The sequence below is a fragment of the Actinomadura sp. 9N215 genome, from assembly GCF_044326345.1.
GTDB lineage: Bacteria > Actinomycetota > Actinomycetes > Streptosporangiales > Streptosporangiaceae > Spirillospora.
Genome location: NZ_JBIRBA010000020.1, coordinates 113,937 through 169,466, shown reverse-complemented (window position 1 = coordinate 169,466; position 55,530 = coordinate 113,937). Strand labels below are relative to the sequence as shown.

51 protein-coding genes and 2 pseudogenes (2 of these 53 running past the window's edge) are annotated in these 55,530 nt (G+C 74.3%); 29 read left to right on the top strand and 24 right to left on the bottom strand.

Annotated elements, in window-relative coordinates:
• The 4 genes in view from hpnE to hpnH are tightly spaced (at most 10 nt apart) and all read left to right on the top strand, a layout consistent with a single transcriptional unit that may run on beyond the window.
• Positions 1-1,228, top strand: partial view of a hydroxysqualene dehydroxylase HpnE gene (gene hpnE, locus ACH34T_RS29660; RefSeq protein WP_396024224.1) — the 3' portion only. 155 nt of this gene lie to the left of the window's left edge; the window shows 1,228 of its 1,383 coding nt (coding positions 156-1,383); the start codon falls outside the window, past its left edge; the stop codon is at positions 1,226-1,228.
• Entirely contained in the window at positions 1,225-2,235 is a 1,011-nt protein-coding gene (locus tag ACH34T_RS29655; RefSeq protein ID WP_396024223.1) for a polyprenyl synthetase family protein, read from the top strand. The genes hpnE and ACH34T_RS29655 overlap by 4 nt, the downstream gene beginning before the upstream one ends.
• Complete coding sequence (gene shc, locus ACH34T_RS29650; RefSeq protein WP_396024222.1) at positions 2,235-4,124, top strand: squalene--hopene cyclase; 1,890 nt, start codon at positions 2,235-2,237, stop codon at positions 4,122-4,124. Before ACH34T_RS29655 ends, shc begins: the two co-directional genes overlap by 1 nt.
• A 10-nt stretch (positions 4,125-4,134) precedes the next feature.
• Complete coding sequence (gene hpnH / locus ACH34T_RS29645; protein WP_396024221.1) at positions 4,135-5,133, top strand: adenosyl-hopene transferase HpnH; 999 nt, start codon at positions 4,135-4,137, stop codon at positions 5,131-5,133.
• 9 nt (positions 5,134-5,142) lie between these two features.
• On the opposite strand, the gene ACH34T_RS29640 is transcribed toward hpnH, so the two are convergent.
• A complete protein-coding gene (locus ACH34T_RS29640) occupies positions 5,143-7,152 on the bottom strand; it encodes a phosphatase PAP2 family protein (protein ID WP_396024220.1) in 2,010 nt (669 codons plus the stop codon).
• 184 nt (positions 7,153-7,336) lie between these two features.
• Here ACH34T_RS29640 and ACH34T_RS29635 point away from each other — a divergent pair, with 184 nt between their 5' ends.
• Entirely contained in the window at positions 7,337-8,029 is a 693-nt protein-coding gene (locus ACH34T_RS29635) for a PadR family transcriptional regulator (protein WP_396024219.1), read from the top strand.
• Between the two features lie 2 nt (positions 8,030-8,031).
• Positions 8,032-8,508 (top strand): DUF1707 domain-containing protein, encoded by a 477-nt coding sequence (locus ACH34T_RS29630; RefSeq protein ID WP_396024218.1) that lies wholly within the window; start codon positions 8,032-8,034, stop codon positions 8,506-8,508.
• A gap of 8 nt (positions 8,509-8,516) precedes the next feature.
• Here ACH34T_RS29630 and ACH34T_RS29625 read toward each other — a convergent pair whose 3' ends face one another.
• Positions 8,517-9,161, bottom strand: coding sequence for a response regulator (locus tag ACH34T_RS29625; protein WP_396024217.1), 645 nt, complete (start codon positions 9,159-9,161; stop codon positions 8,517-8,519).
• Entirely contained in the window at positions 9,158-10,465 is a 1,308-nt protein-coding gene (locus ACH34T_RS29620) for a sensor histidine kinase (protein ID WP_396024216.1), read from the bottom strand. The genes ACH34T_RS29625 and ACH34T_RS29620 overlap by 4 nt, the downstream gene beginning before the upstream one ends.
• 136 nt (positions 10,466-10,601) lie before the next feature.
• Here ACH34T_RS29620 and ACH34T_RS29615 point away from each other — a divergent pair, with 136 nt between their 5' ends.
• Positions 10,602-13,145, top strand: coding sequence for an ABC transporter permease (locus tag ACH34T_RS29615; RefSeq protein WP_396024215.1), 2,544 nt, complete (start codon positions 10,602-10,604; stop codon positions 13,143-13,145).
• Positions 13,146-13,166: 21 nt separating this feature from the next.
• Here ACH34T_RS29615 and ACH34T_RS29610 read toward each other — a convergent pair whose 3' ends face one another.
• Complete coding sequence (locus ACH34T_RS29610) at positions 13,167-14,093, bottom strand: LysR family transcriptional regulator (RefSeq protein WP_396024214.1); 927 nt, start codon at positions 14,091-14,093, stop codon at positions 13,167-13,169.
• Positions 14,094-14,165: 72 nt separating this feature from the next.
• Between ACH34T_RS29610 and ACH34T_RS29605 the strand changes: the two genes are divergently transcribed.
• On the top strand, positions 14,166-14,339 hold the full coding sequence (locus ACH34T_RS29605; protein WP_396024213.1) for a hypothetical protein: 174 nt from the start codon (positions 14,166-14,168) through the stop codon (positions 14,337-14,339).
• 25 nt (positions 14,340-14,364) lie between these two features.
• Here the strand turns inward: ACH34T_RS29605 and eda are convergent, their stop codons facing one another.
• The 3 genes from eda to edd are packed head-to-tail and all read right to left on the bottom strand — an operon-like array spanning position 14,365 to position 17,803.
• Positions 14,365-14,991, bottom strand: a complete 627-nt coding sequence (gene eda, locus ACH34T_RS29600) for a bifunctional 4-hydroxy-2-oxoglutarate aldolase/2-dehydro-3-deoxy-phosphogluconate aldolase (RefSeq protein WP_396024212.1) — start codon at positions 14,989-14,991, stop codon at positions 14,365-14,367.
• Positions 14,988-15,989, bottom strand: a complete 1,002-nt coding sequence (gene glk / locus ACH34T_RS29595; protein WP_396024211.1) for a glucokinase — start codon at positions 15,987-15,989, stop codon at positions 14,988-14,990. Before glk ends, eda begins: the two co-directional genes overlap by 4 nt.
• Positions 15,986-17,803, bottom strand: a complete 1,818-nt coding sequence (edd, locus tag ACH34T_RS29590; protein ID WP_396024210.1) for a phosphogluconate dehydratase — start codon at positions 17,801-17,803, stop codon at positions 15,986-15,988. The genes glk and edd overlap by 4 nt, the downstream gene beginning before the upstream one ends.
• Positions 17,804-17,950: 147 nt before the next feature.
• On the opposite strand from edd, the gene ACH34T_RS29585 reads away from it, so the two are divergent.
• From ACH34T_RS29585 to ACH34T_RS29560, 6 genes are all read left to right on the top strand, one after another.
• A complete protein-coding gene (locus tag ACH34T_RS29585; RefSeq protein WP_396024248.1) occupies positions 17,951-19,069 on the top strand; it encodes an ROK family protein in 1,119 nt (372 codons plus the stop codon).
• A 509-nt stretch (positions 19,070-19,578) separates the two neighbouring features.
• Positions 19,579-22,425, top strand: a complete 2,847-nt coding sequence (gene lanL / locus ACH34T_RS29580; protein WP_396024209.1) for a class IV lanthionine synthetase LanL — start codon at positions 19,579-19,581, stop codon at positions 22,423-22,425.
• Positions 22,422-24,311, top strand: coding sequence for an alpha/beta hydrolase family protein (locus tag ACH34T_RS29575; protein ID WP_396024208.1), 1,890 nt, complete (start codon positions 22,422-22,424; stop codon positions 24,309-24,311). The genes lanL and ACH34T_RS29575 overlap by 4 nt, the downstream gene beginning before the upstream one ends.
• A gap of 6 nt (positions 24,312-24,317) precedes the next feature.
• Positions 24,318-24,473, top strand: a complete 156-nt coding sequence (locus tag ACH34T_RS29570) for a VenA family class IV lanthipeptide (RefSeq protein ID WP_396024207.1) — start codon at positions 24,318-24,320, stop codon at positions 24,471-24,473.
• A 165-nt stretch (positions 24,474-24,638) separates the two neighbouring features.
• A complete protein-coding gene (locus tag ACH34T_RS29565; protein WP_396024206.1) occupies positions 24,639-26,405 on the top strand; it encodes an ABC transporter ATP-binding protein in 1,767 nt (588 codons plus the stop codon).
• Positions 26,402-28,141, top strand: a complete 1,740-nt coding sequence (locus ACH34T_RS29560) for an ATP-binding cassette domain-containing protein (protein WP_396024205.1) — start codon at positions 26,402-26,404, stop codon at positions 28,139-28,141. Before ACH34T_RS29565 ends, ACH34T_RS29560 begins: the two co-directional genes overlap by 4 nt.
• 40 nt (positions 28,142-28,181) lie before the next feature.
• Here the strand turns inward: ACH34T_RS29560 and ACH34T_RS29555 are convergent, their stop codons facing one another.
• Positions 28,182-28,841, bottom strand: a complete 660-nt coding sequence (locus tag ACH34T_RS29555; RefSeq protein WP_396024204.1) for a hypothetical protein — start codon at positions 28,839-28,841, stop codon at positions 28,182-28,184.
• Between the two features lie 67 nt (positions 28,842-28,908).
• Between ACH34T_RS29555 and ACH34T_RS29550 the strand changes: the two genes are divergently transcribed.
• Complete coding sequence (locus ACH34T_RS29550; protein ID WP_396024203.1) at positions 28,909-29,505, top strand: TetR/AcrR family transcriptional regulator; 597 nt, start codon at positions 28,909-28,911, stop codon at positions 29,503-29,505.
• 17 nt (positions 29,506-29,522) lie between these two features.
• On the opposite strand, the gene ACH34T_RS29545 is transcribed toward ACH34T_RS29550, so the two are convergent.
• The gene (locus ACH34T_RS29545; RefSeq protein ID WP_396024202.1) at positions 29,523-30,398 is read right to left on the bottom strand and encodes a helix-turn-helix transcriptional regulator; all 876 of its coding nucleotides are present in this window, start codon (positions 30,396-30,398) and stop codon (positions 29,523-29,525) included.
• Positions 30,399-30,496: 98 nt separating this feature from the next.
• Between ACH34T_RS29545 and ACH34T_RS29540 the strand changes: the two genes are divergently transcribed.
• The 3 genes from ACH34T_RS29540 to ACH34T_RS29530 all read left to right on the top strand — a co-directional run bounded on the left by ACH34T_RS29540 (position 30,497) and on the right by ACH34T_RS29530 (position 33,031).
• A complete protein-coding gene (locus tag ACH34T_RS29540; protein ID WP_396024201.1) occupies positions 30,497-31,285 on the top strand; it encodes an NAD(P)H-dependent oxidoreductase in 789 nt (262 codons plus the stop codon).
• Between the two features lie 85 nt (positions 31,286-31,370).
• Complete coding sequence (locus tag ACH34T_RS29535) at positions 31,371-32,120, top strand: hypothetical protein (RefSeq protein WP_396024200.1); 750 nt, start codon at positions 31,371-31,373, stop codon at positions 32,118-32,120.
• Positions 32,121-32,122: 2 nt separating this feature from the next.
• A complete protein-coding gene (locus ACH34T_RS29530; protein WP_396024199.1) occupies positions 32,123-33,031 on the top strand; it encodes a J domain-containing protein in 909 nt (302 codons plus the stop codon).
• A 37-nt stretch (positions 33,032-33,068) separates the two neighbouring features.
• Here ACH34T_RS29530 and ACH34T_RS29525 read toward each other — a convergent pair whose 3' ends face one another.
• Entirely contained in the window at positions 33,069-33,668 is a 600-nt protein-coding gene (locus tag ACH34T_RS29525; RefSeq protein ID WP_396024198.1) for a hypothetical protein, read from the bottom strand.
• 256 nt (positions 33,669-33,924) lie between these two features.
• Between ACH34T_RS29525 and ACH34T_RS29520 the strand changes: the two genes are divergently transcribed.
• The 3 genes and pseudogenes from ACH34T_RS29520 (at position 33,925) to ACH34T_RS29510 (ending at position 36,536) form a co-directional block, all read left to right on the top strand.
• Positions 33,925-34,890: a zinc-binding dehydrogenase gene (locus ACH34T_RS29520; RefSeq protein ID WP_396024197.1), complete on the top strand. Its 966-nt coding sequence runs from the start codon at positions 33,925-33,927 to the stop codon at positions 34,888-34,890.
• Positions 34,891-34,975: 85 nt separating this feature from the next.
• Positions 34,976-35,719: pseudogene (locus tag ACH34T_RS29515) on the top strand (phosphatase PAP2 family protein); the annotation flags it as partial.
• Between the two features lie 49 nt (positions 35,720-35,768).
• Positions 35,769-36,536, top strand: a complete 768-nt coding sequence (locus tag ACH34T_RS29510; RefSeq protein ID WP_396024196.1) for a creatininase family protein — start codon at positions 35,769-35,771, stop codon at positions 36,534-36,536.
• A 3-nt stretch (positions 36,537-36,539) separates the two neighbouring features.
• Here the strand turns inward: ACH34T_RS29510 and ACH34T_RS29505 are convergent.
• The 7 genes and pseudogenes from ACH34T_RS29505 to ACH34T_RS29475 all read right to left on the bottom strand — a co-directional run.
• A pseudogene (locus ACH34T_RS29505) lies at positions 36,540-37,211 on the bottom strand (lysylphosphatidylglycerol synthase domain-containing protein); the annotation flags it as partial.
• Between the two features lie 83 nt (positions 37,212-37,294).
• A complete protein-coding gene (locus ACH34T_RS29500) occupies positions 37,295-38,128 on the bottom strand; it encodes a class I SAM-dependent methyltransferase (RefSeq protein ID WP_396024195.1) in 834 nt (277 codons plus the stop codon).
• On the bottom strand, positions 38,125-39,225 hold the full coding sequence (locus tag ACH34T_RS29495) for a glycosyltransferase family 4 protein (protein ID WP_396024194.1): 1,101 nt from the start codon (positions 39,223-39,225) through the stop codon (positions 38,125-38,127). Before ACH34T_RS29495 ends, ACH34T_RS29500 begins: the two co-directional genes overlap by 4 nt.
• Before the next feature lie 50 nt (positions 39,226-39,275).
• A complete protein-coding gene (locus ACH34T_RS29490; protein WP_396024193.1) occupies positions 39,276-39,674 on the bottom strand; it encodes a 6-pyruvoyl trahydropterin synthase family protein in 399 nt (132 codons plus the stop codon).
• A 30-nt stretch (positions 39,675-39,704) separates the two neighbouring features.
• Entirely contained in the window at positions 39,705-40,676 is a 972-nt protein-coding gene (locus ACH34T_RS29485; protein WP_396024192.1) for a zinc-binding alcohol dehydrogenase, read from the bottom strand.
• Positions 40,633-41,472: a CDP-alcohol phosphatidyltransferase family protein gene (locus ACH34T_RS29480; protein ID WP_396024191.1), complete on the bottom strand. Its 840-nt coding sequence runs from the start codon at positions 41,470-41,472 to the stop codon at positions 40,633-40,635. The genes ACH34T_RS29485 and ACH34T_RS29480 overlap by 44 nt, the downstream gene beginning before the upstream one ends.
• Positions 41,469-42,143, bottom strand: coding sequence for a GTP cyclohydrolase II (locus ACH34T_RS29475; protein ID WP_396024190.1), 675 nt, complete (start codon positions 42,141-42,143; stop codon positions 41,469-41,471). The genes ACH34T_RS29480 and ACH34T_RS29475 overlap by 4 nt, the downstream gene beginning before the upstream one ends.
• Positions 42,144-42,431: 288 nt before the next feature.
• Here ACH34T_RS29475 and ACH34T_RS29470 point away from each other — a divergent pair, with 288 nt between their 5' ends.
• Entirely contained in the window at positions 42,432-42,920 is a 489-nt protein-coding gene (locus ACH34T_RS29470; RefSeq protein ID WP_396024189.1) for a nucleoside deaminase, read from the top strand.
• Here the strand turns inward: ACH34T_RS29470 and ACH34T_RS29465 are convergent.
• Together ACH34T_RS29465 and ACH34T_RS29460 are read right to left on the bottom strand one after the other, a co-directional pair.
• Positions 42,907-43,230, bottom strand: a complete 324-nt coding sequence (locus tag ACH34T_RS29465; protein WP_396024188.1) for a hypothetical protein — start codon at positions 43,228-43,230, stop codon at positions 42,907-42,909. The two genes, ACH34T_RS29470 and ACH34T_RS29465, sit on opposite strands and share 14 nt — an antisense overlap.
• A 77-nt stretch (positions 43,231-43,307) precedes the next feature.
• Positions 43,308-43,712 (bottom strand): SSI family serine proteinase inhibitor, encoded by a 405-nt coding sequence (locus ACH34T_RS29460; protein ID WP_396024187.1) that lies wholly within the window; start codon positions 43,710-43,712, stop codon positions 43,308-43,310.
• A gap of 257 nt (positions 43,713-43,969) precedes the next feature.
• Here ACH34T_RS29460 and ACH34T_RS29455 point away from each other — a divergent pair, with 257 nt between their 5' ends.
• Positions 43,970-44,614, top strand: coding sequence for a hypothetical protein (locus ACH34T_RS29455; protein ID WP_396024186.1), 645 nt, complete (start codon positions 43,970-43,972; stop codon positions 44,612-44,614).
• 1 nt (position 44,615) lies between these two features.
• Positions 44,616-45,230 carry a hypothetical protein gene (locus tag ACH34T_RS29450; RefSeq protein WP_396024185.1) on the top strand — a complete coding sequence of 205 codons (615 nt, stop codon included), beginning with the start codon at positions 44,616-44,618 and terminating at the stop codon, positions 45,228-45,230.
• A 126-nt stretch (positions 45,231-45,356) separates the two neighbouring features.
• Here ACH34T_RS29450 and ACH34T_RS29445 read toward each other — a convergent pair whose 3' ends face one another.
• The 3 genes from ACH34T_RS29445 to ACH34T_RS29435 all read right to left on the bottom strand — a co-directional run bounded on the left by ACH34T_RS29445 (position 45,357) and on the right by ACH34T_RS29435 (position 49,153).
• Positions 45,357-46,733 (bottom strand): cellulose binding domain-containing protein, encoded by a 1,377-nt coding sequence (locus ACH34T_RS29445; RefSeq protein ID WP_396024184.1) that lies wholly within the window; start codon positions 46,731-46,733, stop codon positions 45,357-45,359.
• Between the two features lie 21 nt (positions 46,734-46,754).
• Positions 46,755-47,546: a putative hydro-lyase gene (locus ACH34T_RS29440; RefSeq protein ID WP_396024183.1), complete on the bottom strand. Its 792-nt coding sequence runs from the start codon at positions 47,544-47,546 to the stop codon at positions 46,755-46,757.
• A 377-nt stretch (positions 47,547-47,923) separates the two neighbouring features.
• Complete coding sequence (locus ACH34T_RS29435; protein ID WP_396024182.1) at positions 47,924-49,153, bottom strand: NRAMP family divalent metal transporter; 1,230 nt, start codon at positions 49,151-49,153, stop codon at positions 47,924-47,926.
• Positions 49,154-49,390: 237 nt separating this feature from the next.
• Here ACH34T_RS29435 and ACH34T_RS29430 point away from each other — a divergent pair, with 237 nt between their 5' ends.
• Positions 49,391-50,086: a GntR family transcriptional regulator gene (locus ACH34T_RS29430; protein ID WP_396024181.1), complete on the top strand. Its 696-nt coding sequence runs from the start codon at positions 49,391-49,393 to the stop codon at positions 50,084-50,086.
• A gap of 34 nt (positions 50,087-50,120) precedes the next feature.
• On the opposite strand, the gene ACH34T_RS29425 is transcribed toward ACH34T_RS29430, so the two are convergent.
• Positions 50,121-50,753, bottom strand: a complete 633-nt coding sequence (locus ACH34T_RS29425) for a GntR family transcriptional regulator (RefSeq protein ID WP_396024180.1) — start codon at positions 50,751-50,753, stop codon at positions 50,121-50,123.
• A 131-nt stretch (positions 50,754-50,884) separates the two neighbouring features.
• Between ACH34T_RS29425 and pdhA the strand changes: the two genes are divergently transcribed.
• The 3 genes from pdhA to ACH34T_RS29410 are packed head-to-tail and all read left to right on the top strand — an operon-like array spanning position 50,885 to position 54,404.
• A complete protein-coding gene (pdhA, locus tag ACH34T_RS29420) occupies positions 50,885-52,057 on the top strand; it encodes a pyruvate dehydrogenase (acetyl-transferring) E1 component subunit alpha (protein ID WP_396024179.1) in 1,173 nt (390 codons plus the stop codon).
• 11 nt (positions 52,058-52,068) lie between these two features.
• Complete coding sequence (locus ACH34T_RS29415; RefSeq protein ID WP_396024178.1) at positions 52,069-53,118, top strand: alpha-ketoacid dehydrogenase subunit beta; 1,050 nt, start codon at positions 52,069-52,071, stop codon at positions 53,116-53,118.
• Complete coding sequence (locus ACH34T_RS29410; protein WP_396024177.1) at positions 53,115-54,404, top strand: dihydrolipoamide acetyltransferase family protein; 1,290 nt, start codon at positions 53,115-53,117, stop codon at positions 54,402-54,404. The genes ACH34T_RS29415 and ACH34T_RS29410 overlap by 4 nt, the downstream gene beginning before the upstream one ends.
• Before the next feature lie 47 nt (positions 54,405-54,451).
• Here the strand turns inward: ACH34T_RS29410 and ACH34T_RS29405 are convergent, their stop codons facing one another.
• Positions 54,452-55,237: an SDR family NAD(P)-dependent oxidoreductase gene (locus ACH34T_RS29405; RefSeq protein WP_396024176.1), complete on the bottom strand. Its 786-nt coding sequence runs from the start codon at positions 55,235-55,237 to the stop codon at positions 54,452-54,454.
• Positions 55,238-55,500: 263 nt separating this feature from the next.
• On the opposite strand from ACH34T_RS29405, the gene ACH34T_RS29400 reads away from it, so the two are divergent.
• On the top strand, positions 55,501-55,530 hold the 5' portion of the coding sequence (locus ACH34T_RS29400; protein ID WP_396024175.1) for a DUF4331 domain-containing protein. The gene runs 1,527 nt beyond the window's last position; 30 of the gene's 1,557 nt are visible here — the first part of the coding sequence; it begins with the start codon at positions 55,501-55,503; its stop codon lies beyond the right edge, outside the window.

Below are 55,530 nucleotides of genomic sequence, written 5' to 3'. Positions count from 1 at the left end.
ACAGCACGTCTTCCTGCGGTGCTGCTCGGCGTACCAGGGCCTGCTGCGCAGGCTCCGCGCCGAGCACCTGGTGGACGTGCAGGACCGCTTCGACGTGCCCGTCCTGCGGCCGGGCGCGCGACCGGCCCGGCTGAGGCGCTCCAGTCTGCCCAGCCCGCTGCACCTGCTGCCCGCGCTCGCCGGATACGGGCCGCTCCCCCTCAGGGACAGGCTCCGCGCGATCCGCGCGTCGGCCGGGATGCGGCGGCTCGACCCGGCCGATCCCGCGCTCGACGCCGTCTCGGCCGGGGCGTGGCTGGCCGAACACGGGCAGCGGCCGTGGACGCGGCAGGCGCTGTGGGGGCTGTTCCTCACGTCCGCGCTGAACGCCGAGATCGACGACGCCGCGATGGGCCTGTCGGCGATGGTGTGCCGCCGGGCCCTGTTCGGACGCGCCGACGCCGCCGACATCGGGCTGCCGCTCGTCCCGCTGGAGGAGCTGCACGGCGGGCCCGCGCTGCGGCGGATCGCGGAGATGGGCGGGACGGTCCGGCTGAAGTCCAAGGTGGAGGCGGTCACCACCGACCCGAAGGTCGTGGTGGACGGCGTCCCGATGGCCGCCGACGCGGTGATCCTGGCGGTGCCGCACGAGGCGGCGGCGCGGCTGCTGCCCGCGCAGGCGCTGCCGGACCCGCTGCGCTGGCACGAGCTGGACGCCAGCCCGATCGTGAACGTCCACGTCGTCTACGACCGGAAGGTCATGGACGGGCCGTCCTTCCGTGGGGCCGCCCATGGCCCCCGGCACGCTCCGTTCGCCGCCGCGGTCGGCTCGCCCGTCCAGTGGGTGTTCGACCGGACGGCGGTCAGCGGCCTTCGCGGCGGCCAGTACCTGGCGATCTCGCTGTCGGCGGCCGACCGCTGGATCGACATGCCGACGGCCGAGCTGCGCGCCCGGTTCGTCCCCGAGCTGCGGCGGCTGCTGCCCGCCGCGCGGGGCGCCGACGTCCGGGAGCTGTTCGTGACGCGGGAGCGGCGGGCGACGTTCCGGCAGCGTCCGGGGAGCGCGTCCGCGCGGCCGGGAGCGGCGACGCGGGCGCCCGGCCTGTTCCTGGCCGGGGCGTGGACCGACACGGGCTGGCCGGACACGATGGAGGGCGCGGTGCGCAGCGGCCTGACCGCCGCCCGCCTGGTCCGCCGCCACCTGGAACGCCCCCGAGACCGCGACCTGGAGGGGGTGAGGGGCCGGTGACCACCGTTCCGGTCTCGCTGACCGACGTCCGCGAGCTCGTCGACGGCGCGCTGCGCGCGGCGGTCGGCAGGCTCGATCCGCGCACCTACCGTGTCGCGGCCTACCACCTCGGCTGGACGGACGAGGCAGGCCATCCGCGCAAGACGCCGACCGGCAAGGCGCTCCGTCCGGCGCTCGCACTGCTTTCGGCCCGCGCGGCCTTGGCGCCGCCAGAGAGCGCTCTACCGGGAGCGGTCGCGGTCGAACTCGTCCATGCGTTCTCGCTTCTGCACGACGACATCATGGACGGCGACCGGACCCGGCGACACCGTCCGGCCGCATGGACGGTCTTCGGTGAAGCGTCCGCGATCCTGGGCGGTGACGCGCTTCTCGCGCTCGCGGGTGAGGTTCTGCTGGAGGCGCCTGGACAGGGGTCCGCGCGGGCGGCGCGCGCGCTGTCCGCGACCACGCGGCGGCTGATCGCGGGCCAGTCCCTCGACATGGACTTCGAGACCCGCAAGCACATCGGCGTGGACGAGTGCCTGGCGATGGCGTCCGACAAGACCGCCGCGCTGTTGGCGTGCTCCTGCTCGATCGGGGCCGTCCTGGACGGGGCGCCGGAGCCGCTGTCGGCCGCGCTGGACGCGTTCGGCGCCGACCTCGGCATCGCGTTCCAGCTGGCGGACGACCTGCTCGGCATCTGGGGCGACCCGGCGACGACCGGTAAGCCCGCGCTGTCGGACCTGCGGTCCCGCAAGATGTCGCTGCCCATCGTCGCCGCGCTCAACGCCGGCGGGCCGGAGGCCGCGCAGCTGGCCGAGCTGTACGCGCGCCCCGGCCTCTCCGAGGACGAGCTGGAGCGGGTGGCCGCGCTCGTAGAGGCGGCGGGCGGGCGCGCGTGGGCCGAGCTCGAAGCGGAGAGCCGCATCCAGCGCGCCGCCGAGCATCTGGTGTCCGCCCGGCTGCCCGACCCCGTCCGCGCCGAGTTCCTGCGCATCGCCGACTTCGTCACCCGCCGGGACCACTGATGACGGCGACGGAGGAGACGACCGGAACGCGGACGGCCGGAACGCGGACGGCGGCCGGCGCGCTGGAGGCGGCGCGCGAGCATCTGCTCCTCCTCCAGTCGCCGGAGGGCTGGTGGCAGGGCGAGCTGCAGACGAACGTCACGATGGACGCCGAGGACCTGCTGCTCCGCGAGTTCCTCGGCGTCCGCGACGAGGACGACACGCGCGAGGCGGCCCGCTGGATCAGGTCGCAGCAGGCCCCGGACGGCACCTGGGCCAACTTCCACGGCGGCCCGCCGGAGCTGTCGACGACCGTCGAGGCGTACGTGGCGCTGCGCCTGGCCGGGGACGCGCCGGGCGACGACCACATGGCCCGCGCCGCCGCCTACGTCCGCGGCGAAGGCGGCGTCCCGGCGACGCGCGTGTTCACGCGGTTCTGGCTGGCGATGTTCGGCCGGTGGCCGTGGGACGAGCTGCCGGTGGTGCCGCCGGAGATGATCTTCCTGCCGCGCTGGGTCCCGCTGAACGTCTACGACTTCGCGTGCTGGGCGCGGCAGACGATCGTCCCGCTGACGGTGGTGGCGGCGCTGCGTCCCGTCCGGCCGCTGCCGTTCACGCTGGACGAGCTGTATCCCGGCTACGACGTCCCGCGTCCCGCGCGCCGCCCGCGATCCGGCCGGGACGCGGCGTTCCGGACCCTCGACGCGGCCCTGCACGTGTACGAACGCCGCCCCGTGAAGGCGCTGCGGCGGGCGGCGCTCCGCCGCGCCGCCGAGTGGATCATCGCGCGGCAGGAGCGGGACGGCTCGTGGGGCGGGATCCAGCCGCCGTGGGTGTACTCGCTGCTCGCGCTGCACCTCCTCGGCTACGGGCTCGACCATCCCGTCGTCCGGCGGGGCCTGGACGGCCTCGAACGCTTCACGATCCGCGACGAGAAGGGACGGCGCCTGGAGGCGTGCCAGTCGCCCGTCTGGGACACCGTCCTCGCCATTACCGCGCTCGCCGACGCCGGTCTCCCCACCGGGCACCCCGCCCTGGAGAGGGCGGCCGGCTGGGTGATCCGCGAGGAGGTCAAGGGACCGGGCGACTGGTCGGTGCGCCGCCCGGACCTGCCGCCGGGCGGCTGGGCGTTCGAGTTCGACAACGACTGCTATCCCGACGTCGACGACACGGCCGAGGTGGTCATCGCGCTGAACCGCGTCCAGCATCCGCTGGCCGAGCCGGCGATCGAGCGCGGCGTCCGGTGGATGGCCGGGATGGTCTCGCGGGACGGCGGGTTCGCCGCGTTCGACGCCGACAACACCCGCACGCTGTGCCGCGAGCTGCCGTTCTGCGACTTCGGCGAGGTGATCGACCCGCCTTCGGCGGACGTCACCGCGCACGTGATCGAGGCGATGGCGCACCGCGGCATGGCCGACTCGCTCCTGGTCAAGCGGGCGGTGGTCTGGCTGCTCAAGGCGCAGGAACCGGACGGCTCGTGGTTCGGCCGCTGGGGCGCCAACCACGTGTACGGGACGGGCAGCGTCGTGCCCGCGCTGATCGCGGCGGGCGTCCGTCCGGAGAAGCCCGTGATCCGGGACGCGGTCGGCTGGCTGGAGCGGCACCAGCGCGACGACGGCGGCTGGGGCGAGGACCTGCGGTCCTACCGCGACCGGTCGTGGGTCGGGCACGGGACGTCGACGGCGTCGCAGACCGCGTGGGCGCTGCTCGCGCTGCTCGCCGCCGGTGAACGCGGGGAGTCCGTCGAGCGCGGCGTCCGGTGGCTCGTCGAGCGGCAGCGCGAGGACGGCACCTGGGACGAGGACCACTTCACCGGCACCGGATTCCCCGGCGACTTCTACATCAACTACCACCTGTACCGCCTGGTGTTCCCCCTCAGCGCGCTGGGCCGCTACCTGAAGGGTTCGTGAAGAGATGGCGATGCCACTGCGCCAGGGCCTGCGCATCGGCGGCTACGTCCTGCGCAACAAGCTCCGCGGCCGCACCCGGTTCCCGCTGATCGTCGAGCTGGAGCCGCTGTACGCGTGCAACCTGGCGTGCGCGGGCTGCGGGAAGATCCAGCACCCGGCGGACGTGCTGAAGCAGCGGATGCCGGTCGAGCAGGCGGTCGCGGCGATCCGCGAGTGCGGCGCGCCGATGGTGTCGATCGCGGGCGGCGAGCCGCTGATGCACCCCCAGATCGGGGAGCTGGTGGCCGAGCTGATCAGGATGAAGCGGTACGTGTTCCTGTGCACGAACGCGGCGCTCATCCCGAGGAAGATCGACCAGTTCGCGCCGTCCCGGTACTTCGCGTGGGCGGTGCACATCGACGGGCTGCGGGAGCGGCACGACGCGTCCGTCTGCAAGGAGGGCGTGTTCGACCAGGCCGTGGACGCGATCAGGCTCTGCCAGGAGCGCGGTTTCCGGGTCACGACGAACACGACGGTCTTCAACACCGACACGCCGCAGACGGTGATCGACGTCCTCGACCACCTCAACGACGACCTCCGCGTCGACCAGATGATGATCTCGCCCGCGTACGCGTACGAGAAGGCGCCCGACCAGGAGCACTTCCTCGGCGTGAAGGAGACGCGGGAGCTGTTCCGCAAGGCGTTCGCCGGCGGCCGGCGCAAGCGCTGGCGGTTCAACCACTCGCCGCTGTTCCTCGACTTCCTGGAGGGGAAGGTCGACTTCCCGTGCACGGCGTGGGCGATCCCGTCGTACTCGCTGAAGGGCTGGCAGCGGCCCTGCTACCTGATGGACGACGGCCACACCGCCACCTACCAGGAGCTTCTCGACACCACCGACTGGACCGCCTACGGGCGCGGACGCGACGACCGCTGCGCGAACTGCATGGCGCACTGCGGCTACGAGCCGACCGCCGTGTTCGCGACGATGGGCTCGCTCAAGGAGTCGCTGCGCGCGATGCGCAGCCTCTGATCACCCTGATCACTTCGGCCGCTCCGGTCGTTCCGGTCGTTCCGGCTCGTCGCGGAGTTCCTCGATGACGTCGAGGACGGCGTCCATCAGCGCGTCGGCGTCGTCCGCGAGGCCGGGGTCGAGCGAGAGCCCGAAGCACAGCTCGCGGTCGACGCCGAGCGCGGCGATCGCGAACGGCGCGCCGGGCGCGAGCGGGACGATCGGGTACACGGCGGTGAGCGGGGCCCCGGCGAGCCGCAGCATCTTGTCGGGGCCGGGGAGGCTCGACACGGTGCCCTGCAGGAAGCGGCCGCTGTAGGCCATCCGCGCGAACCGGGCGTGCAGGGGCACGGGCATGAGCCGTCCCGCCTGCCACATCACGGTCCACGCGGCCTGCGCCCTGGTGCCGGACCGCAGCACGCGGCTCCGCCTGGTGATCAGCGCGAGCCGGTCGGTCTCGGACATCTTCCCGATCGGCAGGTCGACCATGACGGCGGTGGTGTGGTTGCCGACCATCGCGCTGCCGGGCGGCCGCATCATCAGCGGGACGGCGACGCGGCAGGTGCCGGGGCGGCCGTCGTCCTCGCTGACGACGCGGTTCAGCGCGCCCGCGACCGCGCACAGCACGACGTCGGTGACCCGCGCGCCGTAGCGGCGGCCCACCTCCCGGACGGTCGCGAGCGGCAGATGCATGGTGCTGTACCGGCGTTCGGACGTCCCCGCGGCGGGCAGGCGGTCGGGGGGCGCGACGTCCACGGCGAGCTGGCTCAGCCCGACCACGGTGGCGAGCGCCTTGCGGAACGGCCTGCGCGGGAGGCGGCCGGTGAACGGCTCGGGCGGCGGGTCCATCAGGTAGACGGCCTGCGCCACGATGCCGACGCCGTCGGCGACCACGTGATGCATCAGGTACACGACGGCGGTGCGGCCGGGTTCGGCGCCCTTCATCACGACCATGCGCCACGGGGGCCGGTCCAGGGGCAGCCCTTGCGACTGGAGTTCGGCGACCGCGGCGCGCAGGCCGGGCATGCCGTCGACGTGCCGTTCGGCGACGTGCCATTCCCAGTCGACCGGGCCGTGGTCGCGCCAGACGGGACGGCGCCACCGGCCCCGCCGGACGAGCCGCTGCCGGAACCGCGGCAGCCCGCCCAGCCGCTCCTCGATCACGCGGACGAGGTCGGCGCGGCCGACGTCCTTCCGCGAGCTGTCCAGCATGATCACGCCACCGGCCTGCTGCGGGGCCTCGGGCGTCTCCACGGCGAGGAAGAACGCGTCGGGGCCCTGGGCCCGCGCGGGCGCCGGACGGGCGACGCGCTCCGCCACGAACACGGCCGCGAAGACGTACGGCACGGCGATGATCGCGTCCAGGATGTAGTGGTTCGCGGTGGCGAGGATGACGTACAGGGTGACGAGGACGTGCGCCGCATTCAGCACCTGCACCCAGCGCCTGGCGTGCACGCGCGCGAGCTCGACGCCGACCCAGAGCGTCCAGCCCATGTGCAGCGACGGCACGGCGGCGAACTTGTCGGCGTGCTCGACCAGCGGCGACCCCCACGATCCCCAGGTGCGGCCCTGCAGGACGGTGTCGACGAACCCGAGGTCGGGCATCAGCCGCGGCGGCATGACGGGGTACAGCGCGAACGTCGCGAGGCCGCCGAGGTTGAGCAGGATGAACGCGTTGCGGGCCGTCCGGTACCGCTCGGGATGCCGGACGAACAGCCAGACCAGCAGGGCCAGCGCGCTCGCGATGTAGGTGATCGCGTACTCGTAGTTCGCCAGCACCCGCAGCACCGACTGGTTCGCGAGCCAGCCGTTGAGACCGAGCTCGACGTCGAGGCGCAGCGACTTCTCCAGATTGAAGATCGCCTCGCCGTGCGCGCGGGCCGTCGCCGTCCTGCCCCCCTCGGGGAGCCTGGTGACCAGGGCGTACAGCGAGAAGAGCAGCAGCCCGACCAGCAGCTCGCGGCGGACGCGCAGGCTGGGGCGCGGCGTGTCGGGGGTGAACACCGCGTCCCTCGCGGTCACCGCTTCGTGTGTGCCCATCGTCCTCCTCATACGCCTGTTACCCAGGTTTCCTGGCGATCAGACGGCGATGACCGGATTCAAGGATCATGCCCGGATCCGGCGCCCGGATCCCGGGGAACCATCTGGCGCGGCCGTGCGTCTTCGATATATCGTTGTCGTATCGCGAGAGCTCATAGAGAGCTCTCAGAAGGTGGTGGAGAACATGGGTCACATGCATGGCCGCGGCCCCTGGCGCGACTTCCCGTTCGGCGCGCTGTTCGGCGGCGGTCCCGGTCCCGGGCCGTGGGGCCCGCCGGGCGGGTTCGGCTTCGGGCCGGGGCCGCGTCCGCCCTGGGCGCGCGGGCGCGGCGGGCCGTGGGGGCGGGGCGCCAAGGCGCGCAAGGGGAACGTCCGCGCGGCGATCCTCGTGCTGCTCGCCGAGGAGCCGCGCAACGGCTACCAGATCATCCAGGAGATCAACGAGCGCAGCGACGGCGCGTGGAAGCCGAGCCCCGGCGCGGTCTACCCGGCGCTCCAGCAGCTCGTGGACGAGGGCCTGATCGCGGGCGAGGAGTCCGGCGGGCGCCGGTCGTTCCACCTGACCGACGAGGGCCGCGCCCACGTCGAGGAGAACGCCGAGCGGCTGGCCGAGCCATGGGCGGAGATGACGCCCGAGTTCGGCGAGGGCGTTCCCGAGCTGTTCAGGCAGGCCGCGCAGACGGGGGCGGCGGTGATGCAGATCGTCCACTCCGGCTCGCCGGAGCAGGTCGACCGGGCCAAGGACGTCCTGTCCGACACGCGGCGGAGCCTCTATCGCATCCTCGCCGACGACGACACCGAACTGGCAGACACCGATGACGCCGACGGCGACGGCGACGACGACGGCGGGCCGACGGCCGCGAACACCGGGGAGTGACCATGGCACGCCAGGATGAGATCCGGATCGGCGACGCCGAGCGCGACGCGGTCATGCTCGCCCTGCACGACCATTTCGCCGCGGGCCGCCTCGACGCCGGCGAGCTGGACGAGCGCCTCGACGCCGTGCTGTCCGCCAAAACGCGCGGCGACCTGCGCCCGCTCGTCCGCGATCTGCCGGACCCGACCGGGCTGCCCGAGCCCGAGACGGCGGCGCCCGAAGTCCCGTGGCAGCAGGGCGCGGCCGTCATGTTCGGCGGGCCGGGGCACCCCGCGTGGGGGCACCGTCACATGCGGCGCCATCACCACGGGCCGCACTTCAAGGCGTTCCCGCTGCTGCTCGCGGTGTTCCTGGTGCTGACGTTCACGATCGGGCCGGGCGCGGGGTTCCTCGCCGTCCTGCAGATCGCGCTGGCCATCTGGGTGATCCGCGCCGTGCTGCTGGCCGTCGGGGTCCGCCGGTCCCGCACGCGTGCCTGACGCGGGGCTCAGCGCAGGCCCGCGTCGCGGGCGACGAGCCCCGCCTGGGTGCGGTTGGCGCAGCCCAGCTTGTCGAGCAGCCGGGACACGTGGCCCTTGACGGTGGCCTCGCTGAGGTGGAGCCGTCCGGCGATCTGCGCGTTGGACAGGCCCTCGCCGAGGCAGGCCAGCACCTGCGTCTCCCGTCCGGTGAGGCCGCCGACGAGGGCCCGGGTCCGGTCGCGGTCGGTCGCGCGCGCGTCCGCCGTGCCGAGCAGCCGCATCGTCGCGGCCGCCGACATGACGGTGTGCCCGTCGGCGGCGACCCGGACGAGCTTCACCAGGTCCTCCGGCGGCGTCGACTTCAGCAGGAAGCCCGCCGCGCCCGCCCGCAGCGCGCGGATGACGTACTCGTCGGCGTCGAACGTCGTCAGCGCGACCACGACGGGCGGTGAGCGCAGCGCGGCGATCCGCTCGATGGCGGCGAGGCCGTCCACGCCCGGCATCCGCAGGTCCATGAGCACCACGTGCGGCCGGTGGCGGACGACGGCCTCCACCCCGGCGGCCCCGTCGTGCGCCTCCCCCACCACCTCGACGTCGTCGGCCGCGCCGAGGATGGTGCGCAGGTGCGCGCACACCATCGGCTCGTCGTCCACCAGCAGGACCGTGATCACGGGTTCGCCACCGGGACGTAGGCGGGCAGGGACGCCTCGACCTGGAACCCGTCCAGGTGCGGACCGGCCGTGAACGTCCCGCCGATCAGCTCGACGCGTTCGCGGAGGCCGGCGAGGCCCATCCCGGAACCGCTGGCCGCGAGCTCGGCGTCCGGTTCGCGCGACGCCGCCGCGTTGCGGACGGTCAGCGTCACGCCGTCGGCGCGGTAGCGGACGTCCACGTGGACGGCCGCGCCCGGCGCGTGCTTGCGCGCGTTGGTCAGCGCCTCCTGGACGACCCGGTACGCGGTGCGCCCCACGGCGGGCGACGCGGACGGCGGGTCGCCGTGCTCGGCCAGCTCGACCGCGACGCCGACCGCCGCCGACTCGGCGACCAGCGCCGACAGGTCGGGCAGATCGGGCTGCTCAGGCGGGCCGGACGGGCCGGGCAGAGGGCCGGAGCCCGCGGTGTCGCCGCGGCGCAGGAGGCCGATCACGTCGCGGAGCTCTTCGAGGGCCTGGCAGCCGGTGCCGCGCAGCGCCTCGGCCGCCTCGCGGGTCGGCTCGTCCGGCGCCCGGACGCGCAGCGCCCCCGCCTGGAGCACCATCAGCGTCACCCGGTGCGCGACGACGTCGTGCATCTCGGCGGCGAGCCGGGCGCGCTCCTCCGCGCGGGCCCGCTCGGCCAGCAGGTGCCGCTCGCGCTCGGCCCGCTCCGCCCGCTCGGTGAGCGCCTGCACCACGCGCCGGCGGGCCGCCGCGTACATGCCGATCAGCGCCGCGACCGCGACGACGCCGACACTGCGGAACACCAGCGCCTCGACGCTGTCGCTCTCCTGTGCCGAGAACCGCCGCATCGCGGCGGCGGGGAGGATCTCGCTCAGGCCGCCGCCGACCAGGACGAGCATCGCGGCGACGGGCAGCGCGCGGATCCAGACCGGGCGGGCGCCGTCGCGCGGGAACGCCATCGCCGCGTACGCGGCGAGCGGCGCGGTGGGCGTCCACCACACCGGCGGCCTGAGGGTGTGGTCGGCGTCCACGCGCAGCAGCGTGCCCGGCGCGGCCTGCTCGACGATCCACACCAGGGCGGCGAGGGCGGCGGTGAGCCACGCGACCGTCATCGGGGCGCGGCGCCGGAACGCCAGCGCCAGCGCGGGAATCAGGAACAGCGCAGCCGTCGCGCCGCCGTGCGGGCGGACGATCGTGCCTCCGTCCCCGCCGAGGCTCAGCGCCACGCCGGACGCGACGACGACGGCGTCGGCGGTCAGGTCGCGGGCCCGTCCGGGCGGGAGGAGCCGCGCCAGCGCGGAACGCGGCGATGACATGCGCACAAGGACACGGTACGCACCCGGACGCGATGCGCGACCCCTACGAAAGTCGCGTCCCGGAGACCGTTCGTAGGGCACGGACACGACGATTCGCGCTGCCGGGCGGCGTCCAGGACGGGCTGGAATCGGTCGCATGATGTACAAGCTCGTGCTCCGCGGCCTCGTCGCGCACCGCGCCCGCCTGCTGCTGTCGACGGTCGCGGTGGTCGCCGGCGTCGCGTTCGTCGCCGGGACGCTGATCTTCTCCGCCACGCTGGACCGCTCGTTCGACCGGGCCTTCGACGACCTCGGCCGCGGCACGGACGTGATCGTCCGGACGGACCGGGCGTTCGAGCCGGGCCTCGGCGAACGGGCGCCGGAGCGTCCCGTGCCGGAATCGGTGCTGGCGGCCGTCCAGGGCGTGGACGGGGTGGCGAAGGCGCACGGCGTCGTCACCGGGTTCGCCGCCGTCGTCGACCGGCGTGGCACGATCGTCGGGGCGGAGCCGCAGCAGGGCGTGGCGTGGGACGGCGACCCCGACCTGTCGCTGCCGCGTCTCACGTCCGGGGCGCCGCCCGCCGCGCCCGACGAGGTCGCGATCGACGTCACGACCGCCGCCGACGCCGGATACCGCGTCGGCGACCGGGTCACGGTGGCGCTGCTGTCGGGCACGCGCGCGTTCCGGCTGACGGGCCTGTTCGAGGTCGGCGACTCGGCGCTGAGCGACCAGCTGTCGATGACCGCGTTCGCGCCGGACGCCGCGCGGCGACTGCTGTCCGACAAGCCGGGAACGTACGCGCGGATCGTCGCGCACGCCGACGACGGCGTCTCGCAGGAGCGCCTCCGGGACGCGGTCGCGGCCTCGCTCCCGCCCGGCGTCGAGGCGATCACCGGACGGGAGGCCACCGCCGAGCAGGCCGCGTCGTTCACGGAGATCCTCAAGATCCTGCGGACGTTCCTGCTGGTCTTCGCCGTGATCGCGGTGTTCGTCGGCTCGTTCATCATCTTCAACACGTTCGCGATGCTGGTCAGCGGGCGGGTGCGGGAGCTGGCGCTGCTGCGCGCGGTCGGCGCGTCGCGCGGGCAGGTGACGCGGTCGGTGCTCGGCGAGGCGGCCGGGGTCGGGCTGGCGGGCTCCACGCTGGGCCTTGCCGCGGGCGCGGGCGTCGCGGCCGGGCTGGCGCGGCTGATGACCGTCGTCACGGGCGGCGAGGAGCTGCCGTTCGGGACGCTGGTCGTGCCCGCCCCGGCGGTGCTCGCGTCCTACGGGGTCGGGACGGTCGTCACGCTGGCCGCCGCGTTCGTCCCGGCGCGGCGCGCGTCGCGGATCCCGCCCGTCGCGGCGCTCCGCGAGGGGAAGACGGCGCCGCGCCCGCTGCGGGGCCGGACGCTGTGCGGCGGCGCGGCGCTCGCGGCGGGCGGCGCCCTGGCCGCCGCCGGTCTCGCGGCGGACGGGACGACGGCGCTCACCCTCGCCGGGACGGGCGCGATGGCGCTGTTCGCGGGGGTCGTCGTGGTGTCGCCCGCGCTCAGCCGTCCGGTCGTGCGCGTCCTGGCCTGGCCGTTCGCCCGGTTCGGCGGGAGCGCGGGCCGGATGGGCGCCCGGAACGCGCTGCGCGACCCCCGGCAGACGGCGGCGACGGCGTCCGCGCTGATGATCGGGCTCGCGCTGATCGCGACGGTGTCGGTGATCGTCCAGTCGATGGCGTCGTCGGTGGACCGGCAGCTCGACGCGGGCCTCACCGCCGACTACCAGGTCACCGGCCGGAGCCAGATCACGCCGGTCGCCGCGGAGGCGGCGGGCGCGGTGGCGGGCGTGGACGGCGTGCGCTCGGCGATCCCGATCCGGACGGCGCGGTTCGAGCTGGACGGGTCCGTGCGGACGGCGACGGCGGGCGCCCCCGGCGAGCTGCTCGCCCATTTCCGCCTGCCGCTCCAGGACGGGACGCCCGCCGTGCGCGGAGACGAGCTGCTCGTCGGCCGCAGCGTCGCGAAGTCGCGGGCCTGGACGGTCGGCACCGCCATCCCGGGCCGCTACCAGGACGGGACGCGCCGGACGTTCCGCGTCGCCGGGATCTACGCCGACCGGCCGTCCGTCACGCCGTCCGCCCCGTCCATGATCATCGACTGGGCGGGCTACCGGACGCGCGAACCGGACGCCCCGATCGACCGCATCGAGGTGAACACCGCGACCGCGGACCGGACGGCGCTGGAGGCGGCGCTCGCGCCCTGGCCCAACCTGGACCTGAAGGACCGCGCCCAGGTCAAGGACGACGCCGCCGGGGACATCGGCATGTTCCTCAACCTCGTCCTCGGGCTGCTGGTGCTGTCCGTCCTGGTCGCGGCGCTCGGCATCGTCAACACGCTCGCGCTCGCCGTCACCGAGCGGACGCGGGAGATCGGCATGCTCCGCGCCGTCGGCATGCAGCGCCGCCAGCTCCGCCGGATGATCCGCTACGAGGCGGTCGTGGTGTCGCTGTTCGGCGCGGCGGCCGGGGTCGGGACGGGCGTCGTGCTCGGGGTCGTCCTGCAGCACGTGATGGCGGAGGGGGACGGCGGCATGGAGGTCCTCGCGATCCCGTACGCGCGGCTGGCGGTGTGCGTCGCCGCGGCGGCGCTGATCGGGGTCGTCGCCGCCGTGTGGCCCGCGCGCCGCGCCGCCCGCATGAACGTGCTGCAGGCGATCGCGACAGAGTAGGTCACGCCACGACGGTGCGGGTCACGCCGCGACGGGCGTGCAGCGGTCGGGGACGGCGTCGTGCAGCGCGCGCAGCCCCCGGACGATCAGCGGGTGCTCGCGGCTGCCGCGCCGCACGCAGGTCAGCACCCGCCGCCTCGGGACGGAGTCGCCCGTCAGCGGGACCCGGACGACGGGCTGGTCGGACGGCCCGTCCGCCAGCCGCGGCACGAGGGACACGCCGAGCCCGTTGGCGACCAGCGCCCAGATCACCGACCAGGTGTTGGCCATGTGCGCGATGCGGGGCGTGAACCCGGCGGCGGCGCAGTACGCCAGGACCTGCTGGTGGTGGGCGCAGCCTTCCAGATGGACGCTGATCCACGCCTCGTTCGCGGCGTCCTCCAGCGAGACGCCGCTCCGGTGGGCGAGGCGGTGGCCGACCGGGACGATCAGGTCGAGGGCCTCCTCCAGCAGCGGCTCCCGGTCGAAGCGCGGGTCGCCGGGCGGCGGCGCGTCCGCGGTGGGCTCGATGACGGCGATGTCGGTCTCGTCGGCGGCGAGCAGGCCCATCGCGACGTCGGTGTCGCATTCGCGGATCTCGATGGTGAGGCCGGGGTCGGCGCGCCGCAGCGCACCCGCGGCCGGGGCGATCAGCCCGCCGACCGCCGTCGTGAACCCGCACATCCGCAGCGGCCCCGCGGCCCCGGCGCGGTGCGACTCCAGGTCGGCGAGGGTCTCCTCCCACCGGGCGAGCAGCCCGTCGGCGTGCCCGATCAGCAGGTGCGCGGCCGGGGTCAGCCTGACCTTGCGGCCCTGCGGCTCCAGCAGCGGCACCTTCAGCTCCCGCGCCAGCTCGCGCAGCTGGTGCGAGACGGCCGACGGGGTGAGGTGCATCGCCTCCGCCGCGGACGTGACCGTCCCGAACTGGTGGACGAGCCGGAGCATGTGCAGTCGCCGCAGATCAATCATGCAATCATTTTGCACTATCTAGTGCGGAAACCTGAAATGGACGGCAACGTTCGTCCCTTGCAGACTGGTGTCATGAACCAGCAGAGCACCCCCCTTTCCCGGCACCTCACCAGCGACGGCATCGTGGTCTGGACCCGCTGCGCCTGCGGCCGGCTCCGGATGGACCTCGTCCCGACCGGCGGCGGGCGCGGCCTCGTCGCCGGCCCCTGCCCGCACTGCGCACGCGTCGGCGAACCCCGGGAGTGACCTCGCCGTGGAACGAGTGCCGGCGTCAGCCGGAGCGGAGCGCCGCCGCCTCGGCGGCGAGCTTGCGGACGCGGTCCCAGTCGCCGTCGCGGACGGCGTCCGCGGGCGTGATCCAGGATCCGCCGACGCAGCCGACGTTCGCCAGCGCGAGGTACTCGGCGGCGTTCCCCGGCCCGACCCCGCCGGTCGGGCAGAACCGGAGCTGCGGCAGCGGCCCGAACAGCGACTTCAGGTAGGCGATGCCGCCCGCGGCCCCGGCGGGGAAGAACTTCATCGCCGTGATCCCGTCCTCCAGCAGCGTGAGCGCCTCGGACGCGGTCGCCACGCCCGGCAGGAACGGCAGCCCGGTCGCGACCATCGCCGCCTGGAGCCGGGACGTGCAGCCGGGGCTGACCAGGAACCGGGCCCCGGCCGCGGCGGACCGCTCGGCGTCCTCCGGGCGGACGACCGTCCCCGCGCCGACGACGGCGTCCGGGACCTCGGCGGCGATCCGCGTGATCGCCGCCAGCGCGGCCGGGGTGCGGAGCGTCACCTCGATCGCCGGGAGGCCGCCGTCGACCAGCGCGCGGGCCAGCGGGACGGCCGCGTCGGCGTCGTCCAGCACCACGACGGGGATGACGGGCGCGAGGTCGAACAGGTCTTCGGCGATCATGCGTGCTCCAATTCCGGGAGGCTCTGGGCGAGCCGCATCACGGCCCCGGCCAGCGCCGGGCCGGGGTGGACGATCAGCGCGGTGGGAACGCCGCGCAGGTAGTCCTCGACGGGAGGCTTCCCCTCGAAGCGGGCGCGGAACGCGCTGTCGTGCAGCACGTCCGCGATGCGCGGCAGGATCCCTCCGCCAAGGTAGACGCCGCCGCGGGCGCCGAGCGTCAGCGCGACGTTCCCGGCGAGCGACCCGAGCAGCGCGCAGAACAGCTGGAGCGTCTCGCGGCAGAGCGGGTCGCCGCGGCGTTCGGTGATCTCCTCGGCGGTGAGCGTCCCGGCGGGCTCGCCGTCGAGCGCGGCCAGATACCGGTGGACGCGGACCAGGCCGTCCCCGGACAGCAGGTGCTCCGCGGTGGCCGCGCCGCGCTCGGCGCGCAGCAGCCGCACGACCTCGACCTCGCGGTCGGTCGCGGCGGGGACGTCGACCTGGCCGCCCTCGCCGGGCAGCGGCACCCATCCGGACCGCGTCGGGACGAGCCCGGCGACGCCGAGCCCCGTGCCCGGCCCGACGACGGCGACCGGCGCGCCCGCGTCCGCGTCCGGGAGGGCCCGGCCGCCGACCGGGACCAGGTCGTCCTCGCCGAGGCGCGGCAGGGCGAGGGCGAGGGCCTCGAAGTCGTTGATGACGTCGAGGTGCGGCACGCCGAGATGGGCGCGCACCTCCTCGGGCGTGCCCTTCGGCCAGCCCGCGTTCGTCAGGTGGTACGTCCCGCCCGCGACCGGCCCGGCCACGGCCAGGCACGCGGCGGACGGCCGGACGTCCGGCGCGTGCCGGGCGAGGTAGGCGGCCGCGGCCTCGGCGAGACCGGCGTGGTCGCGGGTGCGGAGCGACTTCACGCGGTACGGGATCCCGTCGGGGTCGTCTACCAGCGCGAAGCGGGCGTTCGTGCCGCCGACGTCCGCGACCAGCCACGGGCCGGGACCCGGGCCAAGGCCGCCGCTCACGCGAAGACTCCCGCACCCCGCTCGGCCGGGCCGACCGCATGGCGGAACACGCGGAACAGCTCGCGGCCCGTCCCCCAGGTCTCGTCCGGCGGTGGCGCGGCGGCGGGCTCGCGGGCCGCGAACTCGTCGTCCGGGACGAGGAGTTCCAGCACCCCGCCGTCCGCGTCGAGCCGGACGACGTCGCCGTCGCGCACGCGCGCGAGCGGCCCGCCCGCCGCCGCCTCTGGCGACACGTGGATCGCTGCGGGCACCGCGCCAGAGGCGCCCGACATGCGGCCGTCCGTGACGAGCGCGACGCGGTGCCCCCTGTCCTGGAGTACGGACAGCGGCGGGGTGAGGCGGTGCAGCTCCGGCATGCCGTTGGCGCGCGGCCCCTGGTTGCGGACGACCGCGACCACGTCCCGGTCGAGCTCCCCGGCGGCGAAGGCGTCCTGGAAGCGCTCCTGCGAGTCGAACACGCGGGCCGGGGCCTCGATCGTCCGGTGCTCGGGCCGCACCGCGGACACCTTGATCACCGCCCGGCCCAGGTTGCCGTTCACGGTGTGCAGGCCGCCGTGCGCGTCGAACGGCTCGGCGACGGGGCGCAGCACGTCCGTGTCGCCCGACCCGGCGACGGCGTCCCGCCACTCGACCCTGCCGTCCGCGACCTCCGGGATCTTCCGGTACGCGGCGAGGGTGGGGCCGCCGACCGTCCGCGCGTCCTCGTGGAGGAGCCCCGCGTCGATCAGCTCGCCGATGAGGAACGCGGTGCCGCCGGCGGCGTGGAAGTGGTTCACGTCGGCGGTCCCGTTCGGGTAGAGGCGGGTGAGCAGCGGCGTGACCTTGGACAGCTCGTCGAAGTCGTCCCAGGTCAGCTCGATCCCGGCCGCCGCGGCCATCGCGACCAGGTGGAGCGTGTGGTTGGTGGAGCCGCCCGTGGCCAGCAGCGCCACGACCCCGTTGACGAAGGCGCGCTCGTCGAGGAGTTCGCCGATCGGCAGGTAGCCGTCGCCGGTCAGGTCGGTGAGCCGCAGGACGCGCCGTCCCGCCGCCTCGGTCAGGGCGTCGCGCAGCTTCGTGCCCGGCGGGACGAAGCTCGCGCCCGGCAGGTGCAGGCCCATGACCTCCATCAGGAGCTGGTTGGTGTTGGCCGTCCCGTAGAAGGTGCAGGTGCCGGGCGAGTGGTAGGACGCGGCCTCCGCGGCAAGGAGCCGCTCGCGCCCGATCTCCCCGGCGGCGAACCGCTTGCGGACCTTCGCCTTCTCGCCGTTCGGCAGCCCCGACGCCATCGGCCCGGCGGGCACCAGGAGCACCGGCAGGTGCCCGAACGACAGCGCCCCGATCACCAGCCCCGGGACGATCTTGTCGCAGACGCCGAGCAGCAGCGCGCCGTCGAACATGTCGTGCGACAGCGCCACCGCCGTCGCCATCGCCACCACGTCCCGGCTGAACAGCGACAGCTCCATCCCGGCGCGGCCCTGCGTGATGCCGTCGCACATCGCGGGCACGCCGCCGGCGAACTGGGCCGTGCCGCCCGCCGCGCGGATCGCGGCCTTCAGCAGGTCGGGGTAGTCCTTCAGCGGCTGGTGCGCGGACAGCATGTCGTTGTACGCCGACACGATCGCGATGTTGGGCGTGGCGTCGCCCCTGAGCCACAGCTTGTCCTGGACGCCGCAGGCGGCGAAGCCGTGGGCGAGGTTCGCGCATCCCATCCCGCCGCGCACGGGCCCGTCCGTCCGGGCGTCCTGGATCCGGCTCAGGTAGGCGCCGCGCGTTCCGGCGCTCCGCTCGACGACGCGCCGGGTGACTTCCGCCAGCACGGGATGCACAGCCATAGAACGCTCCAGACCAGGGGGATCTCCAGATCGTCAAGCTACCGAGACATACGTAAGTCACACAACCCGACTTATGAACTTCTCATTACCAAAGTCTGGATCTTGTACTAACTGGACTACCTAACGAGCGCGTGCTTGACTGACCGGATGCCGCGCGCCGTGAACCGTCCGTCCACCAGCGGGGACGTGCTCCGCCTGATCCGGGAGGACGGCGTCGCCACCCGCGCCGAGCTGGGCCGCGTCACCGGGCTGTCCCGTCCCGCCGTCGCGGCCCGCGTCGCCGCGCTGATCCACCGCGGGCTCGTCGTCGAGCGCGCGGACGGGCCGTCCACCGGCGGGCGCCCGCCGGTCCGGCTGGAGTTCAACGCCGCCGGGGGCGCCGTCCTCGTCGCGAACCTCGGCCAGTCCCGCGGCCAGCTCGCCGTCTGCGACCTCGCCGGGACGGTCCTCGCCCGCGCCGACGGCCCGCCCGCCGAGGTCTCCCCCGGCAAGACGCTCCCCCGCCTTCTCGACCAGTGGACGTCGCTGCTCGCCGGCTCCGGCCTGGACGCGGCCACGGTCCGCGGCGTCGGGCTCGGCGTCCCCGACGCCGTCGAGCACGCCGCGGGACGCTGGGACGCCGTCGAGGTCGGCCCCCCGATCTCCGGCCGGTTCGGCGTCCCCGCCTACCTCGACAACGAGGTCAACGCCGCCGCGCTCGGCGAGCACCAGGCCCACCCCGGCGTCGACGACCTGCTGTTCGTGAAGGTCTCCACCGGCATCGGCGCCGGTGTGATCGCCGGCGGCCGCATCCAGCGGGGCGCGCTCGGCGCCGCGGGCGAGATCGGCCACGTCCCGGTGCCGTCCCCGGCCGAGGCGCCGTGCCGGTGCGGCAACGTCAACTGCGTCGAGGCCGTCGCCGGCGGCGCCGCGCTCCTCGCCCGCTCGCGGGCGGGTGACCTTCCCGGCCTCGTCGCCCTCGCCCGCTCCGGCGACCCCGCCACGGTCGCGCTGCTCCGCGACGCAGGACGCCGCATCGGCGAGGTCGTCGCCACGGCCGTCAACCTGCTGAACCCGGCCGTCGTCGTCCTCGGCGGCGACCTCGCCGGCGCGGACGAGCCCCTCATCGCGGGCCTGCGCGAGGTCGTCTACCAGCGCTCCACCGCGCTCGCCACCCGCAGCCTCCGGATCGAGCCCAGCCGGCTGGGCGAGCGGGCCGGCCTCACCGGCTGCGCCGCCATGGTCCTGGACCGCATCCTCGCGCCCGAGGCCGTCGACGCGTCCTGAGGACGGCCGCGCGCAGCCCTGCCCGGCAAGGGCACCTGCCCGACAAGGGCGCGAACGCCTGCGCCACAACGGATTCGGGCCTCCCCGGCGGCCCGTGGCGGCGGGGCGCCGTGTAGCAGAAGCGGGCACCGAATCGCCAGAGGCGGAGATGGCGGTCATAGGCCATGACTTGAACAAAAACTGATTCGTCACAATCTTGGCAAGATTGCCGCCGATCCGGTGGTGCCAGCAACACGACAAATACCCCCAATACTGGCAAATGCCGGTCCAGACAATCACTCTCTGCACACGGGCCACAGGGACTTGACTCCGGAAGTGAGACTTTTATACCTCCGCCGGACAGGTGGCCGAAAAAACATGGGCTGGCGTTCGAAGTGGATTGGTGGCTACCGTGTCCCTCGTTCGTCGGGAGAGCATTTTTTGATCAGCCACCCACCATTGATCGAAATGCCACATCGACGCCCTCGGGAACGGGCGTCGGCAGGCGGAACCGGAAGCGAGCGAAACACATGGCGGATTTCAGTATCAGCGTCTTCGGCGGAGCCGTGGCCGCGGAGTCCGGGGACACCCGCCTCACCGACGTGCTCGACCGCGCGCTCGCCTCCGCGGACGACAGGAACCGCTGGACGACCGACCGAGGCGCCGTCTGGTGCCACGTCAAACGGGACGCCGGCGGCCTCCCCCCGCAGGGCTGGAAGCTGCACGTCTCCGCCACCCCGGCGTCCGCGGAAGAGGTGCTCGCCCGCTCCCTCGCGGTGCTGCTGGCGGCGGGGTCCCCGTTCAAGTTCGCCGCCACCCACGATCGCCTCGCGGCGCTGAACGCGCGCAACACGTCCCGCGGCCACTCGGGAAAGTTCATCACGATCTATCCCACCGGAGACGACGAGGCGGTCCGGCTCGCGGCGGAACTGGACAAGGCCACGACCGGCCTGCCGGGCCCACGCATTCTTTCCGATCGCCCTTACGCGCCGGGCAGCCTCGTCCATTATCGTTATGGCGCCTTCGTCGAGGAGCGGCGGATCACCAATGACGGTTTCTACGCGTGGATGATCCTCGATCCGGACGGCAATCCGGTCGAGGACAAGCGCGTCGGACGCTATACCCCACCCCCGTGGGTGACATGCCCATTTCCCGATCACGGAACGGCCGGAGGCGCCGCCGGGAGACGCGACGCGAACGGCGGCGGCGGGCCCCGGAATGAGGTTCTGATCGGCACGCGCTTCACGGTGCGGGAGGCGATCCGCCACACCAACAAGGGCGGCGTGTACCGCGCCCTGGACACCCGGACGAACCGCCCCGTGGTGATCAAGGAGGCGCGGCCGCACGTGGCCGCCGACGAGACCGGAAGGGACGCCCGCGACCGCCTCCGCGCCGAGGCCCGCGCGCTGGCGACGATCGAGAGCCTCGGCGTGGCGCCGCGGCCGGTCAGGCTGTTCACCCAGGGCGGGCACCTGTTCCTCGCGGAGGAGATGATCCCGGGCACCCCGCTGCGGAACTGGACGGCCGACCTCATCGGCGAGCTCGGCTGGGGCCCGCACCTGCCCGCGGCGCTGGAGATGGCCGGGCGGCTCACCGACCTGATGATCAAAACGCACGACGTCGGCGTCGTGCTGCGCGACTTCAACCCGAACAACATCATGGTCCGCCCGGACGGCGAGCCCGTCCTGATCGATCTGGAGCTGGCGGCCGTCCCCGGCTCCGACGACGAGCCGCCGCTGCGGATCGGCACCCCCGGGTACGCCGCGCCCGAGCAGATGGACGGGGCGGCGCCCGATCCGTCCGCCGACCGCTACGCCCTCGGCGCGACGCTCTGCCACGTGATCAGCGGCGGGCCGCCGTACCTGCTGGACGAGCGTCCCGCGTCCCGGCCCCACACCGAGCGGCTGGCGGAATGGCTCACCGCCCGCATCCGCGACCTGGACCCGCCCGCCGCCCTCCCCGCCCTGCTGCTGGGGCTGATGGCCGACGACCCCGCCGACCGGTGGGCTCCGGAACCGGCGCGCGCGGCGCTGTCCCGGCTGGCGTCCGGCGGGCCGGGCGCTCCGGACGACGCGTCCAGCACCGCGGGCACAGCCGCGGGCACAGCCTCCGCGGGCGCCGTCGCCGGGCGTCCCGCGAGCGGGCGGGAGGAGCCGCAGGAGCTGAGCCGCCTGGCGGTCACCGGCATCGTCGGCCACCTGCTCGCCACCATGGGCACCGAAGACGCGGAGACCCTGTGGCCCGCCTCCTGCGTGCACGGCGCGCCGGACCCGTGCTGCCTCCAGCAGGGCGCGGCGGGCGTCCTCGGCGCGCTCGTCAGGTGCTACGAGCTGACCGCCGATCCGCGCCTCCCGGAGGCGATCGGCCGGGCCGGCCGGTGGATCTCGGCCCGGCTGGACGGCGACACGCAACGGCCGGCCGGGCTGTACTACGGCACCGCCGGAGCGGTGTGGGCGATCCTCGACGCCGGCCTGGCCCTGGACGACGACGGCCTCGTCGCCGCCGCGCTGGCCGCGGCCGACCGGCTGCCGGCCGCGCTCCCCGGCCCCGACGTCACCCACGGAACGGCGGGCCTGGGCCTGACCGCGCTGCACCTGTGGGCGCGCACGGGGCTGAGCCGGTACGCCGAGCGCGCCGCCGAGGCCGCCGACGCGCTGGCCGGCACCGTGGAGGAGCGGTCCGGCGGGCTCATCTGGAGCACCCCCGCCCACCACGAGTCCAAGCTCGCCGGGAAGCGGTACTACGGGTTCGCGCACGGCGTCGCCGGGATCGGCCACTTCCTCGCCGCCTGCGCGCGGGCGACGGGCCGCGACGAGTACCGGGCGCTGGCCGTCGCCGTCGGCGACGACCTCCTGCGCGAGGCGACCGTGACGGGCCGGGCCGCGAGTTGGGGAGCCGGTCCGGGCGACGAGCCCACGGCGCCCTACTGGTGCCACGGAGCGGCGGGGATCGGGGGGTTCCTGTTACGGCTGGGCGCCGTCACGGGCGACGAGCGCTTCGTCCGGGCCGCGGAACGGGCCGCGCGGTCCGTGCTGGAGAACCGGTGGCGCGCGCCGCTCGGGCAGTGCCACGGGCTGGCCGGCAACGGCGACTTCCTGCTCGACATGGCGGCGGCGACCGGCGACGACCGGTACCGCGACGCCGCCTGGCGGCTCACCGAGCTCATCCTGTCCGCGCGGGCGCACCGGGACGGGGCCGTCGTGTTCCCCGACGAGTTCGGGCAGGTCTCGGTGACCTGGGGCGACGGCATGAGCGGAATCCTCGGCTTTCTCCTCCGAGTGCGGCACGGCGCGTCCCGCCAGTGGACGGCCGATCCGCCGGACGCGCACGCCTCCGGTCCGGCCGCCGCACCGATCGGCTCGGGGCGGACGTCATGACCGACGTCATGGCGCAGCGGCCCGCACTGCCCGCGCTGCCGCCCGTCCCGAGCCGCTTCGGCTTCGCGTTCTCCGGCGACGGCCGCTGGGCGTCCTGCCTGAGCACCGTCGAGGACGAGGTCACCGTGGAGCGGTGGGACCTGGCGTGTCCCGAGCCGGTTCGGGACGTCCTCGACCCCGGCGGCGCGGGAACGGCCCTCGACCGGCGCTGGAGCGCGCTGCCGCTGGACGACGGACGCGTCCTGCTGGTGCGGGCCGCGACGGGCGACCGCGGGGAGCCGGCCGGGCACGGCACGGTGCTCGCCGCGGAGCCGGCCGCGGCGGGGCTGCGGGTCGTCCGGTCCTGGCAGGTCCCGTCGATGCTCGCCGGGTTCCTCCTGGCCGGCCCGGGGCCCGAGCAGACCGTCCTGCTCGTGGTCGTCGAGAACGAACGGCACTCGCGGATCTGGCGGCTCGTCGACTCGCCTCCGCACCTGGAACCGGTGCTGCGCGTGCCGGGCGTGCTGGCGGGCGGCGTCTGGATGGACGGCGGCCGCACCCTGGCGCTCGACCACACCCGCGCCGGGCGCCGCACCGACGGCATCCTGGTCGACCTCGGCGAGCGGTCCTGGCGGCGCGTCTGGTCGGTGTCCGAAACCACGACCGACCGGATCGTCGCCTACAGCCCGCGGACGGGCGCCCTGGCCGTGACGACCACGGCGCCGGGCGCCCAGCAGCGGGGCACCGAGCAGATCGGGCTGCGGCTCCCGGACGACCCCGTCGTGCGGTTCCCCAACGCCCTCAACCAGTCCGCCCACCCGCGGACGCCGCTGGCCTTCGACGCGGAGGGCGGGCGGCTCCTCGTCCGGGAGATCCACGGCGCGGCCGCGCGCCTCGCCGTCTACGACCCGGCGCGGGACCGCCTCACGCCCGTGCCCGCGCCGCGCGGGATGCTGTGGCCGCCCGTCCGCTGGGCGGACGACGGCCGCATCCACATGCGGTTCGCGGCGCCGAACCGTCCGCCGACCCTCGCGACGGTGTCGGCGCCCGCGGGCCCGGACGCGTCACCGCTGCCGTACACCGGCGGAGGCCCGGGCGACGGCGCGGCCTGGGCGGACGCCGACCTGATCGAGCTGCCGGGCCCGGCGGGCCCCATCGAGACGATCGTCTACGGCGGCCCTGGCTGGCGCACGTGCCGGCGCCTGGTGCTGGCGCTGCACGGCGGCCCGCTCGCGGCGTGGCACTTCGAGTTCGAGCCGCTCTTCCAGGTCCTCGCGGCCGCCGGCATCGCCGTGGCCGCGCCGAACTACCGCGGCAGCACCGGCTACGGCGACCGGCACCTGCGCCCGGTCATCGGCGACTGGGGCGGCCCCGACCTCGACGACGTGATCCACCTGACCCGCGCGATCGCGCGCGACCGCGCGGCGCTGCCGCGGCCCGTCGTGCTCGGCGGCAGCTACGGCGCCTACCTGGCCCTCCTCGCGGCCTGCCGCGAGCCGGAGCTGTGGTCGGGATGCGTCGCGCTGGCACCCTTCACATCGGCGGCGGCGCTCCACGACGCCGTCGCGCAGCCCGTCGGCGACCGCGTGTCCCGGCTGAGCCGGCACGACGCGGACGGCGGGGAGGCGAGCGGCCGCGACGTCCTGCGCGACTGCGCGGCGCTCACCGCGCCGCTGCTGCTCGTGCACGGCGCCCGGGACGAGGTCGTCCCGGCCGGACAGTCCAGGGCGCTGCGGCGGCGCCTCATCGAGCTCGGCAGGACGGAGGGAGTCGACTTCGACTACCTGGAGGTCGACGACGGCCATCACGGCGTCGTCCAGGCGTGGCCTCCCGTCCTCCGCGAAACGGTGGCCCGCTTCTGCCTCACGGCGGAGCGGACCTTCGCCCACGACCAGAAAAGGAGGTGAAATTCCATGGACACGTTCGACGGTGACATCGTGGCCGCTCTGCAGGAGCTGCCCGAGACGGACCCGGTCGAGATCGAGGGGATCCAGCTCGGCGGGACCTGCTCGTGCGTCGGCCTGCTCACGCTGCTGAACACGATCTGCGTCGGCATCTCGTGCGCGTGATGCCCATGCAACCCATGTAGTACCCGGGACCCCTGAACGTCCCACCCAGTAGAACCCCGGTCACGGACCGGCGAGAGCCGGTCCGTGACCGGACCCATAGGTCCGTGACCGGACCCGTACACGAGTGTAGAAGACGCCGGACGACGGCGGAGGGAGCCGACGAGGGTGGACACCGCCGTGCTGCGCGCGGGAGGCCGCCGGCGGCTCCTGGAGGCCATGGGCCGGTTCCGGCTGAAGACGGGCCTGCTGTCGGCGCTCACCGCGGTCCGCGTCGGAGCGATGCTGCTCACCCCCGTCATGCTCGCCGCGGCGATCGACGCCGTCCGCGTCCAGGACGGCGTCGCCGCCGCCGCGGCCCGGCTGGCGGGCGTCCTCGCCGTGGCCGCGCTGGCCGACACGCTGGAGGACGTGCTCGGCGCCTACTGCGGCGGCGACATCGCCGCCTGGCTGCGGCACCGGCTGCTCGGCCGGGTGCTCCTGCTCGGGCCGCAGGGGCAGCGGCGGTTCCCGACCGGGGACGTCCTCGCCCGGCTCACCGAGAGCTCCTCGGCCCCGGCGGCCTTTCCCGTCCTGCTGCTGTCCGCGGCGGCCGCGCTGGTCACGGCCGTGGGCGCGGTGACGGCGCTGGCCCTGATCGACTGGTGGCTCGCCGTCGCGTTCGCGGCGGGGGTGCCGCCGTTCGTCGTGGCGCTGCGCGTGTTCGTCGTCCAGGCGACGGAGCCGTTCGCGCGGTACCAGCGGTGCCAGGCGGCGATCGTGACCAGGCTGCTCGACGCCCGCCAGGGCATCCGGACGATCCGGGCGAGCGGCACCGCGGACGCCGAGGTGCGGCGCATCCTCCGGCCGCTGCCCGAGCTGCGCCGGGCCGGTCATGAGACGTGGGCGGTGCAGGGACGGGTCAGCCGGCGGCTGGCGCTGCTGGCGCCGGCCGTGCAGGTCCTCGTCGTCGGCGTCGCCGGGCTGCGCCTGTCCACGGGCGACATCACGACCGGGCAGCTCGTGGCGAGCGCGTCCTACGTCGCGATGGCCGTCGCCTCGGCCTCGTTGTTCGACACCGTCGTCGCGCTCCTCAACTGCCAGGTCGGCGCCGGGCGCGTCGACGAGATCCTCACCGCCGACCCGGCGGTCCGCCCGCCCGCGCGGCCGGTGCCGCTCCCGGACGGACCCGGACGGCTCCGCCTGCGGCGGGTCACCGTCCGGGCCGGAGACCGCACCGTCCTGGACGGCCTCGACCTGGAGGTGCCGCCCGGCGCGGCGGTCGCGGTCGCGGGCGCGTCGGGGGCGGGCAAGAGCGTGCTGGTGTCGACCATCGGGCGGCTCATCGACCCCGACGAGGGCGTCGTCGAGATCGACGGCGTCCCCGTCTCCGCGGTGCCGCTGCCCGACCTGCGGCGTGCCGTCGCGTACGCGTTCGAGCGTCCCGCGCTGCTCGGCGCCACCGTGCACGACACGATCGCCTACGCCCGGCCCGACGCGACCCGCGCCGACGTGCAGCGCGCCGCCAGGACCGCCGCCGCCGACGGCTTCATCCGCGCCCTCCCGGACGGCTACGACACGCCGCTCGGCGACGCCCCGATGTCCGGCGGCGAGCTGCAGCGGCTCGGGCTGGCCCGCGCCGCGCTCACCCGCGCGCGGATCGTCGTCCTCGACGACGCGACCAGCAGCCTCGACACCGCCACGGAGGCGAAGGTGACGCGGGCGCTGGAGGAGATCCTCGACGGCCGCACCAGCCTGGTGGTGGCGCGCCGCCCCGCCACGGCCGCGCGCGCCGACCTCGTCGCCTGGCTCGACGCCGGACGGCTCCGCGCCCTCGCACCGCACGCGGAGCTGTGGCCCGACGCCGACTACCGGGCCGTGTTCGCCGCGGAACCGGCCGCGGAACCGGCCGCGGGGCCGTCCGCGGGAGCAGCGACGGGACCGGCGGCCCCATGACGCTCCCGCCCGCGGCCCGGCTCCTGCACCGCCACGTCCGCGGGCAGTGGCCCGCGATGCGCCGCCTCGCCGCCTGGTCGGCCCTCGAATCGCTTCCCGCGCTCGCGTCGGGGCTGCTCCTGGCGCGCGCCATCGACCACGGCTTCCTCGCCGGACGGCCCCTCACCGGCCTGGCCTGGCTGGCCGCGCTCGCCGTCCTGTACGTCGCGGGGGCGGTGGGCACGGGCCGGATCTACCCCTGGCTCGCCGCGACCGTCGAGCCGATGCGCGACTCGCTCGTCCGCGAGGTCGTCACCGCCGCGCTGCACCGGATGTCCGACCGGCCGTCCGACTCGGCGGGCGCGGGCGCGTCCCAGGTCACCGAGCAGGCCGAGGCCGTCAGGGCGCTGCTGGGGACGGCGCTGCGCAACATCCGGCAGCTGCTGTCCGCCGGGGTCGCCGCGCTGGTGGGCCTGGCCCTGCTCTCCCCGCCGCTCGCGCTGGTCGTCTGCCTGTCGGTGGCGCTCGCCCTCGCGGTGTTCGCCGCGTTCCTGCGGACGCAGGTCCGCCGGTACCGGGCCGTGGTCCGGGAGGCGGAGCGCATCGGCGAGACCGCGGCGGTGATCGTCCACGGGGTCCGGGACGTCGCCGCCGCCGCGGCCGAGGACCGCGCCGCCCGCACGGTCGGGGACGTCATCGACGCCCAGGCGGAGGCAATGCGCGCCTACGCCCGGACCCGCCTGATCCGGCTGCCCGTGCTCGCGCTCGGAGTGCACCTCCCGCTGCTCGCCCTCCTCGTCCTGTCGCCCTACCTGACCGAGCACCACGGACTCACCGCCGGGACGGTCGCGGGAGGGGCGGTCTACCTCGTCACCGGGCTCCAGCCGGGCATCACCGTCCTCATCGACACCGGCGGGACGCTGCTGCTCAGCCTCGCGGTCATGCTCGGCCGCCTCGCCGAGATCTGCGCCGTCCCGGCCGCACCCCCCGCGATCGCCCCGGCGCCGGACACGCCGCACTGGGGCGCACCGTCGAGCGAGTCCTTCGACATCGAGGCCGACCACCTCACGTTCGCCTACTCCCCGAACGCCGAACCGGTCCTGGAGGACGTGAGCCTCTACATCCCGGAAGGCACCCACCTGGCCGTCGTCGGCCCGAGCGGGACGGGGAAGTCCACGCTCGCCAACCTGCTCACCGGCCTGCTCAGCCCGCAGAAGGGGACCGTCGCGCTCGGCCCGGTCCCGGTGACCGATCTCGAACCGGCGCGGCTCCACTCGGCCGTCACCCTCATCCCGCAGGAGAGCTACGTCTTCGCCGGGACGCTGCGCGACAACCTCTCCTACCTGTGCCCGCACGCCACCGCCGCGCAGCTCCGGCGGGCCGTCGACGCCGTCGGCATGGCGGGCACCGTCGAACGCCTCGGCGGCTACGACGCCGAGATCCCGCCCGGCGGCGGCTCCCTCTCGCAGGGCGAGCGCCAGCTCGTCACGCTGGCGCGCGCCTACCTGTCCCCCGCCCCGATCACCATCCTGGACGAGGCCACCAGCCATCTCGACCCGGCCGCCGAGGCGCGCGCCGAGCGGGCCCTCGCCGCCCGCGACGGCACCCTCGTCGTCATCGCGCACCGGATCAGCTCCGCCGAGCGCGCCGACCTCGTCCTCCTGCTGGACGGCCCCCGGCCCCTTCTCGGCACCCACGAGACCCTGGTGAAACGCAGCCCCCTCTACGCCGAACTGGTCGGCCACTGGCACACCTGACCGGCCGGGCCGCCGCGCCGACCGCCGCGCCCCGGGCCCTTCAGCGGCTGTCGCGCTTCGCCTGGCGGCGGGCGACCAGCGCCCAGGCGAGCGGCACGGTCCCGGCGGCCAGCGCGGCGATCGCGCCGGGGAGCAGGAAGCCGAAGCGCAGGCCGATGGAGGCGTGCGCGTCCACGCCGGAGCGGCCGTCCATCCGCATCACGACGACGGACCAGGCGCCGCCGGTCTTGTCCCACTTGACGGTGCGCGTCCCGGTCCCGGCGGAGCCGGCGACCCAGAACCGCTGCCGCGAGGGCGGCGCGGCGGCCGTGTCCGCGCCCGGCACGCGGTGGAACACCGGAGTGAACGGGCTGAGCTCGGCCGACACGAACTCGTCCCGCGACACCCCGCGCAGGTAGTCCTCGACCTGTGCCTTCGGCCCGATGCCCACGAACAGGGGGACGCGGGGATCGGCCGGGCGGACGACGATCTCGACCTCGGCGAGCTCCCCGACGTCGGGCATGGGGTTCCCGGCGCGCGCCGTCTCGGACCCCACCTCGATCTCGTCGGTCTTGAGCGCGACGGCCGAGGTGCCGAAGCGCCGCTCGGGGGTGGCGAACGAGCCGCCTGAGGACGCCTGCAGGGCCGCCCCGGCGGCGAGCCCGCACCCGGTGAGCAGCAGCGGGGCGGCGGTGACGGTGACGACGAGGGCACGCTTCATGACCGGTCCTTTTTAGTACGACTGTGTTATCAAGTCGAAGGTAACACAGCTGTGCTATAAAAGTCCCATGCCGAAGGTGGTGGATCCGGCCAGGCGCCGGCAGGAGGTGGTCGCGGCGGTGTGGCGGGTCGTCCGGCGGGACGGCCTGGACCGGGCCTCGGTCCGCAACGTCGCGCGGGAGGCGGGCCTGTCGACCGGCTCGCTGCGGCACTACTTCGCCACCCAGCCCGAGCTGCTGGCGTTCACGCTGCGCACGATCATCGAGCGGATCGAGCGGCGGATCGCCGCGGTCCCGGCCGCGGACGGCGACCCCCGCGGACGCGCCGCCCGCGTCCTGACCGAGCTGCTCCCCATGGACGCCGAACGCGCCGCCGAGAACCACGTCTGGCTCGCCTTCACCGCCCGCGCGCTCGTCGACCCCGGCCTGCGCGCCCTCTGCGAGGAGGCCCACACCACCATGCGCTCCGGCTGCCTCGCCCTGGCCCGGTCCCTCGCCCCGGACGCGGACGCCGAACTGGAGGCCGACCGGCTCCACGCCCTGGTCGACGGCCTGGCCGTCCACGCCGCCCTGCACCCCGGGACCACCACCCCGGAACGGATGCGCGCCGCCGTGTCGGCCCACCTCGACGACCTGTACCGCCGAGACGGCCGCCCGTCGGCCTGACGTCCCGCTCGGGCGCGCTAACCGCCCAGCGGGCCCAGGCGGGCGAGGGCGGCGGCCTCGCGGCTGTCGCGCTCCGCGTTGAACACGTGCACGACCACTCCCGTCTCGCCGGGAGCGGCCGGGACGTGCAGCGTCTCGTAGTCGAGGTCGAGCAGCCCGGCCACGGGGTGCCGCAGCCGCTTGCGTCCGGCCGCGCACATCACGACCTCGCCGGTGGCCCAGATCCGCCGGAACGCGGCGCTGCGCGCGGACAGGTCGGAGACGAGCGCGGCCAGCTCCGCGTCGCCGGGATAGCGGCCCGCGGAGACCCGCAGCTGGCCCACGGCCTCCGCCGCCCTGTCCTCCCACTCGGGATGGACGTCCCGGGAGGCGGGGTCGAGGAACAGGAACCTGGCGTTGTTGGGGTCGCGGCGCCCCGGCTCGGACAGGCCGCCGATCAGCTCGGCGCCCAATGCGTTCCAGGCGACGACGTCGAGGCGGTGATTCGTCACGAAGGCCGGGGATTGGACGAGGTCGTCCAGGATCCGCCGGAGCACGGGGCTGACCCGGGCCCGCGGCGCGGGGCGGCTCCTGGCGCCCGCCAGGGTCACCAGGTGCCGGCGCTCCGCCGCGTCGAGGCGGAGCGCCCTGGCCAGCGCGTCGAGGACCTCGCGGGACGGCTGCCTCGCCCGGCCCTGTTCGAGACGGACGTAGTAGTCCACGCTGATCCCGGCGAGCTGGGCCAGCTCCTCGCGGCGCAGTCCGCGCACGCGCCGGCGTCCGCCGCCGCGGATCCCGACGTGCTCCGGCGCGATGCGCTCCCGCCGGGCGCGCAGGAAGCCGCCGAGCGCGCGCCGCGTGTCGCCGACCCCGTCGACGCGGCCGGTGCGCTCGATCTGGTCCACGTCGTCCATGGACCCAAGTATGCGTGGCCCTCGCGGTACCAGGATCGTCCGTCCTCCGGTCGAGCGGGGCGCTGGCTGCCCGGCCGCGCCCGGGAGAGCGTGGCGGCATGCAGCGGAAGAAGATCCTCCTCGTCAGCTCCCACCCGGAACCCCGCTCGCTGAACGCCGCCCTGACCGCCTTCGCGGCCGGGCATCTGCGGGCGGCGGGCCACGAAGTCCGGGTGTCGGACCTGTACGCGATGAAATGGAAGGCGGCGGTGGACGCCGACGACATCCCCGACCACGTCGCGGACCGGCGGCTGGACGTCCTGGCCGCGCACGAGCGGGCCACCCTGGCGGGACGGCTCACACCCGACGTCCTGGCCGAGCAGGAGAAGCTGCGCTGGTCGGACGCGCTGATCCTGCAGTTCCCGCTGTGGTGGTTCTCCGTGCCGGCGATGCTCAAGGGCTGGTTCGACCGGGTGCTCACCAACGGTTTCGCGCACGGCCCGGCCGTCCCGCCGCCCTACAGCGAGGGCGCCCTCGGCGGACGGCGCGCCCTGGTGTCGGTGACGATCGGCGCCCGCGAGGCGGCGTTCTCCGACCGGGGCGCGCACGGGCGGCTGGCGGACGTCCTCCACCCGGTGCAGCACGGCGTTCTCTGGTTCACGGGGATGGCGCCGCTCGCCCCGTTCGCGGTGTACGACGCCGTCGGCGTGCCGGACGAGCGCTTCGCGGCCGCCGTACGCGAGTACGGACGGCGGCTCGACGGGCTCTTCACCGACGACCCGGTGCCGTTCCGTCTGCTCACCGGCGGCGACTACGACCGCGACCTGCGCCTGCGGCCCGGCGTGGAGGCGGCGGGCGCGAGCGGGCTCGACCTCCACGTCCGGCCCTCGCCCGACACCGCCCGATAACGATCGGCGCCGCGCGCCTTCTCCGCCGCGCTCCGCCGCTAGCGTGAAAAGGAAGGGTCAATGAGCGGTCAAGGGAGAGCGGCACGTGGGTTCGTCTTTTCCGATGGAGCCGTCCGGCTCCGGTCGTCCGGAAGCGCGGCGCGGCGGCGGCCTCGCCCGGCCCGAGGGCGCGCCGGTCCCGCTTCACCAGGCCGGGGAGATGCCGTTCGGCGGGAGGCCGCGCGAGGAGCTGTGGGAGTCGATCGGGCCGCGGGTCCGCGCCCGGCTGCACGAGCTCGCCGGCGACACGATCGAGTGGTTCGCCTGCGCGGACCCGTCCAGCCCCGAGGGGCGCCCCTACGGCGTGGTCGCCGGCGAGGGCGGTCTCGCCGTGGCCGAGCCCCGGATCAGCACCGATCACCGTCCGGTCTACGCGATCTCCGCTTTCCTGTTCGCGTCCGGGTCGCTGCGCCATGTCGCGATCGACCATCGTCCGCCGCCGCGCGGCCCGTCCGCCACGGCAGGGAACGCTGCGGGGAACGTCGCGGGGAACGCGGCGCCGGCTGTGGACATCGGGCTGTCCGCGCAGGCGAAGGGCGTCATCGGGAACCTTCCGCCGCGTGCGCAGGAGCTCTTGCAGGCGCCGTTCACCGCGCAGCGGCGGCCGACGCGCCATGACTGGTGGTACCAGGGATTCGAGCACCGCCTGAACGGCTTCCTCCTCTATCTCGCCGGGACGCGGGACGTGACGTTCGCGACCGGGACCAAGGACGTGCCCGTGGGCCACGACGCCGCGTCCGCCCACTGGTCGCTCACGTGCTACCGCGCGTCGGTGGGGCGGCGGATGGGCGGATAGGGATGCGGAGGGAGTTCGCCGAGCTGGACGGGCACGACGCCTACGAACTGCTGGGCGTCGCCCCGGACGCGTCCGCGGAGGAGATCAGGCGCGCGCACATCGCCGGCGTCCGCACGCACCATCCCGACCGGTTCCAGCAGGAGGAGAGCAGGGCGGAGGGCGCCGAGCTCACCCGGCTCCTCAACGCCGCCCGCGACATCCTGATCAAGGATCGCGCGAACTACGACGCCTACCGCGACCGGTCAGGGACGGAGGAGGAGCCCGAACTCGTCGACGACCCGTGGGACACGGCGACCGAGGGCCGCCCGCCGCCGCCTTCGCCTCCCCCGCGTTCCCAGCCCCCGCCGTCCCCGCCGCGGCAGGACGTGCCGCACCGGCGCATGCCCCCGCCGCCCCGGTACGGCATGCCAGGGGCGTGGCCGCCGCCTCCCGCGCCGCCGTTCCGTCCCGTCGTCCCCAGGGTGCGCGTGCTGCCGAGGGTCGCGATCGCCCTCACGATCACCCTGGTCGCGTGCACCGCGCTGCTCACGATCACCACGGCCTTGCTGGAGCTGCTGCCGGACCCGTCGGACCCGAAGGCCGAGGTCCCCGCCAGGCTCGCCGGCACGTGGCGCGGCACGATCAAGGACCGGCCGGCGAGGGAGAACGACGACGGCTGGCGGGCGGAACTGGTCCTGCGCGAGGGGAAGCACAACGGCGAAGTCCGCTATCTGGGCGGACGGTGCAGCGGCACCGCCGTTCCGATCTCCGTGAACGGCGCCACCCTGACCCTCGACACCAGGTTCCCGGAAGGCAGGGCCGGCTGCGATGTGGGCGACGTCAACCTCACGCCGGGACGGAAAGGAAAGGCGGAGTTCGTCATCTACTCGTCCGGCGAGATCAGCGCGAAGGGCACCCTCACCCGCGCCTGACCCGCCCGCCATTCCGGCCTCGTCGCCATTCTCTCCGCTATTCCGGCGGCCCTTCCGTCAGGTGCCAGGCGGCCATCCCGGCGAAACCGGGAATCATCATCAATTGCTCCGGCTCGTAGATCAGCCGCGCCATCGCGACCGCGAGCCACGGCACCCCGGGCCCCTTCAACCGGACCGGTTCGCAGTCCGGATATGTGAGCACCAGTTGGAAGGCGTCCGGCGCGGGCAGGAACTCGCTGAGCCCGCCATGCCAGAACGACAGCGGCCGGACCCTGGTGAAGACGAGCAGCCGTTCGCTCGTCAGCACGACCCGCGCCACCTGGTGTTCGCGCCATTGCGCGGCCGCGAGCGCGCGGGCCCGGTTGCGCGCGATCGCGTTCCCGGCCGCGTTGACCGCGAGCGCCCCGAGCACGAATCCCGCCGAACCGGACGCGACCACCGATCGGTGATCATAGGAGACGTCCATGGCGTAGAAACGCGAGTATTCGAGCGGCAGATCCGCGTACGGGCTCTCGCCCTGCTCCAGCCCCATCGGAACGGACGGCATCGGCTCCAGCTCTCCGCCGGCGACCGCATACCGGAACAGGTCACCCCCGGCCAGCAGCCCCTGCTGATGCTCGACCGGCCCCCATGCCATACCCGCCTCGCAAGATCACTGATATGTAGGATGGGCTTTAATCCTAGCGCCCGCCGGCCGGGTGTCACCGGGAAATATCCGGCACGTCAGCCCTCGTTATTCTTGAAGATCTTCTGCTTCTCGGATTTACCTGGGAAGACGACGGTTTTCGTCTTGCCCGCTCGCCTTGCCCGCTCGTCCCCCTGCCTCGGCGCGTTGACCTCAAGTTTGGTTGAGGGTCGAGACTGGGTCTTCTGACGAGGGAGGAGATCCGGAGATGCGCGTGGTCGAGGTGAAGGAGTTCGGCGGGCCCGAGGTGCTGGCGGTGCGCGAGGCGCCGGATCCGGTGGCGGGGCCCGGGCAGGTCGTGATCGGTTCGGCGGCCGCGGACACCATGTTCGTGGAGACCAGGATCCGCGCGGGCCGGGCCCGGGCGTTCTTCGACACGACGCCGCCGTACGTGCCGGGCGGCGGCGGGGCCGGAGCGGTGATCGGCGCCGGGCCGGGCGTCGACCCCGCCTGGATCGGTCGCCGGGTGGTGGCGTCCGTCGGGAACGGCGGCTACGCCGAACGGCTGGCGGCGCCGCTGGAGAACGTCCTCCCCGTGCCGGACGGTCTGGGCCTCGACGACGCCGCGGCGCTCCTGCACGACGGCGTGACCGCGCTGTGCGTGTTCGAGGGCGTCTTCGAGGGCGGCGCGGTCAAGGACGGGGGCACCGTCCTGGTGGTGGGCGCGACGGGCGGCATGGGCGTGCTGCTCGTCCAGCTCGCGCACGCGCGGGGCGCCCGGGTCGTCGCGGCGGCGCGCGGGGCCCGGAAGCTGGAGCTGGCCCGCGACCTGGGCGCGGACGTCGTCCTCGACTACGCGGAGCCCGGCTGGGCGGACGAGATCTCCGGGCAGGCGGACGTGGTCTTCGACGGCGTCGGCGCCGGGATCGGCCTCGCGGCGTTCAAGGCCGCGAAAGACGACGGCACGTTCTCCGCGCACGGCGCCACCATGGGCGGGTTCACCGCCGTAGACGCGGACGACGCCGCACGCAGAGGCGTCACGTTGCGCGGCATCCAGGACGTGCAGATCGCAAAGACCGAACGCATGCGGCTGCTCGGCGACGCCCTGGCGAAGGCCGCCGAAGGCGTGTTCAAGCCCGTCATCGGACAGACGTTCCCGCTGGAGAACGCCGCCGAGGCCCACACGGCCATCGAGAACCGGACCGTCGTCGGCAAGACCCTCCTGCTGCCGTAGATCGCGCCGGGGGTGGGGTTAGCTCCACCCCCGGCTGGGGGCTTTCCCTTCCGGGTTCGGGTGGCTGGGGCCAGTGCCTCCAGGAATGTCGGACGTAAAGGTTGTGCTTGGACGTTGTCACAGGGCGTCGTCCATCCGACGGGGACGACCGGCACGGGGAGGACACATGGCGAGCGTGGCGATGCGGCGCGGGGTGCGGCCGCTGGTCACCGAGGTCGGGCTGCTGGCGGTGCTGTTCGCCTTCTACAAGTGGGGGCGGACGCTGGTCGAGCACGGTCCCGGCCAGGCGATGAACAACGCCGCGTGGCTGTGGAGCTTCGAACGGTCGTGGCTCCCCAGCGAAGTGGATTTCCAGCAGTGGGCGCTCGGGTGGGATCACACCGCCTTCCTGGCGAACGTGTACTACGTGGGCGTGCACTTTCCGGGAACGGCGCTCCTGCTGGTCTGGCTTTACGTGCGGCACCGGTCGTCCTACGGCAGGGTGCGGAACGAGCTGGTGGCGCTGACTGCGGCGGGGCTGCTCGTGCACATGCTGTTCCCGCTGGCGCCGCCGCGGCTGGCGCACCTCGGGGCCGTCGACACGATGCTGACGGTCGGTCCTTCGGCGTATCCGGCGGGGGCCGCCGAGGGGATCGCGAACCAGTACGCGGCGATGCCGTCGCTGCACATCGGGTGGGCGATCCTGGTGGCGGTCGCGGTGGTGCGGGTGTCGCGGAGCAGGTGGCGGTGGGTCATCGCGATGCACGCGCCCATCACCGTGTTCGTGGTGGTGGTGACGGCCAACCACTACTGGACGGACGGCATCGTCGCCGCCGCGCTGCTCGCCGGGGCGATGGCGCTGGTTTCGCTGGTGGAGCGGGTGCGGCAGGGTGGGGTGCATGCTGCCAACGCACACGAGTTCCGAGGTTCCGGACGTCCCCGTGGCGGTCTTGCCGATCGGGAGCCACGAGCAGCACGGCCCGTTCCTGCCGCTCGCGACCGACACGGTGATCGCCTGCACGATCGCGGCGGAGATCGCGAAGGCGTACCCGGTGCGGACGCTCCCGCCCGTGACGATCTCGTGCTCGCATGAGCACGAGCACGCGGCCTGGCCCGGGACGGTGAGCATCTCGGCGGCGACCCTGCACGCGGTGGTGCGGGACGTCGCCGGGTCGCTCGTCCGGTCCGGGGTGCCGAAGCTGGTGCTGGTGAACGGGCACGGGGGCAACTACGTGCTGGGGAACGTGGTCCAGGAGGCGCGCGGCGACATGGCGCTGTTCCCCGGCCTGGACGAGTGGGACGACGCCAGGAGCGCCGCGGGCATCGAGACGTCCGGCGACAGCGACATGCACGGCGGCGAGCTGGAGACGTCCATCCTGCTGCACGCCCACCCGGAGCTGGTGAGGGACGGGTACGAGACCGCCGATCATCTGGCCGACGACCGGCGGCACCTGCTCACCACGGGCATGGCCGCCTACACCGGGTCGGGCGTCATCGGGCGGCCGTCACTGGCCCGCGCCGGCAAGGGCCGGGACGCGCTGGCGAGCCTCGTCGCGTCGTTCGGGGACTGCCTCGCGGCGCTTCAGCAGCAAGGTCGCGGCGCCCGGCAGGCACGCGACGAAGGTGAGCACGCCGTACACGACGGAGACGGTCAGTCCCTGCGCTGAGCCGAGCCCGGCGGCGCCGAAGGCGAGGGTGAGGACGGCCTCGCGCGGCCCCCAGCCGCCGACGTTCACCGGCAGCACCATCACGAGGAGGGCCAGCAGGAGCAGCGGCAGCAGGTCGAGGAGCGGCGCCGTGGAGCCGGCGAGGCGGGCCGCGATCACGAACAGGGTCAGGTGCCCGGCCAGCGCCGTCACGGACAGCGCGGTGATGGCGGGCCAGGCATTCAGGACGGCCCGCGCGTCGGCGAACGTCGCCGCGAGCGCGCCGTGGCGCCGCCGGGCGAGGACGAGCAGGACGCTCAGCACGACCGCCAGCGCGACCAGCGCCGGAGTCATGGCCGACAGCACGGCGGGCTGCGTGAACAGGACGATCACGCCCACCACGACGGGGACGATCTGGCCGGTGACCCGCTCCAGGAACACCGCCCGCAGGCCGCTGGCGCCGGAGCGGTGGCCGTGGCTCACGGCCCGGTGGACGTCCCCGAGGATCCCGGCGGGCAGCACGGCGTTCAGGAACTGCGCCGTGTAGTAGTCGGTGACGGCGCTGGTCAGTGGCAGGTTCAGGCCGAGGCGGCGGGCCACCAGGCGCCACCGGGCGGCGCTGAGCACGGTCGTCAGCAGGCCGACGGCGAGGGCGGCGACGATCGAGCGGGGGTCGACGGCGTGGAGCGCGTCCACGAACGCGTCCGTGCTGTGCCACCAGAGGAGCGCGGCGAGGATGCCGAGCCCGGTGAGCAGCCGCAGCCAGGGCCAGAGCCTCCTCACGACGACCCCCCGGGCAGGGCGAGCAGGTCGACGTGCTGGACCTCGGCACTGAGCCCGCCCGCCGTGCACTCGTCGAGGCGGCGGCGCAGGTAGGCGTCCGCGGCGGGCGCCAGGCCGGGGCGCTGCTCGACGGCGGCGGCGACCCAGCCGCGCAGCCACGCGGCGGTCAGCGCGGACTGGCCGGGGCCGAGCCGCCACGGGCTCGACCGGGTCAGGACGGTGGCGCCGCGCCGTCCGAACGCCTCGGTCGCGGCGGTGACGGCGTCCGGGCCGAGGCGGCCGTCGCGGCGCTGGTGCGCGTCGAAGGCGCCCGCGACCTCGGCGTCGAGCGGGTCGGGCGGGGACAGCCGGACGCGCCCGACGACCGACAGCGTCAGTAGCGCCGGGCAGGCCGCGGCGGCGGCGATCGTGTCGATCTCGGCGGCGGTGAGCACGTCCAGCAGCGCGGACGCGGTGACGAGCGACGCGCCGACCAGATCGGACGCGTGCAGCGCGCCGACGTCGCCCTTCCGGGTCTCGATCGTCGCGGGAAGGCCGTCCGCCGAGGTGTAGATGTTGCCGCGGGCCTGGTCGAGCAGGACGGGATCGTTGTCGTGCAGGATCCAGTGCTGCGGGCCGCGGAGCCGTCCGGACAGCCAGCGTCCCAGGGAGCCGGTGCCGCAGCCGAGGTCCCAGATGGTGAGGGGCCCGTCCGGCGGCAGCGCGGCGCGGAGCGGGCCGAGCAGGTCGGCGGCGCGCGCCGCGGCGTCGGCGCTCTCCCGGAGCGCCAGCCAGGCGGGATCGAAGGCCGACGTCTCGGCGGACGATCCCCCGGCGCCGTTCGCGTTCATCGTGCCTCCCTGCGGAGCCGGGACAGGACGGTGGCCATGCGGCGGGCGGTGTCGTCCCAGCCGGGGAGGGTGTCACGGCGCAGGCGGGCGGCGGCGCGCAGGCGGGCCCGCAGGTCGGGTTCGACGAGCCAGCGGCGCAGCGCGGCGGCCAGCGCGCCGGGGTCGTCGGGCGGGACGAGGAGCCCGGGGACGGCCCCGGACGGCTCCCAGCCGAGCGTGTCGGGCACGCCGTCCACCGAGGTCGCGACGACGGGGACGCCGCGGGCGAGGGCCTCGGTCACGACCATCCCGTACGTCTCGGCGCGGGACGCCAGGACGACGAGGTCGGCGGAGGCGTAGGCGTCGTCGAGGCGCCGGCCGGTCAGCGGCCCCTCCAGCCGGACGCGGTCGCCGAGCCGGTGCCCGGCGATCAGCCGCCGCAGGCGCGTCACGTGCTCGGGGGCGCGGCGCAGCGGCCCCACGCACTCGCACCGCCACGGCAGGTGCGCGAGGTCGGCGAGGGCCTCGACCAGGACGTCGTGGCCCTTGCGCGGGGTCACGGACGCGACGCACAGCAGGCGGGTCGCCCCGTCGGTGCCGGACGCGAGCGGCGCGGCCTCGGTCCCGGGCGTGACGGCGTGGACGCGGGACGCGTCGAGCCCGTGATGGGCGACGAGGTGGTCCCGCGCCCACGGGCTGGTCGCCACGACGGCGCCGGCCGCCTCCAGCGTGGTGCGCTCGGCGGCGTTCAGGTCGGCCTGTCCTGGTTCGTCCGCGAGCGGGAGGTGGACGAGGACCGCGAGCCGCAGCCGCCCCGCCTCCGGCACGACGATCTCGGGGACGCCGCACGCCACCAGGCCGTCCAGCAGCACGACGGACCCGCCGGGCAGCCCGGCGAGCGCGCGGGCGAGCCCGGCGCGGGCGGCGGCGCCGGGGCGCGGCCACGTGCCCGGCACCGCCAGCTCCCGGACGGGACGTCCCGACGCCGCGAGCTCCGCGCACAGCATGCGGTCGTAGTGGTTCCCGCCGCTCGGCACGCCGGCGTCGTCGATGTCGCCGGGGACGACGACGCAGATCTCGTGAGCGACCGAAGCGCTGGGCGCGGCCGGCTCAGGCACGCTGGGCTCCGGCGCGGTCGGCTCAGGCGCGGTCGGCTCGGCCGTCGCGGTCATAGCTCGCGCTCGTAACTGGCCCAGGCGACGTGCGACTCGTGCAGCGTCACGGTGATCCCGGCCAGGCCGTGCGCGTGCTCGCCGAGCGCGCCCGCGCGGACCCGGTCGGCGAGGCGGTCCGCGACGACCTTGGCGAGGAACTCCGTCGAGGTGTTGACACCGGCGAAGTCGGGCTCGTCGTCCAGGTTGCGGTAGTTCAGCGCGCCGAGGACCTCGCCCAGCTCGCTCGTGGCGAGCCCGATGTCGACGACGATGCCGTCCGGGTCGAGATCGGGGCGGCGGAACGTCGCGTCCACCACGTAGGTGGCGCCGTGCAGCCGCCGCGCCGGTCCGAAGACCTCGCCGCGGAAGCTGTGCGCGATCATGACATGGTCGCGGACGGTGATCGCGAACACGTGGGGTTCTCCAGTCGGTCGGTCGGGGACTCAGTAGGTGATTCGGTGGCAGAGCGCGGGAAGTTCACCGCTCGCGAGAAGCGGCATGATCCTCGGCAGCTCGGCGAAGCCGCTCTCGCCGGTGATCAGGACGTCGAACGCGGGGTCGGCGAGGAGCCGCAGCGCCAGCCCCAGCCGGTCGGCGAAGCTCCGGCGCGACCGGAGGGCGGGCGGCACCGCGCCGACCTGGCTGCTCCGGACCATCAGCCGCCGCGAGTGGAAGTACTCGCCGAGCGGGACGGCCACACGCCGGTCGCCGTACCAGCTCAGCTCGACGACCTCCCCGTCCGGCGCGAGCAGCTCCAGCGAGCGCGCCAGCCCCGCCTCGGTGGCGCTGGCGTGGACCACCAGGTCGCAGCCGCCGTCCGCCTGCTCGGGCAGGGCGAACTCGACGCCGAACGCCCGCGCGACGCCCTCCCGGGACGGGTCGGTGTCGACGAGCTGCACGCGGCACCCCGGGAACCCGGCGAGGACACCGGCGACCGAGCAGCCCACCATCCCGGCGCCGACGACGGCGATCCGGTCGCCGACCAGCGGGGCCGCGTCCCACAGCGCGTTCACCGCGGTCTCGACGGTCCCGGCCAGGACGGCCCGCTCCGGCGGCACCCCGTCCGGGACGGGGCACACCGCGCTCGCCGGGACGACATACCTGGTCTGATGCGGATACAGGCAGAACACCGGGCGGCCGAGCAGGCCGGACGGGCCGTCCTCGACCACGCCGACGTTCAGGTACCCGTACTTGACGGGGCCGGGGAACGTCCCGTCCTGGAACGGCGCCCGCATGACGGCGTGCTGGTTCGGCGGGACGCCGCCGCGGAAGACGATCGCCTCCGTGCCCCGGCTCACACCGGAGCAGAGCGTCCGGACCAGGACCTCGCCGGGCCCCGGCTCCGGCAGCGCCTCGTCGCGGATCTCCCCGCTACCGGGCGACCGGATCCAGAACGCGCGGGCTTCCCGCTCCATCCGTGCTCCTCCCCCGACTCCCCGGATTGCCCCGGCTCCGCCGCCGTTCACGTCGCGTGAACAGCCACAGCACGTCCCGTCCGAACGACCAGACCAGCAGGACGAGCGCCGCCGCCACCAGCGCGCCCGCGTACGGGACGACGCCCGGCGCCGCCGCGACCAGCGTCACGCCCTGCACCACGGCGACGGCCTTCCGCGCGATGCTCGGCCGCAGCTCGGCGCGCAGCCACGGCGCCGCCCAGGCCGCCGCGCCGAACGCGTACCGCATCACGCCGATCGCCAGCACCCACGCCCCCGTGGCCGACGCGACCTGCACGCTCAGCACCAGCACGAGGAAGGCGTCGACCTCCATGTCGAACCGCGCGCCGAGCCGCGACGCCGTCCCGGTGCGGCGGGCGACCTGGCCGTCCACCCCGTCCAGGACGAGCGCCGCCGACGCGACGGCGACGAGCGTCCAGGTGTGCCCGCCACCGAGGAGATGCCCCGTGACCAGGGCGGCGACACCGCCGGTCAGCACCACCCGCGTCAGCGTGACGTGATCGGCCGGGCCCAGCGCCCGCCGCCCGCGGAACGCCGCGCCGAGGATCGCCCACGCGGCCAGCGCGTACACGACGCCCACCGCCAGGCCCGCGAGCCCGGGACGCAGCGCGGCCACCAGCACGACCTGCGCGCCCGCCGCGGCCGCCAGCTCGGCGCCCCTGGACGGCCGCGGCCGCTTCGGCCGCGCCTCCCGTGGCGGCGCGGCCGCGCGCCAGACGACCCCCACCGGCCGGGGCGCGGTCATCGGGCGCGTCATCCGCGGACCTCGCTGACCCCGCTGACCGGCGCCGCGCCCAGCGCCGGCGAGGGCGCGTCGAGTTGCGGCAGGTCGTGGCCGAGGCGGTCGCGTTTGGCCGTGAGATACCGGACGTTGTCGTCGCTGACCGGGACGAGCAGCGGCACCCGCGCCGCGACCTCGATCCCGTACGACTCCAGCGCGCTGACCTTGCCCGGGTTGTTCGACAGCAGCCGCACCGACCGGACCGCGAGATGCCGCAGGACGCGGGCCGCCGGGCCGTAGTCGCGGACGTCGACCGGCAGCCCGATGGCGGTGGCGGAGTCGACGGTGTCCAGGCCCTGGTCGTCCTGCAGGATGTGGGTCCTGACCTTGGCCACGAGACCGATCCCGCGCCCCTCGTGCCCGCGCAGGTAGACAAGGACACCGGCGCCCTCGCGGACGATCGCGTCCAGCGCGGCGCCGAGCTGGTCCCCGCACTCGCAGCGCGTGGCGGCGAAGATGTCGCCGGTCATGCACTCCGAATGCGTCCGGACGAGCACGCCCTCCCGGCCCCGGACGTCGCCGCGGACGAGCGCCAGATGCTCGTGCCGGTCGACCGGGTCCCGGAACGCGACGGCATGGAACACGCCCCGCCGTGTCCGCAGCTCCGCCTCCGCGATGTCCTTCTGCTCGATGCCCTGGTCGTGCATCGCTCCCCTTCCTCGGCTTCGCAATCACCCGTGGTACGTGGCGGACGCACGCGGCGGTTGCGTTCAGAACGGTCCGTATGATCCGTGGCACGGAGGGGAGGCACCTCAGGGTTCAGCGTATGCGGGTCCGGACCGCCAAGTCGTGCGCGGCACGGCGGTTCGCCGGGACTTCCGCCAGGTCACGTCGACTCGCGACGGCCGCCGGCGCCGCGGCGAGGCGGTCGTGGGGACGGTGGCCGTCCCTCGCCGGGCCTGGTCCCGCGCGGGTCCGCCTGAGAAGATCGTTTCATGGGCTACGAACCGACCGCCGCCGAACTCGTCCACCTGAACCGCTGCGTCGCGCTCGCCGCCGAGGCCCTGGACGCGGCCGACGAGCCGTTCGGGACGGTGCTGGTCGCCGGGTCGGGCGAGGTCCTGTTCGAGGACCGCAACCGCACCGCGGACGGCGACCAGACCCGCCACCCCGAGTTCGAGGCCGCCCGCTGGGCGGCCCGGAACCTGACGCCGGAGGAGCGCGCCGCCGCGACCGTGTTCACGTCCGGTGAGCACTGCCCGATGTGCTCGGCCGCGCACGGCTGGGTGGGGCTCGGGCGCATCGTGTACGTCCACTCGTCCGCGCAGGTGGCGGCGTGGCGGGCCGAGCTCGGCGTCGCGCCGGGCCCGGTCGCGCCGATCCCGATCCAGGAGGTCGTGCCCGGCCTGCGGGTGGACGGCCCCGTCGCGTCCCTTGAGGCCGCCATGCGGGACCTGCACGCCCGCGCGGTCAGCGCCGGGTGAGGGCCTCCAGCCGCTCGACCGCCGGCCGCCAGTCGGACGGCAGCCAGCAGCGCGTCGCCCGGTGCCCGCGGAACGCGAGCGTATAGGTGAAGTGGTCGGCGACGTCGCACCCCGCCGTCGACGACCAGGTGGTCACGATGCCGTTCAGCGCGGTGCGCAGGCCGCGCATTTCCCCGGCGCTGAGCGTGATCTTCCGGTCGTTGACGGCGGCCGTCCCGGAATCGTCGACGGTGACCCGTTCCTGAATTCCGGCGAATCCCCCGGTACGTTCGTAGGTGACCAGGATGTCCGGCCCGGTGAAAGCGAGCATCGCTTGACGCCTCTCTGCGTGCGGGCCGCCGGACGGCGCCCTTTCCGGCCGCCCGGCGACCCGCGCGTACGGATTTCCTATCGGAAAAGGACTCCGCCGGTTTCGCGCACGGCGGCGCACCGGTTCGGATATGTCTCGGCGAAACGGCGCGGCTTTCCGCGCCAGGTGCCGTCGGCGCTCACCCGGACGGGCGCGTACTCCATCGTGCAAGGCCCCGGCCGCGCGGCGATCCGCGCCACCTCCCCGTCGACGGATGCGAGCTGGTCACAGGCCTCCGCCGCAGCGGGATGCGTCCCTCCGTCCGGGTCGCACAACAGCCGCTTCGCGGTGCCGTGGCCGTGCTCGGGCGCCACCGTCAGCAGGTAGGCGCCGACCGGTTCCCGCGCCGGTCCCGGCGACGCCTGCGCCGGCGCGGCCTGCGCGACGACCGCGATTCCCGCCAGCGCGGCGGCCCATCGGAAACGGGCACGCGACATGTGCATGAATTCCTCCCTGAATTGCCCGCCGCGATCCGCGGCGGCGACCGGCCGGGACGCCCGATTATGGCGGACGCCCCGCCACCAGGCGCGACAAAATCCCCCAAACAAGGCCATTCTCCATCCCAGTCCGGCCACCGGTTCACTCCCGAGCCAAGTCTGCCCATTTCCGCAATGCCCGCGCGCGCAATTCACCGGACGCGTCCGGATACCACGGTTCAAAGGCGTACGAACCGGGCCGGCCGCCGCTAGGCTGACCTGCCATGACCGACTTGTTGAATTCGCCCTTCCTCAAGATCGAGCAGCAGTCGTCGCAACTGGAGTACCGGATCGAGGACCAGGACGACCGCCCCCTCGGCCAGGCGACCCAGGTCTCGGGCCCGAAGCCGCGCAAGGGGCTCATCGGCATGTTCAGCTCCGGCCTGAAGGACGCGCGGGTCGTCGTCCAGGTCGCCGGCCTCGACGGGGCGCCGCTGTTCTACGTCGACCGCCAGGACGGCGCCCCCGTCGCGATCGTCGCGCCCGACGGCACCGTCATCGGCCGGTTCCAGGACGACCGGACGGGAGCGGCGCAGCAGCTGTCCGGCGGCGGCGTCGGCCGGGGCATGCTCAACGTACTCGCCGGGGCGGCGGCCATGCGGCACCGTCTGTTCGACGCCTACGACCGCCCCCTGTGCGAACTGGCGTGGGAGATGAGGCGCACCGGCACCGTGGAAGACAACAACCTCCAGTGGGTCCCGGTCGCCTGCGACTACACCGACATGAACGGCCAGCGCATCGCGCACACCGACGTCAGGGAGGCGACGTTCAAGGACCGGTACGTCCTGCAGCTCATGTACCAGCTCCCCGAGCCGCTGCGCACGCTCGTCATCGCCTCGCCCCTCGCGTTCGACCTGACCCGGAGCTGACGTGCCGAACCTGTACGAAGCCCTGACCTGGACGATCGACGAACCGCAGCGCCCCCGCGAGTACGTCTTCCACGACGGCGGGGAACTGCTCGCCAACGTCACCCGCGTCCCCGTCAGGCGCCAGGACGACGCCTCCGTGCCCTACGCCAACCCGCACGCCCAGTACGACGAGACCCGCGTCGTCCTCTGCGTCGCCGGCCCCGACCAGACGCCGTACTTCTACGTCGACCGCACGAACGACCCCATGCGCCCCCAGCCGGCCCACGTGGTGGCTCCCAACGGCGGCCACATCGGCTCCGTCGCCGTCTCCACCGGCGGCGTCAAAGGCGTCTTCAAGCTCATGTCCGGGAAGCAGGGCGGACGCTACGCCCTGCTCGACGCGCACGGGAGCCAGACCGCCCTCCTGACCGCCCCCGGCCTGCGGAACCCGCACGAGGAGGGCACGTTCACCGGCCCCGGCGGCGACCAGATCGCCACGTACCAGACGGGCCTCTCCACGTACGGCGACCGGCGCCGCCGCCATACCGTCCGGCTTCTCCACCCGCTTCCGGAGCCCCAGCGCACCCTCGTGCTCGCGTCCCTGATCGGCGTGGAGCTCATGATCCCGGCCGGCTGACCGTCCCGCTCACCGGGACGGACGTTCGCGCGGCCGCACGCCGGGCCGATGATCGGCCGGTGCCCACACCGTCCAGCCGAGCCACCAGGCCATCCCGGCCCACGTCCGCCCCCGGTAGCGCCTGGGTCAGGGGCGGCAGGGGGCGCCGTTCAGGGTGAAGCCGGAGGGCGGGGCGTTCGCGCCCGCCTGGCGGCCGAGGAAGCCGAACTCGGCCGTGCCGGCCGGTGGGATCGAGCTGTTCCAGTCGGCGGCCGTCACGGTGACGGACGGGCCGTCCTGCACCTGGCTGCCGTTCCACAGCTGGACGATCGCCTGCCCGTCCGGGAAGTCGAAGGCGAGCGTCCAGCCGTCGATGGCGCCGTCGCCGAGGTTCGTGATGCGCACCGTCGCCTGGAATCCCTGCGGCCACGTCCCGACGATCGCGTACGACACCGAGCACGCGGCGGACGCCCGGGTCGATGAGGGGCTCGCCGTGGGGGGCGGTGCGGCGGTCGGGTCGGACGAGTCCGGCGACAGCGTCGCCAGCAGCACCGCCAGCATCGCCACCACCCCGACCGCGACCCCCGCGATGATCAGCGGCTTCCGCGCCGACGGCGGCGGGTCCGCGGGCGGCGGCTCGTTCAGCACCCGCGTCGGGTTCGGGTCGGGCTTCGGCTCCGCGGGCGGGGCCGGGTCCTCCAGGATCGAGGTCGCCTCAGGCGGCGGCTCGGGCGGCCCGTCGCCGGGCGCGTGCGGCGGGAGCCGGGCGAGCTGGACGCCGGCCGCACCGGCCAGGAGGCGGGCCGTCTCGGCGGCCGATGGGCGGGAAACGGGGTCCTGGCCGAGGCAGCGGCGGCAGAGGACGGCGACCTCGTCCGGGACGTCCTCCGGGAGGGCCGGGGTGGACACCGGCAGCCCGGTCACCGACTCCTGCAGGACGACGCCCAGCGAGAAGAGGTCGGCGGCCGGCGTCGGCGCCGAGCCCGACAGCAGTTCGGGGGCGACGTAGGCGGGGGTGCCGAGGACGGGCCCGCCGGGCGCGGACGGTCCGGTGAAGGCGATGCCGAAGTCCAGGACCTTCACCCCGACCGGGGTGAGGAAGATGTTCGCCGGCTTGATGTCGCGGTGGACGATCCCGGCGGCGTGGGCGGCGGCCAGTGCGTCGGCGACGCGCGCGCAGATTCCGGCGGCCTCGCGCCAGGGCAGCGGCTCCCTGGACAGGCGCGCCGACAGGCTCTCGCCGTCCAGCAGTTCCATGACCACGTACGGGACGCGGCCGTGCTCCCCGTAGTCGTAGACGCCCGTGATGCTCGGGTGGGTGAGGCCCGCGGCGGCCTTCGCCTCCTGGCGGAGCCGCCGCGTGAACTCCGCGGGCCAGCCCTCCTTCGGCACCTTCACCGCGACGGGACGGTCCAGGACGAGGTCGACCGCGCGCCAGACGGTCGCCATCCCGCCGGCGCCGAGGGGTCTGTCCAGGCGGTAGCGGTCCCCGAGGCGGTCGCCCGGGGCGACGATCTCGGGCATGGGGGAAGCCTAATGCCGTGCTCAGGGCATCAGGTACCGGGTGTCGCGGGCGTCGGTGATCGCCATGTGGCCCGGCGCGTGCCCGATGGCGAGTTTCGGACGGGACGCCGTCACGGCCGCCTGCGGGGTCACTCCGCACGCCCAGAACAGGGGGATCTCGTCCACCCGGATCTCGACGGGGTCGCCGAAGTCGGGGCGGCCGAGGTCGTCGATGCCGAGCTCGACGGGGTCGCCGACGTGGACGGGCGCGCCGTGCACGAACGGGTACCGGGACGTGATCCGGACGGCGTCGGCGACCTGCGCCGCCGGCACGGGCCGCATCGAGACGACGAGCGGGCCGCCGAAGTCGCCCGCGCGGCGGCACATCCGGTTCGTCCGGTACATCGGGACGTTCCGGTTCTGCTCGATGTGCCGGACGGGGACGCCGGCGCCGAGGAGCGCGTCCTCGAAGGTGAAACTGCAGCCGATGAGGAACGAGACCAGGTCGTCCCGCCAGTGGCCGGTCACGTCGGGCACCTCGGCGACCGGTTCGCCGTGCTCGTAGACGATGTAGCCGGGCAGGTCGGTGCGCAGGTCTCCGGCGAACAGGGACGCGGACGTCGCGCCGGGTTCGGTGACGTCCAGGACGGGGCACGGCCTGGGGTTGCGCTGCGCGAACAGCAGCAGGTCGTAGGCTTGATCGCGGGGCACGGCGATGAGGTTGGCCTGCGTCCAGCCGGCGCACCAGCCGGCGGTGGGGACGTCGAGGCCGGCGCGGAACAGGGCCCTGGCCTGGTCCGGCGACAGCGCGCCCGGGTCGAGGGGTGCGGTCATGGTCTCTCCTTTCACGAGAATGCCGGGGATGGCCGACGGCCGGCGCATGGCCGGCGAGGAAGAAAGGTGTCCCGGATAGCGATACCCGCGGCTCGCACGCCGCATCGCACGCCACATCGCATGCCGCGGGGCATGCCGTTGGGCGCGCGGAAGGCGCGGAAGGTGATTTCGGAGGCGGCCGCGTCGTCCGGGCTGCCGAGAGCCCGGTGAGCGAGTCGTTGATGAGTCCGGGTCTGCGACGCCCGACACCCCCACGCCGAGCGCCGCATGACCCGGACGGCCCCAATCCTGACTTTCGCCAGCGGCCTTGTCTGGTGAACGTCCGACGTACGCATCATGGTTCCCGCCCGATGGAATGAATCCGGATTTTCCCGTCCCTATTTCCAGAGCTGGTCGATCTCGGTGAGCAAGTCCCAGCTCAGATACAGGGACAGCACCCAGGCGACGGCGCCGAGGACGAGCAGCCAGGCCGGGTACCGGTAGCCGCCGAGCAGGTCGCGGCGGCGGGCGGCGGCCCACAGCAGCACGCCGAGTCCGAACGGCAGGATCATCCCGTTCAGCGCGCCCGCGAGGACCAGCAGCTTCGCCGGGGTGGTGCCGATGATGAGGTAGATGACGGCGGAGACCAGGATGAACGCCACGACGATGCGGTTGCGGTACTTCTCGACGAAGGACGAGAACGAGACCAGGAACGACACCGAGGTGTAGGACGCGCCGATCACGCTCGTGATCGCCGCCGACCACATGATCAGGCCGAAGAGGCGCACCCCGGCCTCGCCCGCCGCGTGCTCGAACGCCGAGGACGGCGGGTTGTCCTTGGCGAGCGTCACGCCGCCCGCGACCACCCCGAGGACGGCGAGGAACAGCAGCACGCGCATCAGGCCGGTGACGAGGATGCCGGTGACGGCGCTGCGGTTGATCGCCCGGACGTTCTCGCTCCCGGTCAGCCCGGACTCGATCATGCGGTGCGCGCCCGCGTAGGTGATGTATCCGCCGACCGTCCCGCCGATCAGGGTGGTGATGACCAGGAAGTCGACGGTCTCGGGCGCGACGCTCTGTGTGAGCGCGTCGCCGACGGGCGGTTCGGACACGAACGCCACGTACAGCGTCAGCAGGATCATGACGGCGCCGAGGAGGACCACGATGCGGTCCATCGCGACGCCGGCGCGGCGGCTGAGGAAGATCGCGACGGCGACCAGGGCGGAGACCGCGCCGCCGATCTTGACGTCCAGGCCGAGCAGGGCGTTCAGGCCGAGCGCGGTGCCGGCGACGTTGCCGATGTTGAAGACGAGGCCGCCGAAGACGTCCAGCGCGGCGAGGCCGTAGCCGGCGCCGGGCAGGACGCGGTTGCCGAGCTCCTGGGCGCGCATGCCGGACACGCCGACGATGCGCCACACGTTGAGCTGGATCGCGATGTCCACCAGGACGGACACGAGGATCGCGAACGCGAACGCGGCGCCGAGCTTGGCGGTGAACACGGTGGTCTGGGTGATGAACCCGGGGCCGATGGCGCTGGTGGCCATCAGGAACATGGCGCCGAGCAGCGCGCCGCGGCGGGAGGGTGCGGAGGGTGCCGGGGGCTTGTCCAGGGTCGTCCGGTCCGTCATGGGGCTGGCCCTTCGAGGGATTCCGCTTTCCGCCAGCGTAAGGATTGTTCAACAATCCAGCAATCCCCTTGTTGAGATATTTTCCTGGCGGGCGATACCCTGGTGATCCACACGCGTTTCGCGGCGGGCGCGCTCCGCCGCGCCCGACGAAAGGACGCCGATGACCGCAGCGGAGCGAGGATCAGCGGCGTGCCGCCCTCGGGGGTCTGGGGGTCGTCCCCCAGAGGGAAGAGTCCGATGACGGTCCGGGACACGTGGCTCGACGAGATCGCGGCGGCCCGGCACGGCATGGACCGGTCCAGCACCGCGACCCGGGTCGCGGACCTGTTCCGCGAGAAGATCGCCGACGGGCTCCTCGTCCCCGGGACCCGGCTGTCCGACGACAAGCTCGCCGCCGTCATGGGGGTGTCGCGCAACACGATGCGCGAGGCGTTCCAGATGCTCGTCAAGGAACGGCTGCTCGTGCACGAGTTCAACCGCGGCGTCTTCGTGAGCCGCGTGCCCGCCGACGCGCTGGCCGACCTCTACCGGGTCCGGCGCCTCCTGGAGTGCGAGGGGGTGCGCAGCGCGCCCCGCGCCACCGCGGCCGCGATCGGCCAGGTGGAGGCCGCCGTCCAGGAGGGCGAGCACGCCGCCGCGATCGGGAACTGGGCGGGCGTCGGGACCGCCGACATCAAGTTCCACAAGGCCCTCGCCGCCCTGATGGGCAGCCCGCGGGTGGACGAGATGATCGGGCACCTGCTCGTCGAGATGCGTCTCGTCTTCCACGAGATGGGGTCGCCGCGCGAGTTTCACGAGCCGTACCTGGCCCGCAACCGCCGCCTCTACGACCTGATGGCGCGGGGCGACATCACGACCGCCGAACGGGAGCTCCGCTCCTACCTGGACGACGCGGAGTCACAGCTCACCGAGGCCTACCGCGAAAAGGAATGACCCGCGCCGCTCCTGAGCCGCCCGCGTCGGACGGTCATGGGGCGTAGTTCATGACGTGGTCGTGGAGGAGTTGCGGGGCGCGCGGGTCGCGGCGGCGGAACGCCTCGATCAGCTCCGCGTGCTCGGCCGACTTGGAGTAGATCTCCGTGTGGTGCAGGCGGAGGGACAGCGTCGTCCACAGCTCGATGCCGAGCCCCTCCCAGACCGACACCAGCAGCCGGTTCCCGGCCGACTCGACGATCGCGCGGTGGAAGGCGATGCTGAGGCGCATCTGCTCGGTCAGGTCGCCGTCCCGCGCCGCCGCGCCGAGCAGGCGGTTGTGCTCCTCCAGCGCGTCCAGGCAGCCGGCGAGGCGGGGCAGGGCGAGCTCCACGGCCGTCCGCTCCAGGCCGGCGCGGACGGGGAAGATCTCGGCGAGGTCCCGCTCGGTGAAGTCGCGGACGCGGGCGCCCCGGTTCGGCAGCGACTCGATCAGCCGCTGCGCCTCCAGCTGGCGGAGCGCCTCGCGGACGGGCCCCTGGCTGACGCCGAGTTCGGCGGCGATGCGGCGCTCGACGACGCGTTCGCCTGGCTGCCAGCGTCCGGAGCTGATGCCGTCCACGATGAACTCGCGGATCTGGTCGGCGAGTCCGGTGCGGAGCAGCTGTGCGGGGATCGGCGCGTTCACGACATCACATGTTAGACGGAGCGTCGGTAAGTGACTCTTGACGGGTGGAATATGATCGATCATAGATCAATGATGATCGGTGAGCGTCGTGGCGATCCTACGGCGTTGCCCCGGACAGAGGAAGATCGCCGATGGCTGAAACTACGCGATCCGCAGGACGGGCCGCCCCGGCCCGCACCCGGAGAACGCGCGGCACCACCACCCCCCGGGCGAAGACCGCCGCGACACCGCCCGCGCCCCCGCAGGTGGCCGACGCCGCGACGCTCGTCGGCTACTACCGGCAGATGCTGCTGATCAGGCGGTTCGAGGAGCGGGCCGCCCGCGCCTACACCGAGGCCAAGATCGGCGGCTACTGCCATCTGAACCTCGGCGAGGAGGCCACGGTCGTCGGCCTGATGGCCGCGCTGCGCCCCGACGACTACCTGTTCACCAACTACCGCGAGCACGGCTACGCGCTGACCAAAGGCTTCAACGCGGTCGCCGGGGGGCGTGAGGGGCCGTCCCCCCACGGGCAGATCGGCGCCGACCGGGTCATGGCCGAGCTGTACGGGCGGTCGACGGGCGTGTCGAAGGGCTGGGGCGGGTCGATGCACCTGTTCGACGCCGGCGCCCGGCTGCTCGGTGGGTACGGCATCGTCGGCGGCCAGGTCCCGCTCGCCACGGGCGCGGCGCTCGCCGTGTCGTACAAGGGCGGCGACGAGGTCGTCATGTGCCACATGGGCGACGGCACGGCCGCGATCGGCGCGTTCCACGAGTCGCTGAACATCGCCGGCCTCTGGGACCTCCCCGTCGTCTTCGTCGTGATCAACAACGGTCTCGGGATGGGCACGACCGTGGAGAACTCCGCCGCCGAGCCCGAGTTGTACCGGCGCGGCGCCGCGTACCGGATGGAGAGCGCCCGCGTGGACGGCACCGACGTGATCGCCGTCCGGGACGCCGCGCGCGTCGCCGTCGAGCGGGCCCGCGCCGAGAGCAAGCCGTACCTGCTGGAGACCACGAGCCCCCGGCTGAAGGGCCACTCGGTCGTCGACCCGGCCCGCTACCGGTCCAAGGAGGAGAAGGAGGCCCTCAAGGCCGCCGACCCGCTGGCCCGGACGGCGCTGGACCTGGCGGAGGCCGGGATCCTCTCCCACGACGACCGCGACGCGCTGGACGCCGAGGTCACCGCCGAGATCGACGCCGCCGCCGCGTTCGCCGACGAGAGCCCGGCGCCCGAGGTGTCGACGCTGTTCGACTACACCTACGCCACCCCCGTCCCGGGCGAGCTGCGCCGCCTCCCGGCCGACCCCGTGTTCAGTTCCTGAGGAGCGTCCGCATGGCAACCGTGACCTACCGCCAGGCCCTCCGGGACACGCTCCGCGCCGAGATGCTCCGGGACGAGAACGTCTTCCTGATGGGCGAGGAGATCGGGCTCTTCGAGGGCTCCTACAAGATCACCGAAGGGCTGCTGAAGGAGTTCGGGCCGCGCCGCGTCCGGGACACCCCGATCGCCGAGGAGGGCTTCGTCGGCGCCGCCATCGGCGCCGCGATGCTCGGCCTGCGCCCCGTCGTGGAGATCATGACGATCAACTTCTCGCTGCTGGCGCTGGACCAGATCGTCAACCACGCCGCGAAGATCTACGGCATGTTCGGCGGGCAGGCCAGCGTCCCGATGGTGATCCGCACGCCGGGCGGCGGCGGGCAGCAGCTCGGCGCGACGCACTCGCAGAACGTCGAGCTGTTCTACTCGTTCATCCCCGGGCTGAAGGTCGTCGCGCCGAGCACGCCGGCCGAGGCGTCCGCGATGCTGAAGGCCGCGATCCGCGACGACGACCCGGTGCTGTTCCTGGAGAACCTCGCCCTCTACAACACCAAGGGCGAGCTGCCCGCGGAGATCGACGACATCGAGCCCGCGGAGATCGGCCGGGCGGGGGTCACCCGTCCCGGGACCGACATCACGATCATCGGGTACTCGCGGATGGCCCGGGTCGCCGCCGAGGTCGCCGAGACCCTCGCCGGCGAGGGGATCTCCGCCGAGGTCGTCGACCTGCGCAGCCTGCGCCCGCTCGACCGGCAGACCATCGTGGAGTCCGTCCGCCGGACGGGCTGCGCCGTGGTCGCCGAGGACGACTGGCTCACCTACGGCATCGGCGCCGAGATCGCCGCGACGATCCAGGAGGGCGCGTTCGACTGGCTGGACGCCCCCGTCCGGCGCGTCGCGATGGCCGAGGTGCCCCTCCCCTACGCCAAGTCCCTGGAGACGGCGGCGCTGCCGTCCGCCGACTCGCTGCTCACCGCCGTCCGCGACACGCTCCGCGCGACCGGCCGTACCTCGTGGGGGACGACCCCCACGCCCCCGCGAGAAGTCCTGGAGCCGACGCGATGACCGACATCCTCATGCCCCGCCTCTCCGACACGATGGAGGAGGGCGTCATCAGCTCCTGGCAGAAGCAGCCGGGGGACGAGGTCGCGGTCGGCGACGTCATCGTCGACATCGAGACCGACAAGGCCGTGATGGAGTACGAGGCGTACGAGGCGGGCGTCCTGGAGAAGATCCTGGTCGCCGAGGGCGAGACCGCCGCCATCGGCGCCCCGATCGCCGTCCTCGCACCCGCGAACGGCGCGAGCCAGGCCCCGGCCGCCGCGCAACCGAAGCCCGCCGCTGAACCGGCGCCTGCCGCGGAGGCAGCTTCGACTCCGGCTCCCGCTCCGGCCGCGGCTCCCGCTCCCGCTCCGGTTGCGGCTGTGCGGCATGCGGGCAACGGGTCCCGGCCGCCGTCGTCGCCGCTGGCGCGGCGGCTGGCCCGCGACCACGGCCTCGACCTGGCGGCGCTGAGCGGGTCAGGACCGGGCGGACGGATCGTCCGCGCCGACATCGAGGCCGCGATCCGATCCGGCGCGCCGGGCCCGGCCCCGGCCGCCGCACCCGCACCCGCGGCCGCTCCGGCGACCGTCGCCGCGCCCGCGAAGGCGCAGGCCGTCGAGGACGCGGACGTCGAGGCCGTCCCGCTGAACCGGTTCCGCAAGGTGGCGGCCCGGCGGCTGACCGAGAGCAAGCGCGAGGCGCCGCACTTCTACCTCAACCGCGAGGTGGACGCCGAGCCGCTGCTGGCCTTCCGCGCCCGGCTCAACGAGGCCCTCGCACCGGCCAAGGTCAGCGTGAACGACCTGATCGTGAAGGCGTCGGCGACGGCGCTGCGCGAGCACCCGGCCGTGAACGTCTCCTACACCGAGGAGAACCTGCTCTTCCACAGGCGCGTCAACGTCGGCGTCGCGGTGGCGGTCGAGGACGGCCTGCTCGTCCCCGTCGTCAAGGACGCGGACCGCAAGGGCGTCTCGGAGATCGGCCGGGAGACCCGCGAGCTGGCCGGCAGGGCCCGCGACGGGAAGCTGAAGCCGCAGGAGATGAGCGGCGGGACGTTCAGCGTCAGCAACCTCGGCATGTTCGGCGTCGACTCGTTCGCCGCGGTGATCAACCCGCCGGAGGCGGCGATCCTCGCCGTGGGCGCCGTCCGGGACGAGCCGGTCGTCCGCGACGGCCAGGTCGTGCCGGGCAAGCGCCTGGCGCTGACCCTGTCGGTCGACCACCGGGCCACCGACGGCGCGACGGCCGCCAAGTTCCTGGACCGTCTCGCCGCCCTGCTCCAGAACCCGCTGCTCATCGTCGCCTAGAGCATGCCCCGGCGTCCGGCGCCAGCGGACGACCCGGCCTCGGGCGCCTAGAGCATGACCCGGCCTCCGGCCACGTCGATCGTGAGGCCGGTCAGCCAGCCGGACTGGCCGGAGGCGAGGAACAGCGCGGCGCCCGCGACGTCGCGCGTTTCCCCGATCCGGCCGAGCGGGTGGGACGCGGCGACGGTGTCCTGGACGTCCGGCGTCATGTACCGGTCCGTGCGCTCGGTGCGGATCGTGCCGGGCGCGAGGCAGTTGACCCGGACGCCGTCGGCGCCGACCTCGGCGGCGACGTGCCGTGTCAGCGCCTGGACGCCCGCCTTCGCCGCCTCGTAGGCGACCGGCGCGCCCCATGGGTTGCCCAGTTCCCGGCCACCGCCGCCGGGCAGGTTGGTCGGCAGCCGACCGGCCGACGACGACATCGTGACGACCGCGCCCGCCCTGCGTTCCTGCATGCCGGGCAGGAAGCTCTTCAGGGTGAGGAACGTGGCGGTGAGGTTGCCGTCGACGACCGACCGCCACTCCTCCTCGGTCATGGCCGCGGTCGGTCCCGGACGGGCGATGCCGCCCCCGGCGAACGCGCACAGCACGCCGGCGGGGCCGAGCTCGTCCTCGACGCGGCGGCGCGCGGCCTCGATCGCGGCGAGGTCGGTGACGTCGGCCGCCACCCCGATCCCGCCGATCTCCGCGGCGACGCCGTCCAGGGCCGCCCTGTCGCGTCCGACGACGGCGACTTTGGCGCCTTCGGCGGCGAACGCGCGCGCCGTCCCGGCGCCGATGCCGCGCGATCCGCCGGTGACGACGACGACCGTCCCGTCGAGTTCGGGGTACATGAGGCTCTCCTCCGCGAGTCCGTGACAGCTGTCCCACCTGGGTCTTCAATCTGAGTGAGCGCTCACTCAATGTCAAACGGAGCGCCCGGGGGGCTGGCCGTATCCGGCCAGTGGGCGGTCCGGGCAATCGGATCGGGCCCGGGCGGCGAAGTAGTGGCGGGCATGGCGAAGAGACCGGTCGATCCGGCGTCGCGGCAGACGAGGCCCAGCGCCACGGACGGCGCCGCCGCGACGAGCATCCGGGACCGGGAGAGGTTCACACAATGCCGACCGTTCATACGACCAGAGCGCGG

Coding starts and splice junctions, on each gene's coding strand:
- shc (WP_396024222.1), top strand. CDS start 2,235: ATGACGGCGACGGAGGAGACGACCGGAACGCGGACGGCCGGAACGCGG.
- ACH34T_RS29480 (WP_396024191.1), bottom strand. CDS start 41,472: ATGACGCGCCCGATGACCGCGCCCCGGCCGGTGGGGGTCGTCTGGCGC.
- ACH34T_RS29525 (WP_396024198.1), bottom strand. CDS start 33,668: ATGGCATGGGGGCCGGTCGAGCATCAGCAGGGGCTGCTGGCCGGGGGT.
- ACH34T_RS29575 (WP_396024208.1), top strand. CDS start 22,422: ATGACCGACGTCATGGCGCAGCGGCCCGCACTGCCCGCGCTGCCGCCC.
- ACH34T_RS29455 (WP_396024186.1), top strand. CDS start 43,970: ATGACCGACTTGTTGAATTCGCCCTTCCTCAAGATCGAGCAGCAGTCG.
- ACH34T_RS29555 (WP_396024204.1), bottom strand. CDS start 28,841: ATGAAGCGTGCCCTCGTCGTCACCGTCACCGCCGCCCCGCTGCTGCTC.
- ACH34T_RS29620 (WP_396024216.1), bottom strand. CDS start 10,465: ATGTCATCGCCGCGTTCCGCGCTGGCGCGGCTCCTCCCGCCCGGACGG.
- ACH34T_RS29460 (WP_396024187.1), bottom strand. CDS start 43,712: ATGCACATGTCGCGTGCCCGTTTCCGATGGGCCGCCGCGCTGGCGGGA.
- ACH34T_RS29570 (WP_396024207.1), top strand. CDS start 24,318: ATGGACACGTTCGACGGTGACATCGTGGCCGCTCTGCAGGAGCTGCCC.
- ACH34T_RS29510 (WP_396024196.1), top strand. CDS start 35,769: ATGCTGCCAACGCACACGAGTTCCGAGGTTCCGGACGTCCCCGTGGCG.
- ACH34T_RS29640 (WP_396024220.1), bottom strand. CDS start 7,152: ATGGGCACACACGAAGCGGTGACCGCGAGGGACGCGGTGTTCACCCCC.
- ACH34T_RS29520 (WP_396024197.1), top strand. CDS start 33,925: ATGCGCGTGGTCGAGGTGAAGGAGTTCGGCGGGCCCGAGGTGCTGGCG.
- ACH34T_RS29485 (WP_396024192.1), bottom strand. CDS start 40,676: ATGGAGCGGGAAGCCCGCGCGTTCTGGATCCGGTCGCCCGGTAGCGGG.
- ACH34T_RS29545 (WP_396024202.1), bottom strand. CDS start 30,398: ATGGACGACGTGGACCAGATCGAGCGCACCGGCCGCGTCGACGGGGTC.
- ACH34T_RS29445 (WP_396024184.1), bottom strand. CDS start 46,733: ATGCCCGAGATCGTCGCCCCGGGCGACCGCCTCGGGGACCGCTACCGC.
- ACH34T_RS29530 (WP_396024199.1), top strand. CDS start 32,123: ATGCGGAGGGAGTTCGCCGAGCTGGACGGGCACGACGCCTACGAACTG.
- ACH34T_RS29410 (WP_396024177.1), top strand. CDS start 53,115: ATGACCGACATCCTCATGCCCCGCCTCTCCGACACGATGGAGGAGGGC.
- ACH34T_RS29605 (WP_396024213.1), top strand. CDS start 14,166: ATGAACCAGCAGAGCACCCCCCTTTCCCGGCACCTCACCAGCGACGGC.
- ACH34T_RS29635 (WP_396024219.1), top strand. CDS start 7,337: ATGGGTCACATGCATGGCCGCGGCCCCTGGCGCGACTTCCCGTTCGGC.
- pdhA (WP_396024179.1), top strand. CDS start 50,885: ATGGCTGAAACTACGCGATCCGCAGGACGGGCCGCCCCGGCCCGCACC.
- lanL (WP_396024209.1), top strand. CDS start 19,579: ATGGCGGATTTCAGTATCAGCGTCTTCGGCGGAGCCGTGGCCGCGGAG.
- ACH34T_RS29415 (WP_396024178.1), top strand. CDS start 52,069: ATGGCAACCGTGACCTACCGCCAGGCCCTCCGGGACACGCTCCGCGCC.
- ACH34T_RS29540 (WP_396024201.1), top strand. CDS start 30,497: ATGCAGCGGAAGAAGATCCTCCTCGTCAGCTCCCACCCGGAACCCCGC.
- ACH34T_RS29475 (WP_396024190.1), bottom strand. CDS start 42,143: ATGCACGACCAGGGCATCGAGCAGAAGGACATCGCGGAGGCGGAGCTG.
- eda (WP_396024212.1), bottom strand. CDS start 14,991: ATGATCGCCGAAGACCTGTTCGACCTCGCGCCCGTCATCCCCGTCGTG.
- edd (WP_396024210.1), bottom strand. CDS start 17,803: ATGGCTGTGCATCCCGTGCTGGCGGAAGTCACCCGGCGCGTCGTCGAG.
- ACH34T_RS29435 (WP_396024182.1), bottom strand. CDS start 49,153: ATGACGGACCGGACGACCCTGGACAAGCCCCCGGCACCCTCCGCACCC.
- ACH34T_RS29470 (WP_396024189.1), top strand. CDS start 42,432: ATGGGCTACGAACCGACCGCCGCCGAACTCGTCCACCTGAACCGCTGC.
- hpnH (WP_396024221.1), top strand. CDS start 4,135: ATGCCACTGCGCCAGGGCCTGCGCATCGGCGGCTACGTCCTGCGCAAC.
- ACH34T_RS29405 (WP_396024176.1), bottom strand. CDS start 55,237: ATGTACCCCGAACTCGACGGGACGGTCGTCGTCGTCACCGGCGGATCG.
- ACH34T_RS29610 (WP_396024214.1), bottom strand. CDS start 14,093: ATGATTGATCTGCGGCGACTGCACATGCTCCGGCTCGTCCACCAGTTC.
- ACH34T_RS29585 (WP_396024248.1), top strand. CDS start 17,951: ATGCCGCGCGCCGTGAACCGTCCGTCCACCAGCGGGGACGTGCTCCGC.
- ACH34T_RS29630 (WP_396024218.1), top strand. CDS start 8,032: ATGGCACGCCAGGATGAGATCCGGATCGGCGACGCCGAGCGCGACGCG.
- ACH34T_RS29550 (WP_396024203.1), top strand. CDS start 28,909: ATGCCGAAGGTGGTGGATCCGGCCAGGCGCCGGCAGGAGGTGGTCGCG.
- ACH34T_RS29500 (WP_396024195.1), bottom strand. CDS start 38,128: ATGAACGCGAACGGCGCCGGGGGATCGTCCGCCGAGACGTCGGCCTTC.
- ACH34T_RS29440 (WP_396024183.1), bottom strand. CDS start 47,546: ATGACCGCACCCCTCGACCCGGGCGCGCTGTCGCCGGACCAGGCCAGG.
- ACH34T_RS29615 (WP_396024215.1), top strand. CDS start 10,602: ATGATGTACAAGCTCGTGCTCCGCGGCCTCGTCGCGCACCGCGCCCGC.
- ACH34T_RS29560 (WP_396024205.1), top strand. CDS start 26,402: ATGACGCTCCCGCCCGCGGCCCGGCTCCTGCACCGCCACGTCCGCGGG.
- ACH34T_RS29465 (WP_396024188.1), bottom strand. CDS start 43,230: ATGCTCGCTTTCACCGGGCCGGACATCCTGGTCACCTACGAACGTACC.
- ACH34T_RS29430 (WP_396024181.1), top strand. CDS start 49,391: ATGACGGTCCGGGACACGTGGCTCGACGAGATCGCGGCGGCCCGGCAC.